Raw genomic sequence first — 57,671 nt, forward strand, 5'->3', positions numbered from 1 at the left:
GGCGCCGGCTTCACAAGGAAGCTGGCTCATCAGTTCGGCGTGTTCCGCCGTGCTGGTAGGGGCGCATTATAGGGAGCCGCGCCGCGATGACAAGGGCTTTTTGCAAAAATGCGTTCGTTTGCTGAAAAAGCAGGCTGAACCCCCTGAAACCAAGATATAAGCCTCTATTTACGCCGATTTTTTGCTCAATTCTTCGCTGTGAGCCTGAATATAGTTGACCCAGCTGGTTGCCCGCTGTTGCCAGTTACCCTGCTGTTGCAGTTCAAGGGCCAGTTTCAGCGCCTGGGTATATTGCTCCTTATTAAGGTATGCCTGCACCAGCAACGCCTTTGCTCTATTACCCTGTTCGCCCTTCACTGACTTGATGGCAGCCAGCTGGGTCATAGCGGCTTCCGTCTTGCCTTGTTGAAGCAGCAGTTCAGCTGCACGCATGGCCGCTTTGGGCTGAGCATGCTGTTTGGCGAGCAACTGCCAGCTATCAACCGCTTTTGGCCATTCACGAGCGCCCTCCCACAACTGGGCCAGCAACTGCCGGTTTTCGGCACTTTGCTTCATCTGTCCCTTGGACATGGCCGCTTCCAGCAGACGAGCACCACGATAAGGTAGCCCCTGCCAGGCATAAAGGCGGATCAACTGATTGCGGGCGGCGGCATCGTCCATCAATTTTCTATCGATGGCTGTCTGCAACAGAGCCAGCGCTTGATCACCACGCTTGGCAGAGAGGTTGAGCGAAACCGCCTGTTGCCACCATTTGCTCTCTTTCGGCTCGTGGCGGATCAGCTCGGCGGCCTGATCGGCTGCCACCCCGTAGCGCTGCAAGGCGGTGAGGGCGGAGAGGCGAATGATGGCAGCCTGCTTTTGCCAGCTCTTCTTGAGCAATTGTTCGCTCTGGCTGGCGGCCTCGGCATACTGTTTGTTGTGGTAATAGAGACCGGCTAACCGCAGGCGCAAGCCATCGTCGGGTTTGATCGCCAGTGCCGCCTTGTAGCTTGCGATGGCGCCAGACCAGTTGGATTGCTGGGCCTGGATATCGCCACGCAGGCGCAGCAGCTGGAGTTGTTGTTGCTCGGGCCACTCTTTATAGGTGAGCGCCTGCTCCACATAGCGGCTTGCCTGGGCGGTTTGCTGCAAATTGGCGGCCAGCGAAGCCTGCAACTGGGCCAGCCAGGCGCGCTCGGCATCGGTGTTTGGCTTGAGTACAGACGCCTTGCTCTGAGCCTGTTGCCACTGGCCGGACTGATAGAGCTTCATCACGGGTTCAAGCTGGCGGGAGAAGTGAGGGCTGACCTCCATGGCCAGACAGGCTTGGCTGACCAAGGCCAGCAGACAGATCCAGATCCGCAACATAGTTATGACTCCAGTTTGAATTTGAGCGTGATGACTTGCACCAGCTTGTCGGCAGCACCCGGTCTTGGTTGATAGCGCCACTTGTTGATCGCCTGAATGGCCGCCCGCTCGAACTGACGCTTGGGCTTGGCCTCGATCACTTCCACATCCTGTACTCGCCCTTCAGCATCGACGCTGAAGCGCAGGGTCACGGCGCCTTCGATCCCCGCCTGCTGGGCGCGATAGGGGTAAACAGGTTCGATCCGTTGCAGCGGCATCAACATATCGCCGGCGCCGACACCGGCGCCTTGCTGCTGACCATGAAAGTTACCGCTCAGTACAGGAGCCGTGCTGGTCGCCACACCGGGGGCATAGACCTGCACAGCGCTGAGGCTGGAGACCAGATCCAGGCTAGGTTGCACCGAAGGCAGCGGCGCTGCAGCCGGCAACGGCATGGGAGTCGACGCCAGTGCAGCGGGAGGTTCCGGCAGGGGTTCCGGCTCTTGCGGCACCGGGCGCTCACGCACCTGCACCTCTGCCACTTCATTCTGCATGTTGATGACGATGGATTTTTGCTCACTCGCCACCTTCTCCCCCTTGGGAGGCTCAACCAGAGTAGCCATGAACAGCAGGATCCCCAGACTGAGGGCAATTCCCAGTCCCAGACTCATCAACTTGTATTTCATTTCGGTGCCACCGCCACGGCAATATTGGCTATGCCCGCCGCCTTGGCCTCATCCATCACCCGCACTACCTTGCCGTGCGGTACTCGCTCGTCGGCCTGGATCACCAGGCTGGCATCGGGCTGTTCCGCCAACAGGCGGGCAATACTGGCCTGTACCCGCTCCACGTCTATCTGCTTGCGGTCGAGGAAGATCTGACCCTGGGCACCTATCGCCAGCATGATGCTGGAGGATTTCTGCGCCTTGGCCTGACTGGCCTGGGGTCTGTGCACCTCGAGCCCGGCTTCACGCACGAAGGAGGTGGTGACAATAAAGAAGATCAGCATGATGAACACGATATCCAGCATGGGAGTCATGTCGATCTGCACTTCGTCACGCTGACGTTTGGATTGCCGTCTCATTGCATTACCTTCTCTTCTCGCAGGCCGTCCCGGGTCTTGGCCAGCGTACGCTTGGCCTGGCTCTCGAGTCGGCTGAGTAACAAGACGCCGGAGAGGGCCACCACCATGCCTGCCATGGTGGGGATGGTGGCGCGAGAAATACCGCCCGCCATGCTCTCCGGGTTAAAGCGGTTGGCCGCGGCCAACGCATCGAATACGCCTATCATGCCGGTCACTGTACCGAGCAGGCCCAACATGGGGCAGAGCACCACCAGGGTGCGGATGAAGATCAGATGACGGTTGAGCTCAAGCTCGGCCTGAGCCAGCCAGCGACCACGAATGGCCCTGGCATGCCAGCTGTGGCGCTCACTGCGCGCCTGCCAGCGGCCAAGCAGCTGTTGCTGCAAGGGGCCAAAGCCCAGATTGAGGTAGAGCAGCCGCTCGATCATCAGAATCCACATCAGCACCAGCAGGGCCAGAATGACCCAGAGCACGGGGCCGCCACGCCCCATGAAGCTCTGCAACTGTTGCCAGATGTCGAGCATCATGCTGCCCGCTCCATCCCGTTGTTATTGCTCTCGGCGCGCTCGGCCAGGATGCCGGCGACTTGCTGCTCCAGCACATTGGAAAGCTCGGTGAAGCGGGACTGCAGCAGGCTGTGAGCCAGGATAAGTGGAATGGCAGCCACCAGACCCTGAACCGTGGTGATCAGCGCCATTGAGATGCCGCCCGCCATGATCTTGGGATCGCCGGTACCAAACTGGGTGATGGCCTGGAAGGTGCCGATCATGCCGGTCACAGTACCGAGCAGACCCAGCATGGGGGCAATGGCCGCGATCACCTTGACCATGCCGATGCCGCGCTCCATGCGGGGCGTCTCCTGCAGGATGGCCTCATCCAGCCTCAGCTCGAGGGTTTCCATGCTCAGCTCGGGATGCTGCTCCGCGACCGTCAGCACCCGACCAAGGGCATTGTCGGCGTGATACTCGCCGCTCTTGAGCTGGCGACGCACCAGAGTCAGCTCGCGGGAGAGGCTCCACAACCGCACTGCGGCGATCCCCAGACCGATGGCGGCCAGCAGCACTATGATGGCGCCCACCTGCCCACCCTGTTGAACTTGCTGCCAGAAAGTAGGCGCCTGTGCCAGCATCTCCAGCAGGGTACCGTGGGAAGGATCCAGCGGCAGAGTTTCTCCCTCCTGACCCTGATAGGCCGCAACCTCGGAGAGCACGCCACCTGGCAGACCCAGCACAGGGCTCAACCCCTCGGCAGTGGGCTGGAGGAAACCGTCACTACCAAACAGGGCAAAGCTGCCGACCCGGGTCAGCGGCTGCTCGCTGGCAGCGCCCTGGGCATCGAGCACCTTGCCGTCGAACTGGGCAATCCGGCCAGATTCGCGGATCTCTTGCAGCAGAGTCGCAGGCAACAGGGCGAGGGCGGCGCGATCCGGTACCTGCTTCTCCTGCGCCATGGCTTTCAACGGGGCAAGGCGATCGGGATATTGACCCTCGACCGCAGATTCGGCCAGCAGCTTGACCGCATCGCTGGCGCCCTGACGGGTCACGGCAAAAATGTCATTCATGTCGCCGGAGGCTTGCTCCCACTGGCCGTTGAGCTCGACCAGCTGCTTTTCATTGCTGGCGAACTGGCTGGCCAGCTCCTTGCTCAGACGCTGCGCCTCGGCCAGTTTGGCGCGGGCACTGTTGAGCTCTTTGGAGACGGTCGCCAGATCCTGCTGGGCCTGCTGTTCGCGAGCCTGTTCCTGCTGCTGCCAGGCCTCATCGGCGACGGCCACATTGGCACCCAGAGAGAGGGCGATAACGAGGGGGAACCATTTCATGACTGAGCCTCCTGGCTACGGCTGACCGACAGGGGCACATGGAGCAATTGCGGGACTTTCTTGTCGGTGGCCATCTCCAGTGCATCGGCGATGGGGGAGAGCCACTGACTGTCGAGGGCTTGCCACTGCTTTGCTTCCGTAGACCAACGCCATGCCTGACTGCGATCGGCTGTCATGGCCAGCAGGGAGACACGGCCCAGCACCAGCACGTCGACCCGGCGCTGCGCACCATCCAGCGCCAGCTCGGCGGAATAACTGTCCATCCGGCTGCCGTATTTGGCTTCGATCTGATAGGCCTGCAGCAGCTGACGGAATTTCTCCGCTTCGCTCACATCGGCTCTGGCCAGCGTCGCTTTCAGCTGTTCAACCCGTGCCAGGCGATCTTCTTTGCGCAGCGGCAGATCATCTTGCACCAGCTGTTCCAGATCGGCTTGCATCTGCAGCATCAGCGGGATCAGGCCCTGCCGGGTCTCTTGCACCGCCTCCAGCTGCTGGCTCAACTTGCCCAGCTCATTCTGCTGATCGGCCACCAAAGACTGCATGTAGCGGTTGTAGGCTTCCAGATCACGCAGTTGCAGCTGTGCATTTTGCAGCTCCAGTCTGGCGGCAACGGCCGCATCGGCGGCTTTTTCCACACGCTGCTGGGAGACTTTCCCGGCGGCGATGCTGTTCTTCAGTGCCGGTGCGACCAGATCATCGGCGCTGGCAGCGAAGTGGACTGACAATGGCAACAAGGCCAAACCCCAAAACTTGTTCATGATATAAATCTTAACAATGATAACTATTCTCATTGTCTCAAAGAGTGGGGTCAGTGGCAATCAGATGATTTTCTTGGCCTTCGGTGGAAAAAACAGGATAATTTTTAAGCAAGCACGGGAGTCACTGGCGTTGGTAGTCACAACACCAAATCAATAAATAAAAAATATCTTTTCGATCAATGTGATAGGGATCGAAAAAGGAGATGTACATGTTTAACGATGCGATCTGGGAACACATCGATCGATTCACCAAGGCCAAGAAGACCAGCGAGATCCAGCAGCAACTGGAGCGCTTCAGTCATCAAATGGGCTTTGATTACTTCCGTCTGCTGATTATTTTCCCCATCAGCATGCAGAAATCCCATGTGGCACTGTTCAACAACTGCCCCACCAGCTGGTTCGAAGCCTACAGCGAACGGCACTACCTGACCCAGGATCCAGTGGTGTTCCTGGGCCTGAAGCAGACCCAGCCCATCTTTTGGAACAAGCTCGACTGCGACTCACCCTGGCTACCCAGCGCCAGCCGGGAAGTCATGAATCTGGCCGCCGATTTCGGAGTGAGAAATGGCGTATCCTTCCCGCTACATACGCCGCAGGGGGAACACGGCATCCTCTCTTTCATCAGCAAGGAAAAATCCAATTCCGATCTGATGTTTGAAAACGTTCCCTTGCTGTCGTTCTGCGCCAGCTACATCTTCAATTCGGCGTTGCAGCTGATAAAGAGCAGACCGGATTTGATGAAGCACCTGACCGAGCTGTCGGATCGGGAGAAGGAGTGCCTGTTCTGGGCCAGTGAGGGCAAGACCTCCTGGGAGATCGCCACCATACTCGGCATCAGCGAACGCACAGTCAACTTCCACCTCAACCAGGTCACCAACAAGACCGACTCGAAGAACCGCAACCAGGCGATCGCCAAGAGCATCTCCAGCGGCATCATAGTGCCTTCGCTGGACGACGTGACCATCACCAACCTGCGGCTGTCATAGCGGCCACTCCGCCAGATAACCAAACAAAAAGAGCCGCAATGCGGCTCTTTTTTCATTTCAGACAACGGCTTATTCCACGGTCACGGATTTCGCCAGGTTGCGCGGCTGATCCACGTCCGTGCCCTTGATGAGGGCAACATGGTAGGAGAGCAGCTGCAACGGCACAGTGTAAACGATGGGGGCAATCATCTCTTCCACATGGTTCAGGCTCATCACCCGCATGGTGGCATCGCTCTTGAAGCCGGCGTTCGCATCGGCGAACACGTAGAGAATACCGCCACGAGCACGCACCTCTTCCACGTTGGACTTGAGCTTCTCCAGCAGATCGTTGTTCGGCGCCACCACTATGATGGGCATCTCGGCATCGATCAGCGCCAGCGGGCCGTGCTTCAGTTCACCGGCGGCATAGGCTTCGGCATGGATGTAGGAGATCTCTTTAAGCTTGAGCGCCCCCTCCATGGCGATGGGGTACTGACTGCCACGGCCGAGGAACAGGCTGTGGTGCTTGTCGGCGAACTCTTCGGCCAGCGCTTCTATGTCCTTGGCCAGCGCCAGGCTCTCCTTGATGCGCAGTGGCAGTGCTTGCAGCGCCTTGACCAGCTCGGCCTCGGCTTCGGCACTCAAGTTGCCACGGCAGTGACCAACGGAAGCCACCAGCATCAGCAGACCGGCCAACTGGGTGGTGAATGCCTTGGTGGAAGCCACGCCGATTTCGGCACCGGCACGGGTCATGAAGGCCAGATCCGATTCACGCACCAGAGAGGAACCCGGCACGTTGCAGATGGCCAGCGAGCTCATGTAGCCAGACTGCTTGGCCAGTCGCAGGGCGGCCAGGGTATCGGCGGTCTCGCCACTCTGGGACAGGGTCACCAGCAGGCTGTTGGGACGCACCACGGATTTGCGATAGCGGAACTCGGAGGCAATCTCCACGTCGCAGGAGACACCGGCTATCTCTTCGAACCAGTAGCGAGCGACCATGCCCGAGTTGTAGGAAGTGCCGCAGGCGACAATCTGGACGTGCTCGACCTTGTCAAAAATGGCGCGGGCGCCGTTGCCGAACGACTCGACCACAACGTGATCCGAACCCAGACGGCCTTCCAGGGTATTGGTAATCGCTTTGGGCTGCTCGTAGATCTCTTTGAGCATGTAGTGACGGTATTCGCCCTTGTCACCGGCATCGTGAGAAAGTTCGGACTCCAGCTCCTCACGCACCACGGCATCACCGTGAGTATCAAAGATATGCACGTCGCGACGGGTCACCTCGGCCACATCGCCCTCTTCCAGGAAGATGAAGCGACGGGTCACCGGCAGCAATGCCATCTGGTCGGAGGCGATGAAGTTCTCGCCTATGCCACGGCCAATCACCAGCGGGGAGCCGGAGCGAGCCACGACCACACGGCTGTCATCACGGCTGTCCATCACCACAGTGCCATAAGCACCGCGCAGCTGTTTCACCGCAATCTGCATGGCGGCCAGCAGGCTGTCGGCAGATTTCAGTTCGTGGTGCACCAGATGAGCGATCACTTCGGTGTCGGTGTCTGAGCTGAACACATAACCCAGCCCCTGCAGCTCGGCACGCAGCTCTTCGTGGTTCTCTATGATGCCGTTGTGCACAACAACGATATGCTCGGAGACGTGAGGGTGTGCATTGCGCTCGGACGGCTCGCCATGGGTAGCCCAACGGGTGTGGGCGATACCGGTTCCACCATGGACGGACTGCTCCTCCAGCGCCTTGGCCAGCTCGGCCACCTTGCCCAGACGGCGAACCCGCTGCAGCGGCTGGTTGGCGCTGAACACGGCCACACCGGCCGAGTCGTAGCCGCGATATTCCAGACGGCGCAGGCCTTCTACCAGGATTTCAGCCACATCACGTTGGGCGACGGCCCCGACGATGCCACACATACACTTCTCCTCAAGACGTAATAAACGGAAATTGATTTGGATGGTTCAGATAAAAATGTCAGCCAGTCCTGTCAGCCAGCAACCGGGGCGCAGATCAGCGTGATCCCCCTGGCTTGAATTTGTTCTCTGGCCGAGGTGGCCAGCCCTTCATCGGTCACCAGGGTATGGATGCTCGACCAGGGCAGCTCCAGATTGGGGATCTTGCGGCCAATCTTCTCCGACTCGACCATGACGATGACCTCCCGCGATACCTCGGCCATCACCCGGGACAGGCCCACCAGCTCGTTGAAGGTGGTGGTGCCCCGCTCCGGATCTATGCCATCGGCACCGATGAACAGCTGGTCAAAGTCATAGGAGCGCAGCACCTGCTCCGCCACCTGACCCTGAAAGGATTCAGAGTGGGGATCCCAGGTACCGCCGGTCATCAGCAGAGTAGGTTCGTTCTCCAGCTCGCGCAGGGCACCGGCCACATTGAGGGAGTTGGTCATGACGATGAGGCCGCGCTTGTTGCCCAGCATGGGGATCATGGCGCTGGTGGTGCTGCCGCTGTCGATGATGACGCGATTGTGATCGCGGATCCGTTCGGCGGCGGCACGGGCAATGGATAGCTTTCGTTTCGAAACTTGCTCCGGATTGCTGTCCACCACCATCTCGCTCGGCAGAGGCACGGCACCACCATAACGACGCAACAGCAGGCCACCGGTTTCCAGCACAGCGAGATCTTTTCGGATGGTCACTTCCGAGGTGGAGAAGTGCTTGGCAAGGGTATCGACACTCACTTCACCCTGCTCCTGCACCAGATTCACTATGGTGTGACGGCGCTGCTGAGTATTACGTTTGGTCATCATTAAGTTTCGATTCGAAAGAATGACGAAATGTTAGCGCCTTTTTCGGAAAAGTAAAACAGCAAATAGGATCCGATTTGGTTCGATGCCAGAATGGGGCAGCTGATTTGCGACGAGGACGCCATGCAAAAAAAAGTTATCTGGCTGGTGGAAGATGAGGCCAGCATCGCCGACACCCTGATCTATGCGCTGCAAACCGATGGTTTCGAGGTGGAGTGGTTTCCCCTTGGCCAGCCACTGTTGACGCGACTGGAACAGACGCGACCCGACTTTCTGATCCTGGATGTGGGGCTGCCGGACATCAGCGGCTTCGAGTTGTGCAAGCAGGTACGGGTCCGCTGCGACACCCCCCTGATGTTTCTCACCGCCCGCAGCGAGGAGATAGACAGGCTGATAGGGCTGGAAATTGGCGCCGACGATTATGTGGCCAAGCCGTTCTCGCCACGGGAGGTGTGTGCCCGGGTACGAGTGATACTGCGCCGCAGCCAGCCGGCAGCCACCCAACCGAGCCAATTGCTGGCACTGGATGAGGAGCGGGCCCGCATCAGCTTTCACGGCCAGCCGCTGGCCCTCACCCGTTACGAGTACCTGCTGCTCAAGACGCTGATGCAGGCACCTGGACGGGTCTACTCTCGTCAGCAGTTGATGGATCTGGTGTGGAGCGGGGCAGAAGAGAGCCTGGATCGCACCGTCGACACTCACATCAAGACCATTCGCGCCAAGCTGCGGGAACGTGACGCTGACGCCAACCTGATCCTGACCCATCGCGGGCTGGGCTATAGCCTGGAACTGGCATGAGGATCGGCCTGCAGCAAGCATATGGTCTGGCGCCCGGATACAAACGGATAGAACTGGTATGAGAATAGGACTGCAACTGCTGTGCGGACTGGTGCTGATCTTCGCGCTGGCGGCCTGGTTTGTGCTGGAGATCTTCGTCGAGGAGATAAAACCCGGGGTGCGCAGCGCCACTGAAGATACCCTGGTCGACATGGCCCAGATGCTGGCACCGCTGGCACTGGACGATCTGCAGGAAGGGAAAATGGCCGATGGCAGGCTGGCCAGCGCCTTCGCCCGTCTCAACCAGAGCCCCATCAATGCCCTGATCGACGGGCACCTCAAGCAACAGGCTGAATATCGCATCTATGTGACCGACGCTAAAGGCAAGGTGGTCTATGACTCGGACGGGGTGGATCTGGGCAAGGACTATTCGCGCTGGAACGACGTCTACCGTACCCTGCGCGGCCAGTACGGGGCTCGCAGTACCCGCAGCGATCCGGATGATCCCGCCAGCTCCGTCATGCACGTGGCCGCGCCGCTGCGTGAAGGGGGGAACATACTGGGCTCCCTCACGGTCGCCAAACCCAACCGCACTCTGATGCCAATGATAGAGCGCAGCGAACACCAGCTATTGCAGGCGGCAGCCATGCTGTTGCTCATCTCGCTGCTGATCGGTGCCCTGCTGGCATGGTGGCTCAACCGCGCCATCGGCAAGCTGGTGCACTACGCCGATGCGGTCAGTCACAACCAGCCAGCCACTCTGCCGGGACTCCACAGCCCGGAGCTGGAGCGACTCGGTCGCTCCCTCGAAACCATGCGCCGTCAGCTCGATGGGAAGGCCTATATCGAATCCTATGTACACAGCCTGACCCACGAGCTGAAGAGCCCGCTGGCCGCCATTCGCGGGGCTGGAGAGCTGCTGGCCGAAGCGCCCCCCCCCGAGGTAGCCCGACGTTTCATCGGCAACATCAATCTGGAAACAGCCCGCATGCAGCAGTTGATAGAACGCATGCTGCAACTGGCCAAGCTGGAATCGGGGCAGGGGCTGGATCGCCAGGCAACCGAACCCGCCAGACTGGGCAAGCGGGTGCTTGATGCCCGCCAGATCATAGCCCAGCGTCGTCAGGTAACCCTGGTGGCCGAACTGGCCGACGCCTCAAAGCAGAAGTGGGATCCCCTGCTGGTAGAGCAGGCCCTCGGCAACCTGCTGGACAACGCCCTCGACTTCTCCCCTGCCGGCAGCACGGTCAGATTGACCGGCGAGATGCATGCAGACGGCTATCGCTTTCAGGTACGGGATCAGGGCCCCGGCATTCCGGACTATGCCCTGCCACGCATCTTCGAGCGTTTCTACTCCCTGCCCAGACCCGACAAGGGCAAGAGCAGCGGTCTGGGGCTCAGCTTTGCCACAGAAGTGGCACGCCAGCATGGCGGTCGGCTGCACCTCTGCAACCAGCCAGAAGGTGGCGTGCTGGCCGAACTCTGGCTGCCAGCCGGCTGACACTTCACATTGGACACATAAAGTGGCGCTATGCTGCCGCCTCCCGGCCCTTTGTCCCATTCTCCAAGGAGACCCCATGTCCCGGATCCTGTTACCCGGCCTGCTCGCAGCAGGCCTGATATTCTCACTGCCAGCCAGCGCGGCCTCCGGCTGCATGCTGTTTGCCGATGGCACAGGCAAGCCCATCAGCAGCCAGGGGGATTGCTCCAGCCAGTTGCCACCCGCCTCCACCTTCAAGATACCACTGGCGCTGATGGGCTATGACAGCGGCTTCCTGGTGGATGAAAATCTGCCCGCTCTGCCATTCAAACCCGGCGACGATGACTGGTTGCCCGCCTGGCGCGAGACCACTACCCCGAGCCGCTGGCTCACCTACTCTGTGGTCTGGTACTCCCAGCGTCTCACGGAGTGGCTGGGGATGGAGCGCTTCCAGCAGTATGTCGACCGCTTCGACTACGGCAACCGTGATCTTGCGGGCAATCCCGGCAAGCACGATGGTCTGACCCAGGCCTGGCTCAGTTCGAGCCTCGCCATCAGCCCTCAGGAACAGGCCCGCTTCCTCGGCAAGATGGTGAGCGGCAAGCTGCCGGTCTCCTCACATACACTGCAGCACACGGCCAATATCCTGCGCCAGCCCGACATCGATGGCTGGCAGATCCACGGCAAGACCGGCATGGGCTACCCCAAGCTGCTGGATGGCACCCTCAATCGGGATCAGCAGATCGGCTGGTTTGTCGGCTGGGCCAGCAAACCGGGCAAGCAGCTCATCTTTGTCCACACTGTCGTGCAAAAGCCCGGCAAGCAATTCGCCTCGCTCAAGGCGAAGGAAGAGGTGTTTGCCGCCCTGCCTGACCAGCTGAAGAAGCTGTGATCCCAGAACCGGCGCAAGGCGCCGGTTTTTTTATCACCCTTCACTCCCGCTTCACACGGCCCCATATCCTCTTCACCCAAGCCCGGCACACTTGTTCCCGTCAACAAGGAGACGTGTCATGGTCAAACAGATATTCACCCACAAGATCTTTCTGCTGCTGTTGCTCAGCCTGCTGCTGATGGTGCCGGTGCAATCCATCATGGAGCTGAACCGGGAGCGTCAGGCCTATCGCAGTCAGGCCATCCACAGCATCATGGCCAGCAGCAGCGGACCGCAGCGGCTGCTCGGGCCGGTCGTGGTGCAGCCTTACACCCGCACCGTCATCATGGAGCAGGATGGCAAGCGCTTCGAACGCAAGCTGCAGCTCTACCGCTACCTGCTGCCGGAACAGCTGGATGTGCGGGCCAGCATGGAAGTAACCCCCCGCAAGCTCGGCATCTATCAGGCCCAGGTCTACCAGACCCGGATCTCCCTCTCCGGGCATCTGCCAACCCGGCTGGAAGGCAAGACGCTGGTATCCGGTGATCCCGATCTGAGCGTCGATGGCGCCGATCCGGCATTGGTGGCGGGCAAACCCTATCTGAGCCTGGTGCTGTCCGATGCCCGCGGTATCAACAGCGTCCCCGAACTGCAATTGGGGGAAGCGCGCATTCCGTTTGCCCCTGGTGCCCGGCTGGGTGACGGTCTGGCCGGTATCCATGCCCCCCTCGATACCTTGCCGGACGACAATGGCGTCTTCCATATCGAACTGAATCTGCAGGGCATGAACACCCTCGAAGTAGTGCCGCTCGGTCAGGACAGCAAGCTTCACCTCAGTAGCAACTGGCCTCACCCCAACTTCATCGGCGACTTTCTCCCCGGCAACCGGACCTTGGATCAGCAAGGCTTCGAGGCCAGCTGGCAGACCAGCTGGTTTGCCACCGACATGGAGACCCGCTTCAATCGCATGATGAAGAGAGTCAGCGGCGATCTGCCCGCCTTCAGCGTCAGCCTGGTGCAGACGGTGGATCACTATCAGCTGAACGAGCGGGCGGCCAAGTATGCACTGCTGTTTATCGGCCTAACCTTCATCAGCTTCTTCATGTTCGAACTGCTCAAAGGGTTGCGGGTACACCCGATCCAGTACGCTCTGGTGGGAATGGGGCTGGCGATCTTCTATCTGGTGCTGCTGGCACTGACCGAGCACCTGGGCTTTGGCTGGGCGTATCTCATCGCCAGTCTCGCCAGCGTGCTGCTCAACGGTTTTTACCTTAGCCATGTGCTGGGCGGGCCTAAACAGGGGCTCGGCTTCGCGGCCTTGCTGGGGCTGGTTTACGCCATACTGTTCGGCCTGTTGCAGGCAGAAGAGATAGCCCTGCTGCTCGGCGCCCTGCTGCTGTTCGCCATACTGGCGCTGGTCATGATGCTGACCCGCAAGCTGGATTGGTATCGCGTGATGGGCAACAACTCACCAACCCGCGAACCATAAGGGATCTGTCAGAAACAAAACCGGCGCCATCAGGCGCCGGTTGCATTTTAGTGATCGGGTATCACTTCTTCTTGACCGGACGGGCCCAATTCTTGATGTGGCGCTGGGGCACACGGGTGATGACCAGCTCGTTCTCGGCCACATCCTTGGTGATGGTTGAACCGGCCCCCAGGGTAGCGCCCTTGCCGATGCGCACCGGCGCTACCAGCTGGGTATCGGAGCCAACAAACACATCGTCCTCTATGATGGTCTGGAACTTGTTCACACCGTCGTAGTTGCAGGTGATGGTGCCGGCACCGATGTTCACCTTGGCACCCACCTCGGCATCCCCCAGATAAGTGAGGTGACCACACTTGGAACCGACCCCGAGACGGGATTTCTTCATCTCGACGAAGTTGCCGACGTGGGCATCCTGCTCCAGCACGGCGCCAGGACGCAGACGGGCAAACGGGCCAACGGAACACAGATCCGCCACCTGAGCCCCTTCGATGATGGAGTAAGGTTTCACCTCGGTATGATCGCCGATGACGCAATCCTTCAGCACGCTGCCGGCCCCGATGCGCACCTGGTTGCCGAGCGTCACCTTGCCTTCGATGATGACGTTCACATCGATCACCACCTCTTCGCCGATCTCCAGCGTTCCACGCAGATCGAAACGAGCGGGGTCGAGCAGGGTCGCACCGGCGATCATCAGCTTCTCGGCCTGCATCTTCTGGTAGCTTCGCTCGAGCGCCGCCAGCTGAACCCGGTTGTTGGCGCCTTCCACTTCCATGGCGCTGTCAGGATGGACGGCGGCGATGGGGCAACCATCGGCATGGGCCATGGCGATCACGTCGGTCAGGTAGAGTTCGCCCTGGGCATTGTTGTTGTCCAGGCGCGACAACCAGCCACGCAAGTCGGCGCCGTTGGCCACCAGTACACCCGTATTCACTTCACGGATGGTCAGCTGCTCGGCATTGGCATCCTTCTGCTCGACGATACCGACCACCTGGCCGTTTTCCCGCACGATACGGCCGTAGCCGGTGGGGTTGTCCAGTACCACTGTCAGCAGCGCCATGCCCTTGTCGGCCTTGGCGGCCAGCAGCCGTTGCAGTGTCTCTGGCTGGATCAGCGGAGTATCGCCGTAGAGCACCAGCACGTCATCTTCATCTTTCCAGAACGGGATCGCCTGGGCGACGGCATGGCCGGTACCCAGTTGCTGCGCCTGCAGCACCCAGTTCAAGTCGGGCGCCAGGATCCGCTCCTTCAACAGCTCGGCACCGTGGCCATACACCAGGTGCAACTGCTCGGCACCGACCTGGCGGGCGGTGTCGATCACATGGGAAACCATGGGTTTATTGGCTACCGGATGCAGCACTTTGGGCAGGACAGAGCGCATGCGAGTACCTTTACCCGCAGCCAGGATCACGACGTTGAGGGACATAATTCGACCTTTGAAACATGAAAAAATACTCGGCGGAGTCTATCCAACGAGCAAAAAAAAAGCGACCAGAAGGTCGCTTTTTACATCACCGCAATTAACGGTAATTCTTTTTGACGATATCGATAACCCGCAGTTGGGCCATCGCCTTGGCCAGCTCGGTGGCGGCCTGGGCGTAGTCGATATCACCATGGGAGCTGTGGATCCGCGCTTCGGCCGCACGTTTGGCTTCCAGGGCTTTCGCCTCATCCAAATCCTTGGCACGAATCGCAGTGTCCGCCAGTACGGTCACAGATTCGGGTTGTACTTCCAGCATACCGCCGGAGATGTACAGCACCTCTTCCGCTCCATTCTGCTTCACCAGACGGACCAGGCCCGGCTTGATGGCAGTCAACAACGGAGCATGACCGTGACGGAGACCCAGCTCACCCTCGAGGCCTGATACCTGAGCAGATTGCACGCGACCGGAAAACAGTTTCCCTTCGGCGCTCACCACATCCAGGTGAAAGGAGATCATCTCAGCCATGGGCCCTCCTATCGAGGCTTACAGTTTCTTGGATTTCTCGACGACTTCGTCGATGCTGCCAACCATGTAAAACGCCTGCTCAGGCAGATCGTCATACTCGCCTTTCAGGATGCCCTGGAAACCACGGATGGTCTCTTTCAGCGGCACGTATTTGCCCGGAGAACCGGTAAACACTTCTGCCACGAAGAACGGCTGGGACAAGAAACGCTCTATCTTACGGGCACGGGCTACGGTCAGTTTGTCTTCTTCTGACAGTTCATCCATACCCAGGATGGCGATGATGTCCTTCAGCTCTTTGTAACGCTGCAGCACTGTCTGAACGCCACGAGCAGTCTCGTAGTGCTCTTTGCCAACTACCAGCGGATCCAGCTGACGGGAGGTGGAGTCCAACGGGTCAACGGCCGGGTAGATACCCAGTGCCGCGATCTGACGGGACAGAACGACAGTGGCGTCCAGGTGGGCGAAGGTGGTCGCCGGAGACGGGTCGGTCAAGTCATCCGCAGGCACGTAAACGGCCTGGACTGACGTGATGGAACCGGTCCGGGTGGAGGTGATGCGCTCTTGCAGAACACCCATCTCCTCGGCCAAGGTCGGCTGGTAACCTACTGCAGACGGCATACGGCCCAGCAGTGCGGATACCTCGGTGCCCGCGAGCGTGTAACGGTAGATGTTGTCCACGAAGAACAGCACGTCACGACCTTCGTCACGGAACTTCTCGGCCATGGTCAGGCCGGTCAGCGCTACGCGCAGACGGTTTCCGGGTGGCTCGTTCATCTGACCGTAAACCAGAGATACTTTGTCCAGTACGTTGGACTCCATCATCTCGTGGTAGAAGTCGTTACCCTCACGGGTACGCTCACCCACACCGGCGAACACGGAATAACCGCTGTGTTCGATGGCGATGTTACGGATCAGCTCCATCATGTTGACGGTTTTGCCTACACCGGCACCACCGAACAGACCGACTTTACCACCCTTGGCGAACGGACATACCAGGTCGATAACCTTGATGCCGGTCTCCAGCAGGTCGTTGCTGTTGGACTGATCTTCGTAGCTGGGGGCCGCGCGGTGGATGGACCAACGCTCTTCCTCACCGATCGGACCTTTTTCGTCGATCGGCTCACCCAGTACGTTCATGATCCGACCCAGAGTCGATACACCGACCGGCACCTGGATGGATTTACCGCTATTCATTACTTCCAACCCACGACGCAGACCGTCGGAGGAGCCCATGGTGATGCAACGAACGACGCCGCCACCGATCTGTTGCTGAACTTCCAGCACCAGACCCTGACCTTGACCTTCGCTGACGACCTTGACTGCGTCGTACACCTGGGGCACGGCATCCTGCGGGAACTCGATGTCCACCACAGCGCCGATGATTTGGACGATGAAACCGTTACTCATGTCAAATCCTCTAAACCTTTGATAACCCTTGCCTTACACCGCAGCAGCACCGGATACGATCTCTGTCAGTTCCTGGGTAATACTGGCCTGACGGGCCTTGTTGTACACCAGTTGCAGGTCGTTAATCAGGTTGCCGGCGTTGTCAGTCGCGGCTTGCATGGCAACCATTCGGGCTGCCTGTTCACTTGCCAAGTTTTCTACCACCCCCTGGTATACCTGGGATTCGACATAGCGAATCAGCAGGGTGTCCAGCAGTTGCTTGGGATCCGGCTCATAGATGTAATCCCAGTGGTGTTTCTTGGCGAGCTTGCTGTCTTCAGTTACGGGCAAAGGCAGCAGTTGATCGACCCGTGGTTGCTGCACCATGGTGTTCACGAACTTGTTGTACACCAGATACAGCCTGTCAATCTCACCGTTGTCGTAAGCCTTCAGCATGACCTTGACTGAACCAATCAGGTCATTGACGCTCGGGTTGTCACCCAGTCCTGCGACATGAGCTTGCACCTTGGCGCCGTGCCGTTCAAAGAAGCTGGAGGCCTTGTTGCCGATCAGAGCCAAGTCAACCTTGGCACCTTTCGCGCTCCATTGCTTCATATCATTGAGGGCAGCCTTGAACAGGTTGATGTTCAAACCGCCACACAGGCCACGGTCGGTGGAGACGACTATGTAACCCACTCGCTTGACCTCACGTTCCATGAGGTAGGGGTGCTTGTATTCCAAGTTCCCCTGGGCGATATGGCCGATCACCTTGCGCATGGTTTCAGCGTACGGACGGCTGGCAGACATGCGTTCCTGCGCACGGCGCATTTTGCTTGCTGCCACCATTTCCATAGCGCCGGTGATCTTCTGAGTGTTTTTCACACTCCCGATCTTGTTACGTATCTCTTTTGCGCCGGCCATCTCTTACTCTCCATCAGGTGGCAGCTCGCGCTGCCACACACGCTTACCAGGTCTGGGTTGCCTTGAAGTCATCCAGCAACGCAGTCAGCTTGCCAACGATCGCGTCGTTGTAATCTGCTTTGGCATTGATTTCAGCCATCAGCTCAGCATGCTGGGTATTGGCGTAAGAGAGCAGAGCGGCTTCGAAGTCGACAATCTTGTTCAGTTCGACATCGGAGAGATAGCCTTTCTCGGCGGCGAACAGCACCAGCGACTGCTGGGCCACGCTCATCGGAGAGTATTGCTTCTGCTTCATCAGCTCGGTCACTTTCACACCGTGATCCAGCTGCTTGCGAGTTGCCTCGTCCAGATCAGAAGAGAACTGGGCGAATGCCGCCAGCTCGCGATACTGGGCCAGTGCGGTACGGATACCACCGGACAGCTTCTTGACGATCTTGGTCTGAGCAGCACCGCCCACACGGGATACGGAGATACCCGGGTCAACCGCCGGACGAATACCGGAGTTGAACAGCTGTGAAGTCAGGAAGATCTGACCATCGGTGATGGAAATCACGTTGGTCGGTACGAATGCAGACACGTCACCGGCCTGGGTTTCGATGATCGGCAGCGCGGTCAGAGAACCGGTCTGGCCTTTCACGGCACCATTGGTGAACTTCTCTACGTACTCGGCGTTGACGCGAGCAGCACGCTCCAGCAGACGGGAGTGCAGATAGAAAACGTCACCCGGGTAGGCTTCACGTCCTGGCGGACGGCGCAGCAGCAGGGAGATCTGGCGATAAGCTACGGCCTGCTTGGACAGGTCATCATAGATGATCAGCGCGTCTTCACCGCGGTCACGGAAGTACTCACCCATGGAGCAACCGGCATACGGAGCCAGGTATTGCAGGGCGGCAGCTTCGGACGCAGAGGCAACCACCACTATGGTGTTGGCCAGGGCGCCGTGCTCTTCCAGCTTGCGTACCACGTTGGCGATGGTGGAGGCCTTCTGGCCAATCGCAACGTAGACACACTTAATACCGGAGTCTTTCTGGTTGATGATGGTATCGATCGCGATGGCGGTCTTGCCCACCTGACGGTCACCGATGATCAGCTCACGCTGGCCACGACCGATAGGGATCATGGCATCGATGGCTTTCAGACCGGTCTGAACCGGCTGGTCAACGGACTTGCGCTCGATAACGCCCGGGGCGATCACTTCGATCGGCGAGAAGCCGTCGTTTTCGACCGGACCTTTACCGTCGATCGGCTGACCCAGGGTGTTCAGCACCCGGCCCAACAGACCACGACCTACCGGCACTTCCAGAATACGGCCAGTGCCTTTTACTTTCATTCCTTCTGACAGACCGTCATAGGAACCCATGATCACAGCACCAACGGAGTCACGCTCCAGGTTCAATGCCAGAGCGAAGCGGTTGCCCGGCAGCTCGATCATCTCACCTTGCATGGCATCGGCCAGGCCGTGAATACGAATGATACCGTCGCTCACAGAGACGATGGTACCTTCATTACGCGCTTCACTTTTGACATCAAACTGCGCGATGCGCTGCTTGATAAGCTCGGCGATTTCAGTGGAATTCAGTTGCATGCTCTAATACCCCAATCAAGATTGCAGCGCGTCGGCCATGCGATCCAGCTTACCGCGGACAGAGCCGTCGATAACCAGATCACCGGCCTTGATGAGCACCCCGGCCATCAAGGACGCATCCATGCTGCAATTCAGCTTCACTTTGCGCGCGAGACGTTTTTCCAGAGAAGCCTGAATATTGGCTTTCTGCTGGTCGGTCAGTTCGATCGCCGAAATCACGTCAGCCTGAACTTCTTTATCCAGTTCAGCCTTGAACGCGACAAATTCAGCAAGGACCGCCGGCAGCACACCCAAGCGACCATTCTCAGCCATTACCCGGATCAGGTTCTGGCCATGCTCGTCGAGTTGCTCACCGCAGACGCCCACAAACAGGTTTGCGAGCTCTTCGGCAGCCACAGAGCCGTGTACCAGGCTGTGAATGGTCTCGTTCTCCGCTACTTGTGCAGCGAAGCCGAGCATTCCCAGCCACTGGTCAACCGCCTTGTGCTCAACGGCAAACTCGAAAGCAGCCTTGGCGTAGGGGCGAGCGATTGTAGTCAGTTCAGACATAGCCCCGTTCCCGTTACAGTTCTGCTACCAGTTTGTCGACGATGTCGCTGTTGGCAGCCTGGTCGATGTGGCGCGCCAGGATCTTCTCTGCGCCCGCAATGGCAAGAGCAGCAACCTGCTTGCGCAGTTCTTCTTTGGCGCGATGACGTTCAGCGTCGATCTCGGCACGGCCCTGAGCCAGGATTTTTTCCCGCTCAGTGTGTGCTCCAACAGCCGCCTCATCAATGATCTGGGCTTTACGTTTGTTAGCCTGTTCAATGATTTGTGCGGCCTGGAGCTTGGCTTCTTTCAGCTGATCGGTGGCGTTGGCCTTGGCCAAATCCAGATCTTTCTTGGCGCGTTCTGCGGAAGAGAGACCATCAGCGATAGCTTTCTGACGAGCCTCGATGGCTGCCATCAGGGGCGGCCATACAAACTTCATGCAGCACCAGACAAAAATGATGAAAGCAAGTGTCTGACCGAGGAGGGTGGCATTGATACTCACAACCAAGACCTCTCTATATGAAATTTAAAAAGAAAGTGATAACAACAGCATCACTTATCAGGCTGCAACCCCGAAAATCAGGTACAGAGCCATACCGACCACGATCATCGGGATTGCGTCGACCAGACCCATTACGATGAAGAAGTTGGTACGCAGGATAGGCATCAGGTCAGGCTGACGAGCAGCACCTTCCAGGAACTTGCCACCCAGCAGAGAGATACCGATAGCGGCACCGACAGCGGCCATACCCAGCATGATTGCAGCGGCGAAGTAAATCATTTCCATCTTTATATTCTCCAAACAGAGCTAGTAAACGTAACAGGATTAATGGTCTTCACTGGCCATCGACAAATAGACAATGGTCAACACCATAAAGATAAAGGCTTGCAGAGTAATTACCAGAATGTGGAACAGCGCCCAAGGCACGCTAAGCAGCCATTGGGACCACCACGGTAGCAGACCGGCGATCAGGATAAATACCAGTTCACCGGCATACATGTTACCGAACAGACGCAGACCCAGAGAGATGGGTTTGGACAGCAGGGTAACCAACTCCAACGCGAGGTTAACAGGGATCAATGCCCAGTGATTGAAAGGGTTGAGGGTCAACTCTTTCACAAAGCCCGAGACACCTTTCATCTTGATACTGTAAATGATGATTAAGGCGAAGACTCCCAGAGCCATGGACATGGTGATGTTAACATCGGCGGAAGGAACTACTCGCAAGTAGGGGATGCCCAGCACTTGTGCCGTGTAGGGCAGGTAGTCAACCGGGATGAGGTCCATCAGGTTCATCAGGAAAACCCAGATGAACACGGTCAGCGCCAGCGGAGCGATCAGCTTGCTCTTACCGTGGAAGATACCCTTGACGGTGTCATCCACAAACTCGACAACCATTTCTACAAAACACTGAAGCTTGCCCGGAACACCGCTGGTCGCAGTCGCGGCCACCTTGCGGAATATCCAGATAAACAGAGCGCCGAGGATAACGGAAAATATCATGGAGTCGATATTTACCGTCCAGAACCCCGAACCCACTTGCAGATGGTGCAGGTGGTGGGAGATGTATCCCTGAGTAGTCAGGGCTTCTCCGGTTGCAGCCATGAGTTTTCCTAGTAGCGGTTATTGAGAACGATCGTGATGACCCATTGGAAAAACAGGGAGAGCGCATAAGTGACATAAAGGGGGAGATGTTCCACCTCGACGTACAGGAGCACTGTCACGAAGAGTGCGACAGTACTTACCAGCTTGATCCCTGCTCCAACACAAAAATCCCACAACACCCAGCCCGCACTCCCGGGGCCAAGCTTCCGGCTCAACGTAAACAGACTGAACAGGAGTTGTGGAATCAGATATACGCCTCCCCCATAGAGGGACGCGTATCCGGCCGGAATACCTCTTAGATGAGCCCAAGCGGCACTCACAGCCAGGATCAGGGTAAGTTGGCAAGCAAGTATAGCCAAGGCCAGTGTCAAACCTTTCCAGGCTAATTTCTGCTCCACCAAATGCCCCCTGAACATTACAGAACTGTAAAAATCGACATGTTGGCACGCACGAATTTACAGCCCCAAAAGCCGGTCAAATTATACCCTTGAAGGCGGTGATTGCAATATGACAAAAACCCTTAATTTTTGCGGCTTTCCGCACAGAATTAAGGTTATGTTCATATCAAAAGGAATGGATGTTTTATTACTACAAAAAGCGTAAAAATCACGATTCCGACAGGCCAAAATAGCCCAAAATACGGTCCAAGTCGGTTAAATCCCCGTAACTTATTACTAACTTTCCGCTATCTTGCTTGCCAACCTGTAACTGAACCTGGTTGCCAATTTTTTCCGACAGCTGGCGCTCGAGATAACCAAACTGTGGATCGCGCACGGGTTCAACCTTGGCTTTTGCCGGTTCCAGCGCTTTTTGCACCAGTTTCTCGGTATCTCGCACTGTCAGTCCCTTCTGCGCGACCAGCTTGGCCAGTTCGGACTGGGCCTGACCACTCAAGGCCAGCAGGGCACGAGCGTGGCCCATGTCGAGATCGCCGTGCTCGACGAAACGCTTCACGTCATCGTTGAGCTGGTTGAGGCGCAACAGGTTGGTGACAGTGGTGCGGGACTTGCCCACCGCCTCGGCCACCTGCTGGTGGGTCAGTTCGAACTCGGTCAGCAGCCGCTGCAGGGCAACCGCCTCCTCGATGGCATTGAGATCTTCGCGCTGGATGTTCTCGATCAGGGCGATGGCGACGGCGGCCTCGTCAGGCACATCCTTGACGATGCAGGGCACAACGTCGAGGCGGGCCAGTTGGGAGGCTCGCCAGCGCCGCTCACCGGCGATGATTTCGAAGGATTGCTCGCCGAGGGGGCGTACCACGATCGGCTGGATCACGCCCTGAGCGCGAATGGAATTGGCCAGATCTTCCAGTGCATCCTGCGACATATCCTTGCGCGGCTGGTACTTGCCGGACTGCAGCCACTCCACCGGCAGCCTGCGCAGCTCACCCTGATTGGTGGGGGCCATGGCCTCTTCGGTACGCTGGTCGCTCATCACCTGTTTCTGGCGCGCGGCCGTGCTGGTGCTGAGCAGGGCGTCCAGCCCCTTGCCCAGCCCACGTTTTTTCGGCGTCATATGCTCTCTCGGTCTGCGATGGTCACCGGACGTTCCTGCTCCTGGCGGCGCAGCATTTCGCCCGCCAGTGCCAGATAGGCCTTGGCGCCCACCGATGATTTGTCATAGTGCATGGCCGGGGCTCCGAAACTCGGGGCCTCCGCCAGTCTTACGTTGCGGGGGATGATGGTGCGATAGACCTTGTCCCCGAAATGCTGTTTCAGCTGATCGGACACATCATTGGCCAGCCGGTTGCGGTGATCGAACATGGTGCGCAGCACCCCTTCGATCTTCAGCTCCGGATTGACCACGGCTGCCAGCTTGCTGATGGTGTCCACCAGAGCGGTGAGCCCTTCCAGTGCATAGTACTCGCACTGCATGGGCACCAGCACGGAATCGGCGGCGGCCATGGCGTTCACGGTCAGCATGTTGAGAGAAGGCGGGCAGTCGATGAAGATGTAGTCGTATTTGTCCCGTACCGAGGCAATGGCGTTGCGCAGTCGGATCTCGCGGGCGAAGAATTCCATCAGACGGATTTCGGCCGCGGTCACGTCGGCATTGGCGGCGATCAGGTGATAGCCCCCCGAGGTTTCGGGGATGATCACTTCGGCGATGGGGGCATCTTCGATCAGCAGCTCGTAGGCGGTGCGCTCGACTTCGTATTTGTCGACGCCGCTGCCCATGGTGGCATTGCCCTGGGGATCCAGATCGATCACCAGCACCTTGCGCCGGGTAGCGGCCAGGGAGGCGGCCAGATTCACACAGGTGGTGGTTTTACCCACTCCACCCTTCTGGTTGGCTATGGCGATGACTTTTCCCACACTATCCCCTAAATGAAACTGCGACCCTATTCGGGCTGGATATGTTTGAATTCCAGCAGATGACGTTCGCCTTCCAATTCCGGTACCCGCAATTCATGACAGGCTACCAGACGGATATTGGCAGGCAACTGGGCCAGCTCCTGCTCGGGATATTGCCCCTTGAGCGCCAGGAAGCTGCCCTGTTCGGACGGCAGATGGTGACACCAGCTCAGCATGTCCTCCAGCGAGGCAAAGGCCCGACTGAGCACACAATCAAACCCCACGTCAGGCTGATACTCTTCCACCCGGGATTTGACTGGCGTCACATTGGTCAGGCCCAGCTCCTGGATCACCTGGCGGATAAAGTTGATCCGCTTGCCCAGACTGTCGAGCAGCACGAACTGCTTGTCAGGATTGATGATGGCCAGTGGCAAGCCAGGCAGCCCAGGACCTGTCCCCACATCGATGAAGCGCTCACCGTGCAGGTGAGGGCTCACCACTAGGCTGTCGAGGATATGCTTGACCAGCATGGCGTCGGGATCACGCACCGAGGTGAGATTGTAAGCCTTGTTCCACTTGTGCAGCAACTCGACAAGCTGAACCAACTGGGTCTTTTGGGTGTCGGTGATAACAATACCGGCCTGCATGAGCAGGCCGTTCAATCTTTGCAGCATGGAGATCCTCAGGCGGTTTTACGCAGCAGGCCGTGTTTTTTCAGGTGAACCAGCAGGATGGAGATGGCCGCCGGTGTGATACCGGAGATGCGGGAGGCCTGACCAATGGTCTCGGGCTTGGCATCGTTGAGCTTGGCGATCACCTCGTTGGAGAGACCGTTGACGTCGCGGTAGTTCATGTCCAGCGGCAAGAGCGTGTTCTCGTTGCGCAACTGCTTCTCTACCTCGTCGTACTGACGCTCGATATAACCGGCGTACTTGATCTGGATCTCCACCTGATCGGCGGCGGCGTGATCGTTCAGCGCCGGACCAACCCCTTCGATGGCCATCAGCGCATCGTAGGTCACTTCGGGGCGACGCAGCAGCTCTTCCAGGTTCTGCTCACGGGTCAGCGGCGTGTTGACCAGGGCGTTGACCGCTTCCAGTGACGGATGTTGCGGGTGGATCCAGGTCGAACGCATGCGCTGACGCTCCAGCTCCACCTGTTCCATCTTGATATTGAACTTGCCCCAGCGCTCGTCATCCACCAGACCCAGCTCGCGGCCAATGGCGGTCAGGCGCAGGTCGGCGTTGTCTTCCCGCAGCAGCAGGCGATATTCGGCGCGGCTGGTGAACATGCGGTAAGGCTCGCGGGTCCCCAGAGTGGAGAGATCGTCCATCATCACGCCCATGTAGGCCTGATCCCGGCGGGGATGCCAGGGATCCTTGCCCTGGGCACGCAAACCGGCATTCAAACCGGCCATCAGGCCCTGGGCAGCGGCTTCTTCGTAGCCAGTGGTGCCGTTGATCTGGCCGGCGAAGAACAGGTTGCCGATGCACTTGCTCTCCATGTTGGCCTTGAGATCCCGGGGATCGAAGAAGTCATATTCGATGGCATAGCCGGGGCGTGTGATGTGGGCATTTTCGAAACCACGAATGGAACGCACTATCTGCACCTGCACATCGAATGGCAGGCTGGTGGAGATCCCGTTCGGATAGAGTTCGTGGGTGGTCAGGCCTTCCGGCTCGACAAAAATCTGGTGGGCCGTCTTGTCCGCGAAGCGAGTGATCTTGTCCTCGATCGACGGGCAGTAACGGGGGCCAATTCCTTCGATCACCCCGGCGTACATGGGGCTGCGATCCAGGTTGTTGCGGATCACATCGTGGGTGCGCTCGTTGGTATGGGTGACGTAGCAGGGCACCTGGCGTGGGTGCTGGCTGGCATCGCCGATAAACGAGAAGACAGGGCGCGGATCATCGCCGTACTGCGCCTGCATCACGGAGAGATCGACGCTGCGGGCGTCGATCCGTGGCGGCGTCCCGGTTTTGAGACGATCGATGCGCAGCGGCATCTCGCGCAGCCGCTGAGCCAGGGCGATCGAGGGAGGATCCCCGGCGCGGCCGCCCTTGTAGTTTTCCATCCCGATGTGGATCAAGCCGTTCAGGAAGGTCCCGACCGTCAGCACGACTGTCTTGCCACTGATGCGGATCCCGCTCTGGGTGACGACACCGGCAACACGATCCCCGTCCATGATCAGATCATCACAGGCCTGCTGGAAGATCTTCAGGTTGGGATAGTTCTCCAGCATCTGGCGAACAACGGCTTTGTAGAGCAGTCGATCCGCCTGAGCACGGGTGGCTCGTACCGCTGGCCCCTTGGAGGAGTTGAGGGTACGGAACTGGATCCCGGCAAGATCTGTGGCTCGCGCCATGATCCCACCGAGGGCGTCAACTTCCTTGACCAGGTGTCCCTTGCCGATCCCGCCGATCGCCGGATTACAGGACATGTGTCCCAGCGTATCGATGTTGTGGGTCAGTAACAGGGTATTCAGGCCCATACGGGCTGCCGCTGTTGCTGCTTCGGTTCCTGCATGACCGCCACCAACGACGATCACATCAAATTGTTCATGGTATTGCATTGGGGATCACCTTGATCTGCACGTCTGAAGATCGTTGATTGCCTGGGCTGAGGGGCTGAACATTCTATCTGTTTCGCGCCCTGAGGGGAACGTCTACTTAACGTTCAGAATGAAGGGAGGATCTACTTAATAGATCTTAAGGATCTTTAGATCGATCTTTTATTGGATCTTTTATTAGGATCCGCCTTTTCTGTTGATAAGCACTTTTTGATCATAAAGATCATCGTGTTAAAGACGATCCTAGCTTGTGGAAAAGCTTGGATCCTGGGGCCGTGAACCAGGGTATAACCAGTGCTTTTATACACAGGCGGCTAGCGGGTTGGATCTCATACATGGATAACTATAGGTTTTGCAGAGGTTTACACTGTAGTTATGCACATTACCCCTGGGCATTGTGGGTAACCGTGTAGAACAAGTCGTCAGGATCAATCTGTTAATAACTTGGTGGATAGCGATCTGGGGATAAACGGGGAGATCAAGGCTTTTTTACCGGATCTCCCCCTCCTGATCAGGCGATCATCTGCATCCAGCCCTGGATCCAGGCCTCAGCGGCATCTTCAGGGATCTCGTGTTGGGTCACATCTATGTCGAGACGATCCCCGATCCGGCTGGCGCCACATTCGCTCAGCAGCAGATCCAGCGTCTTGCCGCCCTGGCAGAAGGTGTCATAGCTGCTGTCGCCGAGGGCGATCACGCCATATTTCAAGGCATTAAGATCCGGATGCTGCTCGGCAAGATCCTTGGCGAAGGGTTGCAGATTGTCGGGCACATCACCGGCACCGTGGGTGGAGGTGACCACCAGCAGTATGGCGTCCGGCTCGGTCAGCACCTCGGCCAGGCTGGCTGGATTGTGGATCTCGGCCTGATGGCCCGCCAGTTCCAGCAGGTTGGCGACGTGGTCTGCGACATATTCGGCGGCGCCCAGCATGGAGCCGACGACGAGATTGAGTTTGGCCATGGAATGGATCCTGAGTTCAGACAAAGAAACGGAAAGCCGAATTCTACCGCCAAAGGGTGTGGATAAATATGGATAAAGCTTGGGGATAATGGATCCTCTTTTCTTTTCCTATATAAGGCAGGATCCCCCGTTTTTCGTCTGCCCCGGATCTTTTTCCCGGAAATGCCCCTGTCTGATCCCTCCTTTTTCTGCCCGACAGCTGCTGCTTTGATACGTCAGGTAACAATGCAGATGCAAATGATTAGCAATTATTGAATCGATTCGATCATGGCTCCTGTAGTAGCATTGCGCTGCTTTATTCGCCTGAGGAACCGGGCAGACCAGCTTGATCGGTCACCAATAATAAGAAACCAGAAACAACTCATTGATATTTGAGACACTTATATGATTGCGCAAAAAAACACCCTGACCGCAGCGATACGAAAGAGAGGGGCACAGCAACTGCTGCCGCTCTCCTGCCTGCTGGCAAGCCTGCCAGTACTGGCCGAACAACCGAAAGAGTTGCCAAAAGCCAGCGAAACCATGGTGGTGACAGGTACCGCCATGAAGGTGGAAGTGCCGATGGCCGAGACGCCAAGGGCCGTCTCAGTGGTCAATCGTGAGGAGCTGGATCAGCACGCCGTGCTGAAACTGGACGAAGCGCTGCGCTACCGCTCCGGTGTGCTCTCCCAATCCTATGGATCCGACAACGATGCCGACTGGTTCAAGGTGCGTGGCTTCGATGCCGCCTCCTATCTGGATGGCAATCGCCTGTTCAGCACCGGCTACTATGTGTGGACGCCAGAGCCGTTCGGTCTGGAAAGCGTGGAAGTGCTGAAAGGGCCCGCCTCGATCCTCTACGGCGAGGCGCCTCCCGGCGGCGTGATCAATGCCATCAGCAAGCGGCCGACCGCCACCCCGCAGGGGCAGCTGGATCTGCAGATGGGCAGCCGGGATCTTCGTCAGATTGGGGTGGATGTCTCGGATGCATTGACCGACAACAGTCGCTACCGTCTGGTCGCCCTCTACAGCGAGCGTGACGGCGTGCTGAACGATACCTATAACGATAGGGTTTATCTGGCGCCAAGCGTCACCCTGGATATCTCGGATCGTACCAGCCTGACCCTGCTGGCCAGTTTCAAGCATGACGAAGGTGTGCCGACCAACGGCTTCTTCCCTGTCTATGGCACTCTCAATACCAGCGGTGGCCAGATAGATCCCTCCACCAACCTGAGCCAGCCGGATTACGATCGCAACCGCAACACCCAGATCTCCGCCGGTTACGAGCTGGCCCACCAGCTCAACCAGACCTGGGAGTTCAAGCAGAACGTCCGCTTCAACTACAACGATCTGCTGCTGCGCCAGACCTATATTTTCCCGACCTATGAAGGTACGACCGCCTACCGTGGGCTTGTCTACCGGGATGGTGACACCAAGAGTGCCACCATGAATAACCAGATGGTGGGTTACTGGAACACGGACAGCACGGAGCAGACCTTGCTGCTGGGGCTGGATCTGCAGCGTCACGTCAACGAAGGTCAGGAAGCCGACAACTTCGGCATGGGTTCCATCAATACCATGAACCCGGATTACAGCGGCTTCCCCGGTTTTGACGAATCGACCACCACCCACCAGAAGAGCACCAAGGGCCAGAGCGGCCTCTATGCCCAGCACCAGATCCGCTGGGACGATCGCTGGTTGCTGACCGGTGGTGGCCGCTTCGACTATGTTGAAACCCACAACATCAGCGAAGCCAAGAACAAGGAGGAGAAGCAGTACGATCACGAGCTCTCCCTCTCCGGCAGCCTGATGTATCTGGCCGACAACGGTCTCTCTCCTTATATTGCCTACGCCGAGTCGTTCGAGGTGTTGCCCGGGATAGATCCCAATACCCAGAACTCCTACAAGCCGCTCAAGGGCACCCTGTATGAGACTGGCGTCAAGTACGCCCCCAGCTTCCTCGACGGCTACATCAATCTGGCCCTGTTCGATCTGGAGCAGACCAACTCGCTTGTCTCTACAGGATCCGGTCAGCAGACCCAGGCCGGCGAAGTGACCTCCCAGGGTGTCGAGCTGGAAGGCAGCGTGCAGGCCACAGAGGCGCTGCGTCTCACCGCTGCTTATACCTACACGGATGCCAAGACCAACGACACCGGCAAGGGTGATCGCCGTGCCAGCCTGATCCCGCGCCATATCGCCTCCTTCTGGGGCAACTACAAGGTGCAGCAGGGAATTGCTTCCGGTCTGGAACTGGGAACCGGCGTGCGTTATGTCGGCTCCAGTGTTGGCATAGGCGCCGTGGATGCCAGCTACAACCCCATCTATGGTTCGGCCCAGGTACCGGCCCATACCGTATGGGATGCGATGATCGGGTATGACTTTGCCAAGAACTGGCGAGCCCAGCTCAACGTCAACAACCTGCTGGGTGAAACCTACGTGGCCAGCTGTGACTACTACTGCTACTACGGCGAGCCGCGCAGCGTGGTGGGCAGCATCAACTACCGCTGGTAACAGAGGTCGGGCGGGAGTTGTGACTCCCGCCCTTTTTCCCCCGCATACAGGCCCGTCATGGAACTATTGTCTCTGGTTTACCGCCAATATCGTTGGCCCTTCATCGCCATTACTCTGCTCAGCCTGCTTAGCGCAGTGAGCGGGATCGGCGTCATTGCCTTTATCAATCAATCTCTTGTCGAATCCGTCGGCGATCCGCTGCCGGTACTTGGCCAACTGCTTGGCCTGATCCTGTTGCTGCTGGTGATCACACTCGGATCTCAATTGGCCCTGACCACACTCGGTCATCATTTCGTCTACCGGTTGCGGGGCCGTCTGCTCAAGCAACTGCTGGATACCGATGTCGCCCGCATTCGCCAGCTTGGCCAGGGGCCGCTCTTGGCATCCCTCTCCAGCGACATAGGCCAGATCACCATCGCCTTCGTGCGCCTGCCCGAGCTGGTGCAGGGGTTGGTGCTCACTGTTGGTTCGGCCCTCTATCTCGGCTGGCTGTCACCGGCCCTGCTCGGCGTCACAGCACTCTGGGTCACTGTGACCATGGTGGTGGGCTGGCTGCTGGTGAACCGTGTTTATCGCCATCTCTCCCACATGCGTCAGGCGGAGGATCGCCTTTATCAGAACTATCAGGCCATCATAGCGGGCAGCAAAGAGCTGGCGCTCAATCGCGAGCGGGCCCATTTCGTCTACCACCAGCTCTATGAGCAGAACGCCCGTGACTATCGCCAGCAGATCATCCGTGCCGACACCTATCACCTGAGCGCGGTGAACTGGTCGAATATCATGATGCTGGGAGCCATAGGCCTGGTCTTCTTCCTGGCCAATGGCCTCGGCTGGGCCAACACCAATGTGGCCGCCACCTTTGCCCTGACCCTGCTGTTCCTGCGCACTCCGCTGTTGCAGGGGATAGGCGCCTTGCCGACCCTGCTTTCCGCCCAGGTAGCGTTCGACAAGATAGCCGCACTGGCGCTGGCCGAGCCGGATCCCGACTTCCCGCTGCCACCGGCACCCCACACCTGGCAACGCATCCAGCTGGAGCAGGTGAGCTTTCACTATCAGGGGGAGGGTGGCTTCTCTGTGGGCCCCATCAATCTCACCATAGAGAAGGGGGAGCAGGTCTTCATCATAGGTGGCAACGGCTCCGGCAAATCGACCCTGGCCATGCTGCTGACCGGTCTCTATCAGCCTGTGTCGGGCCGGATCCTGCTGGATGGTGAACCCGTCACGGATCGCAACGCCTATCTGGCGCTCTTCTCCGCCATCTTCACCGACTATCACCTGTTTCAGCATCTGCTGGGGCCTGAGCCCAAGGCTGAGCTGATCGCCGAGTGGCTGGATCGGTTGCAGATGGGCAGCAAGCTCGCCATAGAGGACAACTTTATCGCCGATATCGATCTCTCCCAGGGGCAGCGCAAGCGGGTCGCCCTGCTGCTGGCACTGGCTGAGCAGCGCGAGGTGATGCTGTTTGATGAATGGGCCGCGGATCAGGATCCCCAGTTCCGCCGCATCTTCTATCAGCTGCTGCTGCCGCGCCTCAAGGCGATGGGCAAGACGGTGATCGCCATCAGCCACGACGATCACTACTTCCCGCTGGCCGACCGCTTGCTGGAGATGCGTCAGGGCCAGCTCACCGAACTGACTGGTGAACGGCGCGAGCAGGTTAGCCGGGATGCCGTCGCCCATCTGGATTGCGAGGTGCCGGCTTGATACCGGCGCCGATGAGACTGGCATCAGGCCAGCACAGGAACAGCTTATGTTTGAGATGAAAGCCGCCAGCTTCGCGGTAAACGACCGCAAGCTGCTGCACCCAACGGACCTGCGTTTCGAGCAGGGACAGGTCTATGGCCTCATAGGCCACAACGGCTCGGGCAAATCCACCCTGCTCAAGCTGCTGGCGCGCCAGCAGCCCCTGAGTGAGGGCGAGATCCTGTTCGATGGCAAACCGCTGACCGATTGGGGCAACCGGGAGTTCGCCCGTCAGGTGGCCTATCTGCCCCAGCATCTGCCGAGCGCCGAGAACCTGCTCGGCCGTGAGCTGGTGGAGATGGGGCGCTATCCCTGGCGCGGCCTGCTTGGCCGGATGGGAGCAGAGGATCAGCGTCAGGTCGACAGGGCCATTGCTCTCACCCATACCGAAGGTTTTGCCGATCGGCTGGTGGATACCCTTTCCGGTGGCGAGCGGGGCAGGGTCTGGCTGGCCATGCTGCTGGCCCAGGAGAGCCGCTTCATCCTGCTCGACGAGCCGCTGGCCGCGCTGGACGTGGCCCATCAGGTGGAGGTGCTGACTTTGGTCAGGCAGCTCAGCCGTCAGCTAAACCTCGGCGTCATCATAGTCATTCACGACATCAACATGGCCTCCCGCTTCTGCGATCGGCTGGTGGCGCTGCACTCGGGTCGTCTGCTTACCCATGGCGAGCCAGAGCGGATCATGACCAGCGAGACCCTGCACGCCATCTATGGCATCCCGATGGAGGTCATTCGTCACCCGGCCCATGCCCATGCCATCGCCATCGTTTAGATAAGGCTTGTTATCCTGATGAGTTTATTTGTACCCATATCACTGCAGACTGGCGAGACCCTGCACTCCATGTACCATGGCATTCCGATGGAGGTCATGCGCCACCCGGCCCATGCCCATGCCATCGCCATCATCTAGCCGGGACAGCTATCTTGATATCTTCATTGAAAAGGGCCGGCTGGCTGCTCTGCCTGCTGGCTCCATTGGGATTGCAGGCCAGTCCGGCGAGCCAGAGTGCCGCCACCGATACCGCTCGGCCGAGTGAGCGCACACAGGTACCACGGATTGCCACCGTCGACTGGACCATAGCCGAAACCCTGCTGGCGCTCGGGGTGACCCCGCTGGCGGTGGGGGATGTCAGCGCCTATCGAGCCTGGGTCGGCGAGCCTCTGCTGCCGGCCGATGTGGTGGATATAGGCCTGCGGGCTCAGCCCAATCGCGAGCTGCTGGTGGAGCTGAAACCCGATCGCATCCTTATATCTCCGCTGGCGGCGCCGCTGGCACCGACCCTGTCCCGCATCGCCCCCGTGCAGTCCATCGCCCTCTATGATCCACAAACCGATCTGTGGCAGCGGCTCCATGAGGCGACCCTGACCATAGCGGCGCTGGTAAACAAAACGGCCGAGGCGAACGTGCTGCTGACAGATTTGAATCGGGATCTCGAGCAGATGAAACAGACCCTGCCGGCGGAGCTGCCGCCCCTGCTGGTGGTGCAGTTTATCGATGAGCGCCATGTCCGGGTGTTCGGCCGCCACAGCCTGTTCGAGGCCGTGATGCAGCGACTCGGTCTGCGCAATGCCTGGCAGGGGGAGACCAATGCCTGGGGCTTCTCTGTGGCCAGTCTCGAGCAGTTTTTATCCATACCGGAGGCCAGGTTGGTGGTAGTAGATCCCATTCCGGTCGGGGTGAGCGAACGGCTGCAGGAGCCCGGTCTGTGGCAGCATTTGCCGCTGGTGCAACAGGCTCCGGTACTGCATCTGCCCGCAGTCTGGAGCTTCGGTGGCGTACTCGCCGCCCGTCGCTTCGCCACCTTGCTCAGCGAGGCATTGCAGAAGGATGCCAGGGGAGATCGCCAATGAAACATTTATTTCCATCCCCGTTGCAGCGACCGACCTTGATCCTGCTGGGGCTGACCCTTTCGCTCGCTTGCTGGGAGCTGGCCCGCCAGTTGCCGGGCGTGCTCTGGTGGCAGACCCTCTTTGCGCCCAATCTGGATGATGCCCGTCAAGCCGTGGTCCATTTCAGCTGGTTGCCCCGCTTGACGGTGACCCTGCTGGCCGGGGCCGCCCTTGGTCTGGCCGGTACCCTGATGCAGCAGGTGCTGCGCAACCCGCTTGCCTCACCGACCACACTGGGGGTGGCTTCCGGCGCCCAGCTGGCGTTGATGATGGTGACCCTGTTTGCTCCCTCCTGGTTGCTGCTGGGGCGGGAGTGGATCGCCATGGCCGGTGGCAGCCTCGCCATGGCGCTGGTGTTTGCCCTGGCCTGGCGCCGTCAGCTCAATCCCGTCGTCATCGTCTTCGCGGGGCTGGTGATCAACCTCTATCTGGCAGCCATCAGCATGGGGCTGCTGCTGTTTTTTCAGGAGGAGTTGAAAGGCTTGCTGGTGTGGGGCAGCGGTTCTCTGGCCCAGAACAGCTGGAACGGAGTGAGCTACCTACTGCCACGGCTGCTGGTGGCGGGGGGGCTGGCGGCTGCGCTGGTGCGCCCGCTGGCTGTGCTTGAACTGGATGATGCCAGCGCCCGCAGTCTGGGGGTCTCCCTCCAACACTTGCGACTGGCGGGGCTTGGCTTGGCGGTATTTGTCACCGCCTGCGTGGTGAGCGTGGTGGGGCTGATCGGTTTCATCGGGTTGGCCGCACCTGCCATGGTGCGCTTGCTGGGGATCCGTCAGCTCGGTCAGCGGCTGCTGTGGGCGCCTGTTCTTGGGGCTCTGCTGTTGGCGGCCACCGATCTGTTGCTGCAATCCGTCAGTCGATTCTGGCCCATGCTGATCCCGACCGGTGCCATGACGGCTCTGTTGGGGGCGCCGCTCTTGCTCTGGCTTATCCCGCGACTTTCCTTGAAGTCGGGCACACCCAAAGCGAGTACCGGTTTGCTGGTAGCACGACATCCGGTCCCGACTCGCCTGATCACCTTGCTGCTGCTCGGCTTGGGGCTCGCCATCATAGGCTCTCTGCTGTTCGGTCAGGGAATGCACGGCTGGAGCTGGCCGAGCTGGCTCAGGTGGCAGGCCCAGCTGGAGTGGCGGCTGCCGCGCACTCTGGCGGCGGGGGCTGCCGGGATCTTGCTGGCGCTGGCGGGCACCCTGCTGCAGCGGGTCAGCAACAATCCCATGGCGAGTCCGGAACTGCTGGGGGTGAGTGGCGGCACCTTCATGGGAGTGATAGCGACGGCACTGCTGTTGCCTGCCTTGCCATTGCCCATGATGCTGCTTGGGGGCTTGATCGGGGCCTTCGGTTGCCTCTTGCTGCTGGTGCTGGTCAACCGCAAGCATGGCTTCCAGCCGGAGCGGATCCTGCTGTCCGGCATCGCCATCACGGCGCTGTTCGAGCCGCTGCAGGCCATAGCGCTGGCCAACGGCGATATGCGGGTGCAGCAACTGCTCTCCTGGATGTCCGGCTCCACCTATTACGTCACCCTGCCGGTGGCTTATGGACTGGTGGCACTGGCGGTATTGATGCTGGCAGCCTGCCTGCTCATCAGCCGCTGGCTCGATCTGTTGCCCATGGGACCGGCACTGGCGACCGCATTGGGTATTCGCCTCAACCGTGCCCAGCTCGCCATACTGCTGCTGGTGGCCGTGCTCACCGCCAGCGCCACCCTGGTGGTGGGGCCGCTCTCCTTCGTCGGTCTGCTGGCCCCGCACATGGCCAAGCTGATGGGGCTGGTACGGGCGCGCTGGCATCTGCTCGGTGCCGCCGCTTCCGGCGCCCTGCTGATGGTGTCGGCGGACTGGATCGGCCAGCAGATCCTCTTCCCGCAGGACGTGCCGGTCGGGCTGGTCTCCACCCTGTTAGGGGGCGCTTACTTCATGTGGTGCCTGCGCCGCCTCTAGGTGTGTGGATTACACATGCACAAACAAAGAGCCCGGGATAATCCCGGGCTCTTTGTTTCAAGGCTGGCGCCGACTCATGTGCCGAGGCAGACAACCAACTCAGAATGCCAGTGAGGTGGACAGAAGGAAGGTACGTGGAGAACCCAGTCCGCCGGACAGCCCGCTGCCGTCGCCACCGCTCCAGGAGCCGAGCCAGTAGGCATGATTGGTGAGGTTTTGCACCGAGGCTCGCACCGTCACCTCCTTGGTGGCAATCTTGGTGGTGTAGCGGGCCCCCAGGTCGAAGGTGGTGTAGGGGGAGAGCGACATGCGGTTGTCATCGGTGACATAGCGCTTGCCGACAAACTGGGTATTGCCGGTCAGCGTGAGCCCGGGCAGGGCGGAGAGGTCGTATTCCAGCCCCAGCTTGGCCATCACTTTGGGCACCCCGGTCGCCTGGTTGCCTTCATTGGCCTTGTTGAGGGCCTTGGTCAGTTCGGCCTGGGTATAGGAGGCTCCCCCCAGCAGGCGCAGTTCCGGAGTCAGCTCGCCAAACAGATCCCACTCAATCCCCCGGTTGCGCTGTTCACCGTATACCCCATAGACATTGCTGACAGGATCCGTGTAGGCGCTCGGTTTGGCTATCTGGAACAGGCTCAGTGTGTGGGCGAACTGACCCAGATCCAGCTTGGCGCCGACCTCATACTGCTTGGTCTGGTAGGGCTTCATGATTTCACCCGCATTGCTGGCCGTGGTGGGCGCCGTGCCCCCCTGGCCCAGTCCCTCTATGTAGTTGGTATAGAGGGAGAGGTCATCCCGTACCTTGACCAGGATGGCGGTGGCTGGCGAGAGCCGGCTCTCGTCATAGTGGGAGGTCTGCGCGCCGCTGGCACCATAGTTGGTGCTCTCCACCATCTGGTGTCTGGCGCCGACTGTCCACTGCAGGTCCCCGTCCAGGAAGGAGAGGGTGTCCACCAGGGCGACACTTTCCAGCTTGGCGTCGCTGCTGGACGTCACTGCGCCAAAACCGCTCTGATCGGGGGCCGAGCCAAAATCGAGGTGGTCATAGTTGGTGATTGTGTGGTTGGGATACATGCGATCCTTGAAGCTGAGCTCCGAGGTGTAGTGCGTGGCGGCCAGTGACCAGGCGTGATCGACAGGACCCGTGCCTAGGTTGCCGCGCAGACCGGCTTCGCCCGAGCGTTGGGTGCCGTCCCGTTCGGAGCGAATGGCCATGGCATTGATGTCCCCCGCATTGTTGAGCAGGGTATTGCGGGTGATCAGGGCTCTGTATCCCCCCTCTCGCTGGCCCCATGCAGCAAAGGCCGTCAGCGAATCGGTCAGGTCGAACTCCCCCCGCAATACGGCTGCCCTGGTGTCATTGATGGTGTAGGCCCAGGCCGGAGCCAGTGAATAGTCGCCCTTTTTGGCTGTGGGCAGCTGGGTGACTGTGCTGGCGATGGAGAAGATGCTGAAGTAGTTGACCCCATCCACCTCTTCATGTTGCCGATAGAGATCGAGGGAGGCGCGGGCCCGCTCGTTGCGCCAGTCGAGGCCAATGGAAGTCAGCTCCATCTTGTGCTGCTGGTCATTGACCGGGGTGTCACCATCGCGGTAGACGCCATTGAAGCGCACCCCCCACTGTTTTTCTTCACCAAAGCGGCGACCGAGATCCAGATGCACGCCGCCGAGCCCGTCTGATTCATAGGTGGCGGTCACCTTGGCCAGAGGATCCTTGCCGGCGCGTTTGGGCACTATGTTGATGCTGCCCCCCACGCTGCCGTCGGGCGGCATGCCGTTGAGCAGCACGGACGGCCCCTTTAGCACGTCGACCCGCTCTGCCATCTCGGTCGAACTGCGCATATTGGGCGCCATGCCGATCAAACCGTTGAAGGTCATGTCACTGGCCGTGGTGCTGAAGCCACGCATGTAGAAGGTCTCGAAGACGCTGCGTTTGCTCGGCACATAGATGGATGCATTGGTGGCACCGGCGAGGGAGCCGATATCCTGTGCCTGCTCGTTCTCTATGTACTCTTCTGTGTAGCTGACGGTGTTGAACGGGGTATCCATGAAGTGCTTGTTGCCAAGCAATCCGACCCGACTGTCAGAGGCCACCTGGCCACCGGCATAGGTCTGACGCCCTTGCACCACCATGACCTCATCGGCACTGACCCTGGCTTGCCGGCGAACCTTGTAGCGTCCCTCTCCCGCAGGCTCGGCCACCAGATCGTGACCACTCAACAAGAGGGCCAGACCCTGGGGGGGACTGTATTGGCCTGCCAGCCCGGGGCTGGTCATCCCTTGCAGGGTTTTATCATCGAGATCCAGGCTGATACCTGTCTCGGACGAGAAGGTCTTGAGCGCCTGGGCCAGAGAGCCAGCCGGGATACTGAGGTTTTTTGTGGCCGTGACCGACTGCTCCGGGGATTGTGCCTGCGCCGATGGGGCAAGGCCGAGCAGCAGTGTGCCACTGACACCGGCCAGAATGGCCAGACGTGCGGCCACGCCCAGCTGGTTCAAGGAAAAGCGGGAAACGGTTTGTGCCAGAGGGGGATGGGCGAGCGCCGCAGGATGCAACAGATGGGGCTTTAACATTCAGGATTCCTTTCTATTCGAGGAGGTGATTGATTGTCTCCTTCTGTTTTCCGAACGAGACTTCATAACCCTCAAATAAAAATGAATATCATTTGTATCTTTGTGGCCCGGCAGCATAACGGCCAGTGATTCAGCCGCGACAGCCGGGCAAACAACGTGATCCTGTCAGCTGCGGTAGCCCGTCATCACTTCATCGGCAATGCGGGTCAGACAGGTCACGCTGGCCGTGCAGAGATACCAGGTTTCCGGGTCGACAAAGATGACCTTGCCACTTTTCCACGCCTTGGTCTGGCGCAGCAGGGGGTTATCCAGGCTCTGGGCATTGAGTGCCGCCCGTCGCTCCATCACGGCCGTCCTGTCGATCACATAGAGGATGTCCGGATCCGCCTGCTGGATGAACTCGTTGGAGATGGGCTGCCCATGGGTGCCTGTTTCCCTGTCAGGACCCGCCGGCTGAACCCCAAGGGTATCGAAGATGAAGCCATACCGTGAGTGTGTGCCGAAGGAGGTAAAGGCGCCGTTATTGTGCAGCACTATCAAGGCCTTTTCCGGTCGGTTCCGGGTCACTTCACGCACCTGGGCTATCTTGTCGTCTATCTGCTGAACCTTTTCGCGCGCCAGCTCCTCTTTACCCAGTATCTTTCCGAGGGTGAGCAGGTGAGCCTTGGCGGTTTCCAGTACATGCCCCTGGTGATTGGTCATGTCGATGTCGTAGTGCAGGGTCGGCGCTATCCGGCTCAGCTCCTGATAACTCTGGGCTTGCAGGGGGGAGATCAGGATGAGATCCGGCTTGAGTTTGTGCAGTCGCTCCAGGTTGGGTTGTATGGTGGTGCCCACATCCATAACGTTGGGATCGTCTTTGTATTTGCTGAGGAAGTGAGCCACATAGTCTTTGGCGATGCCCGCCACGGGGGCGCCCAGCTGATCCAGGGTATCCAGTTCACTCATGTCGAAAGCCACCACCCGCTCCGGGCGGTGGGTTATCCGGGTCGTACCCAGCTGGTGTTCGACAGTGACAATGGGATCGTTTGCCGAGGGTGTCTGTGCCGCCGATCCTGATGCGGCGTCATCACACCCCATCAGGCCAGCGGCCGCCACCAGCAATATTCCGTGTACTGCATGTGCCTTGTTCATCCTCATAGCGATTCTCCTGACAGGGATGGGTTGAAGTAGTTGCAGACGAAGCCGTTTTGACTCGGCAGTATCTCGAAGTCCAGTTCATAGAGGTCTTGCAGACAGGCACGGGTGACCACCTGGCCGACCGGGCCGCTGTGGGCGATGGCGCCTGCTTTCATCGCGACTATGTGGTCGGAATAGTTGGCGGCAAAGTTGATGTCGTGTACCACCAGAATGACGGTGCGGCCCTGTTCATCACAGAGGCGCCGTATGGCCTGCATGATGTTGACCGCATGCTTCATGTCCAGATTGTTGAGGGGTTCATCCAGCAACAGGCAGTCTGTCTGCTGGGCAATGGTCATGGCCAGAAACGCCATCTGTCGCTGACCGCCACTGAGTTCATCCAGATAGGCCTTGCGCAGCGGCTCAAGGGCCAGAAAATCAATGGCGTCATCGATTGCCAGCCGGTCCTGGCGGGTGAGGGCTCCTTGGCTGTAGGGGAAGCGCCCGAAAGAGACCAGCTCCTCAACGGTCAGGCGCAGCCCGACGTCCGGTGACTGGCGCAGGGTCGCGACCCGTCTGGCATAGTCGCGGGTGGGGATCTGCTCGATATTGATACCGTCCATCAGAATTCTGCCCCGGCTGACGGTGAGCAGCCGGGCAATCGACATCAGCAGCGTGCTCTTGCCTGCGCCATTGGGCCCGATCAGCGAGGTGACCTGGCCGGCGGGAAAGGCCAGGGTGACATCGCGTAGCACAGGCTTGTCACCGTAAGTCTTGTGAACATGCTCCAGGGTGATCATGGGGTGCCTTTCGTTTTGACCATGAGGGCGAGAAAGTAGGTGCCGCACACCAGGTTGATGAGGATGCTGACCGTGGTGCGGTAGTTGAACAGCTGCTCCACCAGAAACTGGGCGACGATAAAAATGGCGATGGCAATGGCGCAGCCCAGCGGCAAGGTGACCCTGTGGCGGAAGGTGCGTGCCAGCGCATAGGTGATATTGGCCACGAATACCCCCATGAAGGCCGTTGGGCCCACCAGGCTGGTGGAGACGGCCACCAGCACGGCGATCAGGGCCAGTTGCAGCCGCACTGTGTGCCGGTAATCCACTCCCAGCGAGATTGCCTGGTCACGACCCAGGGAGAGCACATCCAGCACCGCCAGTCGTCGGCAGGTCATGATGCCGACCAGAGTGATCAAGGCGGCGCCGAACAGCAGTTGTCCGGGCTGTACCCGGTTGAAGGTGGCGTAGCTGAAGCCCTGCAGGATGGAGAACTCACCCGGGCTGGTCTTGAGCTGGATGAACTGGGTAAAGGTGCCGAGCACCATGGTCAGCACCAGGCCCGCCAGCAGCAGTTGATAGAGGTTGGTCTGCCCCTCCCTGAACAGCCAGCGATGGACTATCCAGGAGTAGCCCAGCATGAACAGCAGTGACAGCAGCACGTTTTCCTGCCGGTCCAGCAGGATCAGGCTCTGGCTGCCCAGCGTCAGTACCAGTACGGCTTGCAGCAGCAGATAGACAGCCTCGTAGCCCATGATGGCGGGAGTCAGGAGCCGGTTGCCCGCCAGTGTCTGAAACGTCACAGCCGATAGCGCGATACAGATGCCCGCCAGCCCGATGGCGGCAAGACGCATCAACCTTTGGGGGATCACATAGTCGAAGTCCAGATCCGACCCCACCAGCAGAAACAGCAAGGCCAGCACTATCACCAGCGCCCAGATGCCATAAGGGATCAACAGGTGCTTCATGCGCGTCTCCACAGGATCATCGACAGGAACAGCACGCCCCCCACGCTGCCGGCGGTCAAGCCTATCGGCACTTCGAAGGGGTAGATCAGCAGACGGCCGAGAATGTCGCACGCCAGCAGCAGCAGGGCGCCGCTCATGGCGACGATGGGCAGGGTTTTCTTCAGGTGCTCACCGTAATGCATGGCCACCAGGTTGGGAATGACCAGACCGACGAAGGGGATGGCCCCCACTGTGATGACGGTGGCGGCTACCGTGACCGCCACCAGCACCAATCCCAATGCCGCCGTTGCCGAATAGCGCAGTCCCAGGCTGGTGGCCGCCTCTTCCCCCATGCCCAGCACTGTGAAGCGATGGGCATAGAGATAAGTGAGCACTGTGATGGGCAGGATCAGGTAGATGATCTCGTAATTGCCCTCGACCACCTTGGAGAAATCCCCCAGCAGCCAGCCCTGTATGCTTTGCAGTATGTTGTGCCGATAGGCATAGAACTCGGCGATGGCGCTGAGCACGCTGCCATACATGAGGCCAATCACGGGGATCAGCACAGTATTCTTGAACTGAATGCGCCGTATGATGGCGATGAACAGCAGGCTGGACAGAAAGCAGAACACCAGCGCCACCAGCATCCGCCCCGTGGTGCCGGTTGAGGGGAGCTGGGTCAGTGCAATCAGGATGCCGAGTTTGGCGGCATCCAGCCCACCCGAGGTGGCCGGTTCCACAAACTTGTTTTGCACTATCTGCTGCAATATGACCCCGGACACCGACAAGCCGGCCCCGGTGAGCAGGAGTGCCGCCAGTCGGGGCAACCGGCTGGCGGTGAGAGTCAGCCAGCTGTCGCCCGAGAAGGACCAGAGCGCCGCCAGGGATATATGTTTGACCCCGACCAGCAGGGAGAGGCCACTGAGCAGGATCAAGAGGGTGGGCAGGACCGCTGGTCTCAAGAGATGGCCTCGTCACGGACGGCGCGGGTGATGCGCCATCCCTTGGCGGCTTGCCGTTGTGCCAGGAAATGGGCATAGGGACCGGACTGGCGGCTGAGTTCGGCATGGGTGCCCTGTTCGCGCACCTCGCCCTCTTCCAGTACCAGTATCTGGTCTGCCATCTCGACCGTCGACAGCTGGTGGGCGATGACAATCAGGGTTCGTTTCCCTCGCAGACGCGCCAGCGCCTCGGCGATGGCAGCCTGGTTCTCCGCATCCAGGGCTGCCGTGGCCTCGTCGACCAGCAGTATGGGGGCATCCTTGATCAGGGCCCGGGCGATGGAGATACGTTGCCGCTCACCGCCAGAGAGGCGGGCACCTCCTTCACCCACCTGAGTTGCCAGACCCTGGGGCAGGCGCTCCAGGATCTCGCTCACCCCGGCTTGCCTTGCCGCGATCAACACCTCTTCATCGCTGGCGTTCGGTTTGCCGATGCGGATGTTGTCGGCAATCGAGCCCTGGAACAGGTAGGCATCCTGGAAAATCTGGCTGATCTGGTTGGCCAGTACGTCGCCGGTTATCTCCCTGACATCCACGCCACCCACCTTGACTTCTCCCTGGCTGACATCGAAAAAGCGTGCAATCAGCCTCAGCAAGGTGGTTTTCCCCGAGCCGGATGCCCCGACCAGCGCCGTCATGCTGCCCGGTTCGACTCTCAGGCTGACGTCACTGAGCACGGAGGGTTGATTTGCGGCATACCGGAAGCTGACGTTGCACAGCTCGACCGAGGCATCGGTCGGGATGCGTGGTGAGTGCGGGGCCGACTGGGGAGCTTGCGCAAAGATGTCTCGCAAGGCATCCAGTTGTCCACGGACGCTGCGCAGGATATCGCTGTAACTGGCCACATCGAGCAAGGGATCGATGAAACGGTTTATCAGCACCAGAGCCACCAGGGCGGCAATCAGACCCTCTTTGTCCACGCCAGCGCCTGCATTTCCCTGCAACCACAGGGTCGCGGCGATCAGCAGGGCGGCAAAGCCGGCTTGCACCGCCCAGAGATTGAGTCCGGATGAGAGTGCGGTGAGCTGGATAAGCTTTTTGGCGGATTGCTGTTGCTGCGAGATGGCCTGCTCGAGGAAGCGGGTACCGCCGCGCTCGCCATTGAAGGCTCGCAGCACGGATTGTGCCTGCGCGAATTCGACCATGCGCTGGCTGGTGGAGGCGGCATTGCGGTGGAACTTCAGGTCAGCCGCTTGATTGAGGCGGCCAGTGAACCAGAACACCCCCACCATGAGCGGCAGGGCGACCAGCGCCACCAGCCCCAGGGTCAGGTTGATGGCAAACAGAGCCGCCAGCACTACCAGGGGTATGAGGGAGCCGGTCAGCAGCGGGGTAAACACATGGGCCGGGAGCTGGGCGATTTCCATCATCCCCTGTGATGCCGCGTGATTGAGCCGGGCTGTGTTGGCAGGGGTAAACCAGCCGATGGGCAGGCTGCCGACATGCTCGCCCAGCTGATGGCGACCCGTCTGGAGGACGGCAATGCCGACCGCTATCCCCGCCTTTTCCACCTTGCGCCTGAGGTACCAGCAGAGCACCACCCCCAGCAGCTGGACGAACAGCCAGCTGGCTGCGCTGTTCACCTCTCCCAGCAACAAGTGCCTGAGCACAGGGATCAGGGTGACTATGGTGAGGCCGCAGCAGAGGCTGTAGATCACTGCCAGCCAGCCATAGCGACGCAATATTGCAGTGTCATCGTCCAGCAGACGAACAAAGGTCTTCAGCATTGGGGGACCGCCTCTTCATGCTCAGGGGATTGTCTTTTCTCTACGGGAATGGCCTTGTCATAGCGGCCCTGGGCCCACAAGCGGGCATAACGGCCATTGAGTGCCAGCAGTTCGTCGTGCCTGCCCTGTTCGCAGAGGGTACCGTTGTCGATCACCAGGATTTGATCGGCGTTCATGACGGTGTCGAGTCTGTGTGCGATGACGACCAGGGTACGACCATGGGCAAAGGCCGAAAGTGCCTGTTGCAGCTTTACCTCGTTGTCGGCATCGGCCGCCGCCGTGGCTTCGTCAAGCACCAGCACCGGCGGGTCGAGCAGCAGGGCACGGGCTATGCTCACCCGTTGCAGTTCCCCACCGGAGAGCTGCGCATCCTCTCCGACCACTGAGTCGTATCCATGCGGCAGCGCCAGAATACGATCGTGGATATTGGCGAGCCGTGCGACGGCTTCAACCTCTGCCCGGGTGGCGTTCGGACGACCCAGCGCTATGTTGTCGTGCAGACTGGCGTGAATGAGGCGTACATCCTGCAAGACAAAGCCGATGTGTCGATAGAGCCGGGCGCTGTCCATTTGTCTGAGATCGACCCCGCCAAGGGTGATCCTCCCAGCATCCGGATCGAAGAAGCGAAGCAGCAGGCGTGCCAGTGTGGATTTCCCCGAACCGGATGCACCGACAATGGCAGTGACGGTGCCAGGCTGCAGAGTGAAGTTGATGTCGGTCAGCACCTGTACCTGATCGTCATAGCCGTAGCTCAGTTGCTCGACCCGGATCTCCCCGTTTGCAGGCTGCTGGGAGTCGGTTGCAGCAGTGGTGTCCAGCACGGGAGTCTGCAGCAAGGCATGCACCCGCTGGGCAGCGCCGGTCGCATTGTTCAGGTCATGGGTGAGGTAGCTCAATAGCAGCAGGGGGGCGCAAAGCCCTGGGGCCACCAGCACGAATGGCAGCACATCGGCTGGCGCTATCCAGCCGGCACTGACCAGCACGACGCCCCCGGCCAGCACGACACCGAGCACGGAGGCTGGCGCCATGATGGCGTTGGCATTGGCCATGGCGCTGACCAGGGGGCGGGTAAACGCCTTGAAGGCATCGGCAAAGGCATCGATGGCTTCGCGGTAGCTGCTGTGGAGCTTGCCCTGAACACCGAATGCCTTCACTACCGGAATGCCGCTGACAAACTCGACCACGGCGTTGTTGATCCGCGCCATGCCGGCACCGAACTGCTGCATGTTGGCGGCGCTGGCGCTGTGCGCTCTGGCGGAGAACAGGAAGAAGAGGGGAAAGGGCAGCAGCGAGATGATGGCCATGCGCCAGTCCATGAAGAACAGGTAGGCAATCGAGATGGCAACGGCACCGGCGCTGCGTCCCATGGTCGTGAAGAAATGGGCCGTCAGGCTGTGCAGTGTGCCTATGTCATCTTGCATCGCCTGTTTCACTTCACCCGATGCCCGGGCCGTGAACCAGCCCAGCGGCACTCTGGCCAGGCGGCGGGTCAGCGCCTGACGCAGATAGCCTGTGATGCGGTTGTCGGCGAGGTGAGCGACCAGATCGCCCGCGGAAATGAGCGTCATGCCCAGAAACAGACTCGCCAGGCTGACACCGACAATCAGCCAGAGTTCTTCAAGTTCCCACCCAGCACCCTCCTGGCCGAGTACCAGCTGTGCAATCCGGGTGATACCCGCCAGGGGAACCAGTGTCAGCATGGAACCAACGGCGGCGAGCAGGGCGGCAGCCAGCAGCCGGCCACGAATGGGTGAAAGGACTCGGGCAATCGGACCCGCGGCTTTGGAATCAAGGATGAACTCGTCGTCTACCTTCATGAATACTTCTCCACTGTGGGGTGATGGCGGCCATGTCCCACCGTCTCGTTTGCATTGGGCTGACACGTCTCTTGTGGTTTTCCGAACGGGCGGATAAAAACCTCAAATGAATCTTTTTACGACCAAAGAAAGTTCAGCGTCCCGCATCTGATTCACACTGGTGACAGGTCTGCAGGCCAAGGGCTATGTACTTCTCAACGGAAGAGACCGAGACCTGCAGTTCGGTTGCTATGTCCTGGTAGCCCATACCATTGAGCCTCGACAGCAGCAGTGCCTGGCGGATCTTGGGTGGCTTGCGCTGCAACGCCATATCGACAGCCCCCAGAGCTTCGCGCATCAGTGCGCGGGTCTCTTCAGATGGCTCCTTGAGTGCTGGTTGCTGGGTTTGGCGTTCGAGATAGCGGGCTTCCAGACTGCGCCGGCGATAGAGATCAATCAGTTTGCCTTTGGCTATTTGCATCAAATAACGGCGCGATTCGCTGGCCGCGGGAATATGGCCCTTATTGATGAGGTGGAGGTAAATATCGTGAGCCAAATCCGCTGCATCGTACGAATTTCCCAGCTTGCGGCGGAGCAGGCGACAGAGCCATCCATGATTGTCCCGATATAACGTCTGCCACTGTTCCTGCAAGGAGCAAGCATCCCTCTCCACGGCTCTTTTCTCCCGAATACAGTGTTTTTCTTTTTGATAATGAAAATCTATATGATAATCATTTACAAGATATCCTGTTCGTAGATATCAAGCAATGCTCTTCACTGACTCTGACAGCAGGGGAGCTATCTCAGTGGTTTTTGACAGAAAAACCGGCATAACCCAATGGTCATTATTCACAATTCAGCAAGGAGGCCACTCTTGCCACTATGTTACTCCGAGGTATTGCCAGAAATACCTGTGAGCACTCATGAAGAAAATATCTGGTTGTTGCAACAACAGCATCCGGAGCAAGTCATCAAGCACCTGGAAGTCTGGCGGCTGGATGACAATGTCGATATTTCATTGCTCACTCTGACAATTCAGTCATTAATAACGGCCTTGCCGGATTTGAATTCCCGCTATCTCTTCAGTGATGAAGGAGACCTTTATAAATACAGGGTTGATGGCTGGTATCCCTGTCTGGAATTTATCCGGTTGTCTTCGGGGGACCTCGATGCCACCCTTGGCGCCCTTCATACGTCGCCCTGGGATTCTGCCAGCCAGCCGCCGTTCAAGGCATTCATTATCCATGTAGAACAGGGTGTTATGTTCACATTGATGTCTCATCCCATACTGGGGGAGGTGTGTTGTCTGGGCGAGCTGGTGGCCAGATTGCGTGATGAGTACGGCGCCCTTGCTCCGCATCTGCCTTCTCTGGAAATGACAAAGCTATCGATAAACTCAGGCGTGTTAGCACCTGAAATTACCAATAACCAGACGGAACACACGGAAAGGGACAAGCTGGCGCTTATTTTACTTGATGAGTTTCGTATTGCTTTATCCAGCCCTGACATGACGCTTAATGATGACTTCTTTGATTTTGGCAGCCACTCATTGCTGGCTACGCGCATTATTGGCAAGTTGCAGAATCGTCATGGTATTGAGTGCCGTTTCAATGATTTTTTTGAGTCGCCTTCTGCGGCTGCCCTCGCTAAAAAAGCAATATTGAATAGCCCGCCTCAGCAAATACCTTCACTTGTTGTTGAAAATACCAGCCAGCAGGCACCACTCGCGCTGGCACAAGCGTCATTGTGGCGAGCCTATGCTGCCCATGATTTTGGCACCATCTTCAATCTGCCCTTTGCGCTGGATTTTATTGATGAAGTTGATGAAACGGTTTTTTTGCAGGCATTTACAGACCTGATAAAACGCCACCCCAGTTTGCGAACGACTTTCCATGCGCAAGACGGTCAGGTATTCCAGCGTATTATTCCTGTTGAACATCTGGGCCAATATAGGTGGTTCTGGCACAGCGCTGAAAGCGGAGGTGTCTCCCTGGCCAATGAGGCGACCTATCAATTCGATCTCTCCCATGAGCTGCCGATCCGTATCCGTTTCATTCGGGATGTGGCGACTGGCCGCCAGCACCTCTCATTTCTGGTTCATCACATGGTGGTGGATGAGTGGTCCATCAACCTCATGATGGAGGATCTCGCCAGCGCTTATCTTGCCCGTGCGGCAGATCAGGCGCCGGTATGGGCCACGCCAGCGCTCGATTTTCACGGATTTGCACGGCAGCAGGCAGAGCAGGGCATCAATCCCCGGCACCTGGCGTACTGGACCCGGATGTTGCAAGGTGCTGCCGACGAGCGGCGAAAGCAGCGGCTATGTGCTCCGTCCGAGGGCCAGGGTTCTATCGCGGCGCAGTGGCTGGAGCTCAAGCTCGAGCAGGGGAGTCTCGACAGTTTGTATGCCTTCGCCAGAGGCCATGACTCTTCGCTCTTCAATCTGGTGTACACGGCGATTGCAGTATCCCTGCACAAGCTGGATGGCCTGAACGAGATCGTCATAGGGACCTCGGCATCCGGACGTACCGATCCTGCATTCTTTGATACGGTGGGTTACTTCACCACCATGGTGGCGCACAGAGTCGAGTTCGATGAGCAGGAGTCTCTCGGCAGTCTGTTGAGGACGGTTACGCATACCATCAATGACTCCATGTCCTATGCAGACATCCCGCTGGAGCAGATCCAGCAAGGACTTGGCATGACGGCGGCAGAGGGTCTCCTGTTTGATGTCTATGTCCAGATTCACGCCAATAATGCTTTGAACGGGCGCTTGCCTACCCCTGCCGGTGAGGGGATCCGCTACCGACAGATTGATCCTGACAAAACGGAGTCCATGTTCGGGTTGCAGTTCGAGATCATGGAGGATGTGCTGGAAGGGGAGCGCAGATTGCGGCTGGTGATCACCTATAGCGCCGAACGCTACAGCAGGGATTGGGTCGAGGCTCTTTGCATTGTGCTGAACCGGCTGTTCGGACTGATGACAAGTACCGGTACGAGTGAATGTCGACTGGCTGATCTGGCACTGCAAAAGGAGGCATAAACAGTGTTCTGCCCCCTGTCAGCCGACAGGGGGCAGAACCCAGGGCTAGGAGGTTGGCAGCCCGTAGTGCTGGAAGGTGGAGGTTCGGGGCAGGCGATACTGCTCCCGACCAAGCAACTGATTGAGGATATGTGCATTGCGGTTGGGGCCTATGCCCAGATCCGGTGAGCCCACCCCATGCTGAAATATTTCGGCATTCTGAACAAAGATCCGCCCCTGTCCTCTGTCGCAACGACGGGCCGTGAAATCTGGCTGGACTATGCAATCCCCCTGCTCATCAACGGCCAGGACTGTGCCTTTGAGCCGTTCAAACCACGCTGGCCACGCATGGGCATAACCGGTTGCGGCGACGATGGCGTCGGTCTCCAGTGTGCAGTGCTGATCCAGCTGGGTGTGATGGCAGCTCATGCGCAGGGCACCCTGGCCATCCAGTTCTTCCACTCCTTCGATGGTGCAATGTGAGTAGAGCACCAGACCTGGCGTCTCTCCGCCGATGGATCTCTCATAGAGCAGATCAAAAATCTCGCCAATGGTCGAGAAGCTGATGCTCGAGAAGCTGATGCCTTTGTAGAGCAACCCTTGCTCCGCCACTATTTCCCGGCGCCGCTCTCTGGGCAGAGTGTGGAAGTAGTGCATGTAGGCGGGGGTGAAGCACTCCTGTCCCAGCTTCGAATATTCCATGGGGTGAAAACCGGCCGCCCGGGTGATCCACTGAATGGAGGCACCGGCCCGGACCTGTTCCGGGGTCAAGGCGCTAAAGAGCGCCAATACGCATTCGGCGGCACTCTGTCCCGATCCAATGACGGTCACCCGCTTGCATTGCGAGAGATCCTCCCTGGCATGCATGAACCGGGCTGAATGCATGACGAGAGGATGTTGGCATTCCCGAGCCCAGTCGGGCAACCAGGGGGTGGTGCCTATGCCGATAACCAGATCGCGGCTGCTGTAGCGCTGTACGGCTCCGGTTGCGGATGTGCTGTCGATGAGAAACCTCTCCCTGGTGTCGTCATAGTGGACATCGATGACCTCTTCGCCAAAGTGACAGCTCGTTAGCTGCTGCGCGGCCCAGCGGCAGTAGTGGTCATATTCCCGTCTCGGGATCAGGAAGTGATCGTAGTAATAGAAAGGGTAAAGCCGATCCTGCTGGTGCAGGTAGTTGAGATAACTCAGGGGGTGGGTCGGGTCGGCCAGTGTCACCAGATCGGCCAGGAAGGGCACTTGCAGTGTGGTGCCCGGCAGCAGCAATCCCTCATGCCAGCGAAACGCGGATTTGCGCTCGAGAAATACCCCCGTCACCTCACTGTGACGGGAGAGCAGGGCTGCCAGCCCAAGATTGAAGGGCCCGATGCCAATACCGGTCAGGTCAACGCTTGTGATATCCATAAAAAACTCCGAGGGAATGACAATGAACCCCGGGGAGTGCGCTCTCCCCGAGGCTTGATAGGTCAGGAACCGGGGGACCTGAGCAGGACTTCCACATCCGCTGCATTGCGGCAGCGCAGCAGTTGTCCCGGTGACAGGGCTCTGGAGAAGTGCTCACCCAGACGTGCCGAGATGACCTTGAGGTGTTGGGGACGCAGCCCGAGGCTGGTGAAGTCGAGCTGACTGCTCATCCCTTCATGCCGGACCTGTCCCAGCACCTCCAGATAGATATCGAGCACGGCGCCGCCATCCGTCGCACCAACATCCGCTGTGGCTTGTAGTTCCGATCCCCCCTTGTCTGATGAGGTCAACCTGCTGCGTGCTGCGCGCCGATCCGGCTTGCCATTTTGTGTCAGCGGCAGGCTGTCGACCTGGATAAAGCGCGTCGGCACATGGGAGGCTGGCAGGTGTTGCTTGGCATGCTCGCGTAACGAGGTGATGGAGACTGCTTCCCCATGCTTGCCCACATACAGGGCCCCGATACAGAGTTCCCCCTGCTGCTCGGCGCCGTAGTCCACCACCAGTACATGGGCAATGGCCGGGTGCTTGATGAGCTCGATTTCGATATCAGGCAATGAGACGCGCACGCCACGCACCTTGATGTAGCCGTTCACGCGGCTGTCGAACATCAGGGTGCCGTCAGCCCGATAACGGCCCCGATCGCCGGTACGAAACGCCCTTGTCTCCTCACCGGAGCCTGACGCAAGGGTGACAAAGTCCTGCTGTGTCAGCTCGCCATCTTCCAGGTAGCCGAGCGCCAGGTTCACCCCTGTGGTATGGATGCGACCGGCAACCCCGGTCGGGCAGTGTTCCCCTCTTTCATTGAGCAACCAGTAGCCGTTGCCCGGCAAGGGCGTACCGTACGGTATCTTGTCCTGATCCCTGACGCCGATCTGGTGCCAGATACTCCAGATGGTGGTTTCGGTCGGCCCGCCCAGTGACGCCAGGCGGGCCGACGGCAGCCGCTTGCGAAGTTCGGCTATGATGCCGGGTTTGATGTAATCCCCCCCTTGCGCGATCAGCCGCAGGCTCGTCAGCCCCGTTGCCTGACTGCAGGAGAGCAGCATCTCGAGCATGGCCGGCACAGAGCACCAGAGGGTGACGCCATGCTGCTCCACCAGCTGATTCCAGCGCACCGCATCTTTTTCCGCCCCCGTTTCCGGCTGTACCAGAGTGGCGCCAGCGCTCAGGCAACCGAACACGTCGAAGACCGACATGTCGTGGTGCAGCGGTGTGACCGAGATGAATACATCGTCAGGGGTGACCTGCCATGCCTTGAGCGTGCTGCCGATGACATTGGCCGTGGCCCTGTTGTTGAGCACCACACATTTGGGCTTGCCGGTCGTCCCCGAGGTGTAGAGGTAGTAGGCCGGCGCCGGGTGCTGGGAGCGCCCGACCCAGGGGGTGCCGCTGACATTGTCGTGGGGAGACGCCAGCAGCGCCGCTGGTGTGACAGTGGGGTAGTCAGACTCGAGCCCGCCTGCACAGATGATCAGGTCAGGTCGACAGTTCTCCAACAAATAGTGCAGCCTCTCGGTGGGGGAGCAGCTGTCTATCGGTACCCAGACCACGCCGCTCAAGGCGCAGGCCAGGGTAGCCATGGTGTGCTCCGGGCTGCGGGGCAGACAGATGGCGACGACCTTGCCTGCCGTGATCCTCCCTCTTTCGAACGCCCCCATGATCCGCAAGACGCTGTCGCCGAGAGTGTGATAGCTGATGCGGCGATCCCCCTGTATCAGGGCAATCTTGTCATTGCCGGCATCGAAAAGATGCGCCGCGATGCGCTCGAGGAAGGGGTCCGTGTCTGCCCCTGTCTCGTCACTGTTATGGCGATAGTGGCCCGTATCAATGATGGCGCTGGCATCAATATCAAACAGGCCAGAGGTGACCATATGGCGGCTTGCCTTGTCCAGTGCCGTGAGGATATCGCACACCAGGTCGCTCTCTATTGCCTCCCGGGCATAGTCGATATCCAGTACCAGGGCGCCATCCGCGCGGCTCGAAAAGCGAATGTCCATCGCCACCTGCGGCGTCTGGGTCAGTCCGGCGCACAGGGTCATGGTGCTGCTGCCGGTGGCTGTTGGCCAGGAGAGTCCATTGGTGATGACAATGGGCAGCACCGGGCCTGTACCCCGGGTTTCAAACAGCTGACGGGCAATATCCACCCCGGAGAAGGCCAGATGCTGCAACCCTTCCATCACGTCGTTTTGCAGCTGGTTTGCCCTGTCGATCAGCGTGTCCCTGGCCCCACACCACTCGACGGCGATGAAGCTGGATCGGTTGGCAAGCGGGCCTGAGGGCAAGGGGGCGACCGGAATGGCGACACACAGATCTCCCTCGTCGAGCCAGCGGGACAGCACATCCAGGATCAGGGCCATGATGGTGGTGTTTTTGAAAAAGTGCTGTCGGGAGCCCAGTTTGCAAAGCTGGATGAAGAGGTCAGGGGGAATGATCAGGCTCTGTCGCTCGTAACGGGCGGTAGGGATCTGATCCAGTGGCTGCTTCCATGGCAGCCGGGGGGCCCCGTCCAACCCGACGAGTTTATGCGTCCAATACTGGGCATCAGCCTTGCGCAGCTCAGGGCTCACGGGGGCGTCCTGAGCCGCCGTGATGGAGGGCATATCGGGCTGATGACCCTCGAACAACTCCAGCATCAGTGCCGCGATCGAGCGCCCGTCGAGGATGAGCGCATCGAAGCGAGCGAAAACAACATGCTGGTCATCCGGCAAATGGAACAGGGTCAAGTTCCAGGGGGCATGCTCGAGACTGAAGAGTGCGTGGGTATAGTGGTTGCGATGCAGCTCGAGCCGTTCTTGCACCGTGCTGGCAGAGAGGTGGCGCAGGTCGATCTCCTCAAGGTTGACCCTCTCCTCGTCACTGACGTACTGGATTACTCTCTCGGGATCGACAAGGGTGCGCAAACTCTCGTGGCGTTTGACCATGGCGTGCAGTCGCTGTCGCAGCGTGGACGGCTCCAGTCGCCCGTGGTATTCGCGAAACTCCTGCATGGCGACTCCCCCGAGTGGGAACTGGGTGGTGCGACCCAGCAGATAGGCTTGCTGCAATGGTGTCAGAGGTGTTTCCATCAGAGGCTTTTGTGGTGTCAGCGCTTGGTCAAGGGTGGCTGGATTGGTGGCTACTGTGCGAACCTGAGTGACGAAATCGTTGAACAACCGGGTGATCCAGGCTTGCGGCAGTGCATCCAGGCGAATGTCCCAGTTGATCAATATGCCGCCATCAATACGGACAACTTGTGCATCCAGCGCGACCTGAGGTCCCTGGGAGATGACCCAGTTCATGGAGCCAAACACGCGGTGAACCCGTTCGGAAAACAGCTCGCCGCCATCCAGATCCAGCGCTGCCGTGAACACCACTGGGGCTAGCTGGGCTGCACCATGGTGGCGGGAGAGATCGCGCATCAGGCTGACACCTGAGTAGCTGCCGTGACTGAGTCGTTCGGCCATCTGGCTTGCCAGTTGATGGCAGAGCCCTGCGAGGGTATTGGCAGAGGTCATGTCGACATCGAGGATGGTCAGATTGGCGAACTCCCCGACGATTTTTTCTGTCCCCTCAATCACGGGCTGGCGCCAGAAGAAGGGCAGATTGAGACGAAATCTCTTGTCGCCCGTGGCCATGCCGAGCTGATGGGCAAACAGCCCCAACATCAGGCTGGAAAGCGTCATTCGTCTGTGTCGGGCCAACTGGATCAGGGTTTGACGCTCTTCGGGGGAGAGCCATGCACTGAGGCGGTGGCTATCGGGGGATGAAGCAGCATGTGCTGGCGCTGGCAGCGAGGGGGCCGGCGCTATCTGTGACAGCCTGCTGCGCCACCAGGCTCTGTCTGCCATTCTGGCTGCTTGCTGCACGGGATCCTGATTGATTGCATCGCACCAGTCGAAGAAGGCTGGAGGGGTTTGCCGTGGCGAGTCCGGGCATTCATAGAATAGCGCCAGGTCTTCCATCAGCACGCGGAAGCTGGAGGGATCGACCGCTATCATGTCGGTATCGATATGCAGCCTGCATGCATCCTCCCCCAGAAGTGATACCGAGAAACGTGCAGCTTGCCCCCGGGCCAGGTCAAGGCGTTGATGTGTCCACTCCTGGCGCTTGCGCCTCAGTGCATCCGCCCGTTCTGCATCACCCAGCGTCTTGAAGTCATCAACCTCAAGGCGTTGTGATGGTGCCATTTCAGCCACTGTCTGCATGCCGTCAGGGGTTATCTGAAGTCGCAGCATGGGGTGTGCTCGATACACATGTTCAAGGGCGCGGCTCAAGCGTTGCAGGTCGAGGGCATGGCAATCGAACTCGGCGTAAAGATGTGCAGAAACCTCACCCAGTGCTGAGTGATTGCCTCGGCCAATCCAGCAAGCCGCCTGCATGGAAGTCAGTTCTCTCATATCTCGCTCATAATGTTGACAAGGCCATTCATTTGGTTCTTTATATATTTACCAATGAGAATGGTTTTCATTTCAAGTTTATTTTATTGAGTCAACCTGTATGGGGGGGAAGCAAGATAGTCTGCAACGGATCTACTGCGGAATGGTTTAAGGTGTGCGCTGAAATGCGGGACAAGTATTTTCCAACTCCATTATCCTGGGCGAAAAATTGTCATGACAAATGGCAGGCTTATATCCCTGCTCAATGTGTGGAGGCGTTAGGCCCATAGTTATGATGTGGGTATTTGTGTCTACTTTTATTTACAATGACATCAACAATATGAGGCTGGTATCACATGACCAATCCAGAAATTATTAGCCATCAATGGCTACAAGAGCGCGTACAGCAACTTATTGAAGACAATGACACAGAGCTGGATCAGGAAGAGAGCCTTATTTTATATGGGCTAGATTCTTTGCGAGTGATGCGATTTGCTGCTGAACTTAAAGAACGCAACATCCATGTCAGTTTTGAAGATCTGATAAAATCACCAACATTGGCTAGCTGGCGGGAGTTGATTGCCAATCGACAAGCCATTGCAAGATAACCGTAAATTATAGTTTTGACAGCAAGAGTCCGCGTGATGGCTTTTTACTTTTATTAATGGTTGTTTCACCGCCATCCCTTACGATTAATCATCGGCAACTTGATAAATCAAGGTGCGGATTGCCAAACTACACCACCAAATGTGCAGGCATGCCTGCATAGCGCTAGCCATGGGTATGATAATGGGTTTGTCATCAGAAGATGCCGGGAAAATAGAGTCGTTTTGGCGGTATTGTGTGCAGCATCAATATTTCAATATCGGTTATCCAGAGGCGGCTGACTTTGACTACTCCGCTTTGAACCGTTTTCTAAACTTCTCTATCAATAACTGTGGTGATTGGAGCCAGCAGAGCAACTACCTTCTCAACTCCTTTGATTTTGAAAGAGAGGTGATGCAATTCTTTGCAACCCTATTCTGCATTCCTTTTGAGCAAAGTTGGGGTTATGTGACCAACGGTGGTACTGAGGGGAATATGTTCGGATGCTATCTGGCCCGCGAGTTATTTCCTGAGGCAACATTATATTACTCAAAAGATACACATTATTCGGTTGCAAAGATCATCCGACTATTGAGAGTAAAGTCATGTATGGTCGATTCACTGCCTAATGGCGAGATGGATTATGATGACCTGATCAATCGAATTCGACTGGATGGAGAGCGTCACCCTATTATATTTGCCAACATAGGGACGACGATGACAGGGGCGACAGATAATATTGCCACCATTCAAAGACGCTTGAAAAAAATAGGAATTACCAAGGGGGACTATTACCTGCATGCCGATGCTGCATTGAGTGGCATGATCTTGCCCTTCATCGACAACCCTCAACCTTTCTCTTTCGCCGATGGCGTCGACTCGATAAGTGTATCGGGTCATAAAATGATCGGTTCTCCCATTCCCTGTGGGATTGTCCTGGCCAGACGCAAGCATGTCGAGCATGTCTCGGTTGAAATAGATTATATCTCGGCATGTGACCAGACAATCAGTGGCTCGCGCAATGGCTACACCCCGTTACTGTTATGGATGGCAATAAAAAGCCGATCGTTTTCAGACTGGCGTCAGCGAACGCAGCACTGTCTTGATATGGCCCAATATGTCATCGAGCGTTTTCACGCCAAAGGTATTCATGCCTGGCGCAATCCAAATTCGATCACTGTGGTTTTCCCAAAGCCTGCTGACCATATATGGAAAAAGCACTGTCTGGCCACATCAGGAAAAATATCACATATCATCACCATGCCTCATCACACCGGCAAGGAAACCCTGGACAGGGTGATCAATGACATTGCTCTGGATAGAGAACCTGGCCGCGGTTTGGCGCATGCGTTGACTGTCTGATAGCACCAGAGTCGACGGCCTTGCCATGATGGACACGGTTGCAGGGCGAGAGCCAGCTCTCGCCCTGTTTGCTTGCATTACTCTGGCTGCTTCTTGCTAGATTATTTGCCGATGCAGAAGCTGGAGAAGATGCGACCGAGCAGATCGTCGGAGCTGAACTCGCCGGTGATCTCGGACAGAGACTCCTGCGCCAGACGCAGCTCTTCGGCCACCAGTTCACCGGCGACATAGATTTCCAGCTGATCTTTGGCCACCAGCAACCGCTCGGCGGCGCGCTCCAGCGCATCCAGGTGGCGGCGGCGAGCCATGAAGCCTCCCTCAGTGTTGCCCTGGAAGCCCATGCAGGCTTTCAGGTGCTCGCGCAGGGCGGGCAGCCCCAGCTCTGTCTTGGCGGAGATGCGGTAGACGGCGTGGCCCAGTTCCTGGCTTGGAGCCAGATCCTCCCCGGTCAGATCTGCCTTGTTGCGCACTACCGTGAGGCCGATGTTTTTTGGCAACCGATCAACAAATTCCGGCCAGATTTCCCGCGGGTCGATCGCATCGGTCGTTGTGCCATCCACCATAAACAGCACACGGTCGGCTTGCTCTATCTCGGCCCAGGCACGCTCGATGCCGATCTGCTCTACCTTGTCCAGGGTATCGCGCAGGCCGGCGGTATCTATGATGTGCAGCGGCATGCCATCCAGGTGGATGTGCTCGCGCAGCACGTCGCGGGTGGTGCCGGCAATCTCGGTGACGATGGCTGACTCGCGTCCGGCCAGGGCGTTGAGCAGGCTCGATTTGCCTGCGTTGGGACGACCGGCGATCACCACCTTCATCCCTTCCCGCAGCAGGGCCCCCTGTTTGGCTTCACTGCGCACGCCGTCCAGCTCAGCCATGATGGCGTAGAGATCGCCTGCCACCTTGCCGTCGGAGAGAAAGTCGATCTCCTCGTCCGGGAAGTCGATGGCGGCTTCCACATAGATGCGCAGCCGGATCAGGCTCTCCACCAGTTGCTGGATTTTGCTGGAGAACTGCCCCTGCAGGGAGTGCATGGCGCTGCGGGCGGCCTGCTCGCTGGACGCTTCAATCAGATCGGCGATGGCTTCGGCCTGGGCCAGATCCAGTTTGTCGTTCATGAAGGCGCGTTCGCTGAACTCGCCGGGACGGGCAGGGCGCAGCCCCTTTATCTGCAGGATACGGCGCACCAGCATGTCCATGATGACGGGGCCACCGTGACCTTGCAGCTCCAGCACATCTTCGCCGGTGAAGCTGTTGGGGGCCTTGAACAGCAAGGCTATGCCCTGATCCAGCGGTTGGCCTTGCTCATCCTTGAACGGCAGATATTCGGCATAACGGACCCGGGGAAGCTTGCCGAGCACTATCTCGGCGACCTGTTCGGCGGCGGGGCCTGAGACCCGGACTATACCAACGCCGCCACGGCCGGGCGCGGTGGCCTGGGCCACGATCGTATCTGTTGTCATCTTGCTTGGCTCGTATGTTCGGTAATTGGGGACATTGTAATAAAAAAGGCGGCCCGAAGGCCGCCTCTTTTGTCATCAGGGGGAAGATCAGGTGCGGGTATGCAGCCCTTTCTTCTCCAGCTGACGATAGATGATGGTCTGCTGGGTAATGGAGATGACGTTGCTCACCAACCAGTACAGGGTCAGGCCAGCCGGGAACCAGAGGAACATGAAAGTGAAGATGATCGGCATGAACTGCATCACTTTCTGCTGCATCGGGTCGGTAATGGTGGTCGGAC

Annotated in this window: 48 protein-coding genes and 1 pseudogene (1 of these 49 running past the window's edge); 14 read left to right on the forward strand and 35 right to left on the reverse strand. The window is 58.7% G+C overall.

Translation table 11 applies throughout. The annotated features are described in order from the left end of the window. Window positions 1–168 precede the first annotated feature (168 nt). The 6 genes from OKC28_RS07550 to OKC28_RS07575 are packed head-to-tail and all read right to left on the reverse strand — an operon-like array spanning window position 169 to window position 4,987. Window positions 169–1,347, reverse strand: a complete 1,179-nt coding sequence (locus tag OKC28_RS07550) for a hypothetical protein (RefSeq protein ID WP_125609294.1) — start codon at window positions 1,345–1,347, stop codon at window positions 169–171. A 2-nt stretch (window positions 1,348–1,349) separates the two neighbouring features. After that, window positions 1,350–2,012, reverse strand: coding sequence for an energy transducer TonB (locus OKC28_RS07555; protein WP_256686349.1), 663 nt, complete (start codon window positions 2,010–2,012; stop codon window positions 1,350–1,352). Next, window positions 2,009–2,410, reverse strand: coding sequence for an ExbD/TolR family protein (locus tag OKC28_RS07560; RefSeq protein WP_005321875.1), 402 nt, complete (start codon window positions 2,408–2,410; stop codon window positions 2,009–2,011). Before OKC28_RS07560 ends, OKC28_RS07555 begins: the two co-directional genes overlap by 4 nt. Further along, window positions 2,407–2,937, reverse strand: coding sequence for a MotA/TolQ/ExbB proton channel family protein (locus OKC28_RS07565; protein WP_256686350.1), 531 nt, complete (start codon window positions 2,935–2,937; stop codon window positions 2,407–2,409). Before OKC28_RS07565 ends, OKC28_RS07560 begins: the two co-directional genes overlap by 4 nt. Further along, entirely contained in the window at window positions 2,934–4,229 is a 1,296-nt protein-coding gene (locus tag OKC28_RS07570) for a MotA/TolQ/ExbB proton channel family protein (RefSeq protein ID WP_059112313.1), read from the reverse strand. Before OKC28_RS07570 ends, OKC28_RS07565 begins: the two co-directional genes overlap by 4 nt. Beyond that, window positions 4,226–4,987 carry a DUF3450 domain-containing protein gene (locus OKC28_RS07575; protein WP_270688525.1) on the reverse strand — a complete coding sequence of 254 codons (762 nt, stop codon included), beginning with the start codon at window positions 4,985–4,987 and terminating at the stop codon, window positions 4,226–4,228. The genes OKC28_RS07570 and OKC28_RS07575 overlap by 4 nt, the downstream gene beginning before the upstream one ends. A gap of 209 nt (window positions 4,988–5,196) precedes the next feature. On the opposite strand from OKC28_RS07575, the gene OKC28_RS07580 reads away from it, so the two are divergent. Next, a complete protein-coding gene (locus OKC28_RS07580) occupies window positions 5,197–5,973 on the forward strand; it encodes a helix-turn-helix transcriptional regulator (RefSeq protein ID WP_005321862.1) in 777 nt (258 codons plus the stop codon). Between the two features lie 69 nt (window positions 5,974–6,042). Here the strand turns inward: OKC28_RS07580 and glmS are convergent, their stop codons facing one another. Together glmS and OKC28_RS07590 are read right to left on the reverse strand one after the other, a co-directional pair. Then, complete coding sequence (gene glmS, locus OKC28_RS07585; protein ID WP_011899256.1) at window positions 6,043–7,875, reverse strand: glutamine--fructose-6-phosphate transaminase (isomerizing); 1,833 nt, start codon at window positions 7,873–7,875, stop codon at window positions 6,043–6,045. A gap of 71 nt (window positions 7,876–7,946) precedes the next feature. Further along, window positions 7,947–8,720, reverse strand: a complete 774-nt coding sequence (locus tag OKC28_RS07590) for a DeoR/GlpR family DNA-binding transcription regulator (protein WP_021139933.1) — start codon at window positions 8,718–8,720, stop codon at window positions 7,947–7,949. 123 nt (window positions 8,721–8,843) lie between these two features. On the opposite strand from OKC28_RS07590, the gene blrA reads away from it, so the two are divergent. The 4 genes from blrA to creD all read left to right on the forward strand — a co-directional run bounded on the left by blrA (window position 8,844) and on the right by creD (window position 13,337). Further along, window positions 8,844–9,518, forward strand: a complete 675-nt coding sequence (gene blrA / locus OKC28_RS07595) for a beta-lactam response regulator transcription factor BlrA (protein WP_256686352.1) — start codon at window positions 8,844–8,846, stop codon at window positions 9,516–9,518. A gap of 58 nt (window positions 9,519–9,576) precedes the next feature. Then, on the forward strand, window positions 9,577–10,998 hold the full coding sequence (blrB, locus tag OKC28_RS07600) for a beta-lactam sensor histidine kinase BlrB (RefSeq protein ID WP_125600353.1): 1,422 nt from the start codon (window positions 9,577–9,579) through the stop codon (window positions 10,996–10,998). Between the two features lie 76 nt (window positions 10,999–11,074). Beyond that, entirely contained in the window at window positions 11,075–11,869 is a 795-nt protein-coding gene (gene blaOXA, locus OKC28_RS07605; protein ID WP_256686355.1) for a class D beta-lactamase, read from the forward strand. 118 nt (window positions 11,870–11,987) lie between these two features. Beyond that, window positions 11,988–13,337 carry a cell envelope integrity protein CreD gene (creD, locus tag OKC28_RS07610; protein ID WP_256686357.1) on the forward strand — a complete coding sequence of 450 codons (1,350 nt, stop codon included), beginning with the start codon at window positions 11,988–11,990 and terminating at the stop codon, window positions 13,335–13,337. 61 nt (window positions 13,338–13,398) lie between these two features. Here creD and glmU read toward each other — a convergent pair whose 3' ends face one another. The 15 genes from glmU to mioC all read right to left on the reverse strand — a co-directional run bounded on the left by glmU (window position 13,399) and on the right by mioC (window position 27,136). After that, window positions 13,399–14,760 (reverse strand): bifunctional UDP-N-acetylglucosamine diphosphorylase/glucosamine-1-phosphate N-acetyltransferase GlmU, encoded by a 1,362-nt coding sequence (gene glmU, locus OKC28_RS07615; RefSeq protein ID WP_059169522.1) that lies wholly within the window; start codon window positions 14,758–14,760, stop codon window positions 13,399–13,401. A 94-nt stretch (window positions 14,761–14,854) separates the two neighbouring features. Continuing rightward, window positions 14,855–15,283: a F0F1 ATP synthase subunit epsilon gene (locus OKC28_RS07620; protein WP_005319630.1), complete on the reverse strand. Its 429-nt coding sequence runs from the start codon at window positions 15,281–15,283 to the stop codon at window positions 14,855–14,857. Window positions 15,284–15,301: 18 nt separating this feature from the next. Further along, a complete protein-coding gene (gene atpD, locus OKC28_RS07625; protein ID WP_005319628.1) occupies window positions 15,302–16,690 on the reverse strand; it encodes a F0F1 ATP synthase subunit beta in 1,389 nt (462 codons plus the stop codon). Window positions 16,691–16,723: 33 nt separating this feature from the next. Next, window positions 16,724–17,590: a F0F1 ATP synthase subunit gamma gene (gene atpG, locus OKC28_RS07630; RefSeq protein WP_005319626.1), complete on the reverse strand. Its 867-nt coding sequence runs from the start codon at window positions 17,588–17,590 to the stop codon at window positions 16,724–16,726. A gap of 43 nt (window positions 17,591–17,633) precedes the next feature. Further along, window positions 17,634–19,175: a F0F1 ATP synthase subunit alpha gene (gene atpA / locus OKC28_RS07635; protein WP_005319624.1), complete on the reverse strand. Its 1,542-nt coding sequence runs from the start codon at window positions 19,173–19,175 to the stop codon at window positions 17,634–17,636. A 15-nt stretch (window positions 19,176–19,190) separates the two neighbouring features. Next, the gene (gene atpH / locus OKC28_RS07640) at window positions 19,191–19,724 is read right to left on the reverse strand and encodes a F0F1 ATP synthase subunit delta (protein WP_256686362.1); all 534 of its coding nucleotides are present in this window, start codon (window positions 19,722–19,724) and stop codon (window positions 19,191–19,193) included. A 13-nt stretch (window positions 19,725–19,737) separates the two neighbouring features. After that, window positions 19,738–20,208 (reverse strand): F0F1 ATP synthase subunit B, encoded by a 471-nt coding sequence (gene atpF / locus OKC28_RS07645; RefSeq protein ID WP_005319619.1) that lies wholly within the window; start codon window positions 20,206–20,208, stop codon window positions 19,738–19,740. A 57-nt stretch (window positions 20,209–20,265) separates the two neighbouring features. Next, window positions 20,266–20,493 (reverse strand): F0F1 ATP synthase subunit C, encoded by a 228-nt coding sequence (gene atpE / locus OKC28_RS07650; protein WP_370881544.1) that lies wholly within the window; start codon window positions 20,491–20,493, stop codon window positions 20,266–20,268. 39 nt (window positions 20,494–20,532) lie between these two features. Beyond that, complete coding sequence (atpB, locus tag OKC28_RS07655) at window positions 20,533–21,312, reverse strand: F0F1 ATP synthase subunit A (protein WP_005319615.1); 780 nt, start codon at window positions 21,310–21,312, stop codon at window positions 20,533–20,535. Between the two features lie 8 nt (window positions 21,313–21,320). After that, window positions 21,321–21,728 carry an ATP synthase subunit I gene (locus OKC28_RS07660; RefSeq protein WP_059112320.1) on the reverse strand — a complete coding sequence of 136 codons (408 nt, stop codon included), beginning with the start codon at window positions 21,726–21,728 and terminating at the stop codon, window positions 21,321–21,323. Between the two features lie 190 nt (window positions 21,729–21,918). Next, a complete protein-coding gene (locus tag OKC28_RS07665; protein ID WP_021139940.1) occupies window positions 21,919–22,827 on the reverse strand; it encodes a ParB/RepB/Spo0J family partition protein in 909 nt (302 codons plus the stop codon). After that, the gene (locus OKC28_RS07670) at window positions 22,824–23,627 is read right to left on the reverse strand and encodes a ParA family protein (protein WP_005319608.1); all 804 of its coding nucleotides are present in this window, start codon (window positions 23,625–23,627) and stop codon (window positions 22,824–22,826) included. Before OKC28_RS07670 ends, OKC28_RS07665 begins: the two co-directional genes overlap by 4 nt. Before the next feature lie 26 nt (window positions 23,628–23,653). Further along, window positions 23,654–24,280 (reverse strand): 16S rRNA (guanine(527)-N(7))-methyltransferase RsmG, encoded by a 627-nt coding sequence (rsmG, locus tag OKC28_RS07675; protein ID WP_021139942.1) that lies wholly within the window; start codon window positions 24,278–24,280, stop codon window positions 23,654–23,656. Window positions 24,281–24,288: 8 nt separating this feature from the next. Next, window positions 24,289–26,178: a tRNA uridine-5-carboxymethylaminomethyl(34) synthesis enzyme MnmG gene (mnmG, locus tag OKC28_RS07680; RefSeq protein WP_219591530.1), complete on the reverse strand. Its 1,890-nt coding sequence runs from the start codon at window positions 26,176–26,178 to the stop codon at window positions 24,289–24,291. Between the two features lie 508 nt (window positions 26,179–26,686). After that, window positions 26,687–27,136, reverse strand: coding sequence for an FMN-binding protein MioC (mioC, locus tag OKC28_RS07685; RefSeq protein WP_270688543.1), 450 nt, complete (start codon window positions 27,134–27,136; stop codon window positions 26,687–26,689). 384 nt (window positions 27,137–27,520) lie between these two features. Between mioC and OKC28_RS07690 the strand changes: the two genes are divergently transcribed. The 6 genes and pseudogenes from OKC28_RS07690 (at window position 27,521) to fhuB (ending at window position 35,199) form a co-directional block, all read left to right on the forward strand. Further along, window positions 27,521–29,626 (forward strand): TonB-dependent siderophore receptor, encoded by a 2,106-nt coding sequence (locus OKC28_RS07690; RefSeq protein WP_270688545.1) that lies wholly within the window; start codon window positions 27,521–27,523, stop codon window positions 29,624–29,626. A gap of 57 nt (window positions 29,627–29,683) precedes the next feature. Beyond that, window positions 29,684–31,330, forward strand: a complete 1,647-nt coding sequence (locus tag OKC28_RS07695) for a multidrug ABC transporter permease/ATP-binding protein (protein ID WP_270688547.1) — start codon at window positions 29,684–29,686, stop codon at window positions 31,328–31,330. A gap of 46 nt (window positions 31,331–31,376) precedes the next feature. Beyond that, window positions 31,377–32,141 carry an ATP-binding cassette domain-containing protein gene (locus OKC28_RS07700; protein WP_270688549.1) on the forward strand — a complete coding sequence of 255 codons (765 nt, stop codon included), beginning with the start codon at window positions 31,377–31,379 and terminating at the stop codon, window positions 32,139–32,141. Window positions 32,142–32,174: 33 nt separating this feature from the next. Next, window positions 32,175–32,279, forward strand: a pseudogene (locus OKC28_RS07705) (Fe3+-hydroxamate ABC transporter ATP-binding protein FhuC); the annotation flags it as partial. 26 nt (window positions 32,280–32,305) lie between these two features. Next, on the forward strand, window positions 32,306–33,220 hold the full coding sequence (locus tag OKC28_RS07710; protein WP_442865746.1) for an ABC transporter substrate-binding protein: 915 nt from the start codon (window positions 32,306–32,308) through the stop codon (window positions 33,218–33,220). Then, complete coding sequence (fhuB, locus tag OKC28_RS07715) at window positions 33,217–35,199, forward strand: Fe(3+)-hydroxamate ABC transporter permease FhuB (protein WP_270688551.1); 1,983 nt, start codon at window positions 33,217–33,219, stop codon at window positions 35,197–35,199. Before OKC28_RS07710 ends, fhuB begins: the two co-directional genes overlap by 4 nt. Before the next feature lie 99 nt (window positions 35,200–35,298). Here the strand turns inward: fhuB and OKC28_RS07720 are convergent, their stop codons facing one another. The 8 genes from OKC28_RS07720 to OKC28_RS07755 form a co-directional block, all read right to left on the reverse strand. Next, a complete protein-coding gene (locus OKC28_RS07720; protein WP_270688553.1) occupies window positions 35,299–37,773 on the reverse strand; it encodes a TonB-dependent receptor in 2,475 nt (824 codons plus the stop codon). A 165-nt stretch (window positions 37,774–37,938) separates the two neighbouring features. Further along, on the reverse strand, window positions 37,939–38,907 hold the full coding sequence (locus tag OKC28_RS07725; RefSeq protein ID WP_265433943.1) for a siderophore ABC transporter substrate-binding protein: 969 nt from the start codon (window positions 38,905–38,907) through the stop codon (window positions 37,939–37,941). Window positions 38,908–38,909: 2 nt separating this feature from the next. Then, window positions 38,910–39,692, reverse strand: coding sequence for an iron ABC transporter ATP-binding protein (locus OKC28_RS07730; protein ID WP_265466554.1), 783 nt, complete (start codon window positions 39,690–39,692; stop codon window positions 38,910–38,912). Further along, the gene (locus OKC28_RS07735) at window positions 39,689–40,624 is read right to left on the reverse strand and encodes an iron chelate uptake ABC transporter family permease subunit (RefSeq protein WP_333562732.1); all 936 of its coding nucleotides are present in this window, start codon (window positions 40,622–40,624) and stop codon (window positions 39,689–39,691) included. Before OKC28_RS07735 ends, OKC28_RS07730 begins: the two co-directional genes overlap by 4 nt. An 11-nt stretch (window positions 40,625–40,635) precedes the next feature. Beyond that, window positions 40,636–41,580 (reverse strand): ABC transporter permease, encoded by a 945-nt coding sequence (locus OKC28_RS07740; RefSeq protein WP_219598104.1) that lies wholly within the window; start codon window positions 41,578–41,580, stop codon window positions 40,636–40,638. Next, window positions 41,577–43,346 (reverse strand): ABC transporter ATP-binding protein, encoded by a 1,770-nt coding sequence (locus tag OKC28_RS07745; protein WP_219598105.1) that lies wholly within the window; start codon window positions 43,344–43,346, stop codon window positions 41,577–41,579. Before OKC28_RS07745 ends, OKC28_RS07740 begins: the two co-directional genes overlap by 4 nt. Then, entirely contained in the window at window positions 43,340–45,163 is a 1,824-nt protein-coding gene (locus OKC28_RS07750) for an ABC transporter ATP-binding protein (RefSeq protein ID WP_270688561.1), read from the reverse strand. The genes OKC28_RS07745 and OKC28_RS07750 overlap by 7 nt, the downstream gene beginning before the upstream one ends. A 133-nt stretch (window positions 45,164–45,296) precedes the next feature. Beyond that, complete coding sequence (locus OKC28_RS07755) at window positions 45,297–45,815, reverse strand: sigma-70 family RNA polymerase sigma factor (protein WP_270688563.1); 519 nt, start codon at window positions 45,813–45,815, stop codon at window positions 45,297–45,299. A 240-nt stretch (window positions 45,816–46,055) separates the two neighbouring features. On the opposite strand from OKC28_RS07755, the gene OKC28_RS07760 reads away from it, so the two are divergent. Then, the gene (locus OKC28_RS07760) at window positions 46,056–48,185 is read left to right on the forward strand and encodes a condensation domain-containing protein (protein ID WP_270688565.1); all 2,130 of its coding nucleotides are present in this window, start codon (window positions 46,056–46,058) and stop codon (window positions 48,183–48,185) included. A gap of 45 nt (window positions 48,186–48,230) precedes the next feature. On the opposite strand, the gene basC is transcribed toward OKC28_RS07760, so the two are convergent. Both basC and OKC28_RS07770 read right to left on the reverse strand, forming a co-directional pair. Beyond that, on the reverse strand, window positions 48,231–49,568 hold the full coding sequence (gene basC, locus OKC28_RS07765) for a putative histamine N-monooxygenase (RefSeq protein WP_270688567.1): 1,338 nt from the start codon (window positions 49,566–49,568) through the stop codon (window positions 48,231–48,233). Window positions 49,569–49,630: 62 nt separating this feature from the next. After that, window positions 49,631–54,004: an amino acid adenylation domain-containing protein gene (locus tag OKC28_RS07770; RefSeq protein WP_270688569.1), complete on the reverse strand. Its 4,374-nt coding sequence runs from the start codon at window positions 54,002–54,004 to the stop codon at window positions 49,631–49,633. Window positions 54,005–54,339: 335 nt separating this feature from the next. Between OKC28_RS07770 and OKC28_RS07775 the strand changes: the two genes are divergently transcribed. Further along, window positions 54,340–54,591 carry a phosphopantetheine-binding protein gene (locus OKC28_RS07775; RefSeq protein WP_270688572.1) on the forward strand — a complete coding sequence of 84 codons (252 nt, stop codon included), beginning with the start codon at window positions 54,340–54,342 and terminating at the stop codon, window positions 54,589–54,591. Between the two features lie 169 nt (window positions 54,592–54,760). Then, a complete protein-coding gene (locus OKC28_RS07780) occupies window positions 54,761–55,930 on the forward strand; it encodes a histidine decarboxylase (RefSeq protein ID WP_270688574.1) in 1,170 nt (389 codons plus the stop codon). Between the two features lie 101 nt (window positions 55,931–56,031). Here the strand turns inward: OKC28_RS07780 and mnmE are convergent, their stop codons facing one another. Both mnmE and yidC read right to left on the reverse strand, forming a co-directional pair. Continuing rightward, a complete protein-coding gene (gene mnmE, locus OKC28_RS07785) occupies window positions 56,032–57,393 on the reverse strand; it encodes a tRNA uridine-5-carboxymethylaminomethyl(34) synthesis GTPase MnmE (protein ID WP_059112340.1) in 1,362 nt (453 codons plus the stop codon). 87 nt (window positions 57,394–57,480) lie between these two features. Beyond that, window positions 57,481–57,671 carry the end of a membrane protein insertase YidC gene (gene yidC / locus OKC28_RS07790; RefSeq protein ID WP_219614852.1) on the reverse strand. It continues 1,456 nt past the right edge of the window, so the window shows 191 of its 1,647 coding nt (coding positions 1,457–1,647); its start codon lies off the right edge, out of view; its stop codon occupies window positions 57,481–57,483.

This window comes from Aeromonas sp. D3 (assembly GCF_027705025.1).
Classification (GTDB): Bacteria; Pseudomonadota; Gammaproteobacteria; order Enterobacterales; family Aeromonadaceae; genus Aeromonas; species Aeromonas salmonicida.

Excerpts from the sequence above, each read along its gene's own strand:
- OKC28_RS07665 (WP_021139940.1), bottom strand. The coding sequence starts at position 22,827 with ATGACGCCGAAAAAACGTGGGCTGGGCAAGGGGCTGGACGCCCTGCTC.
- OKC28_RS07660 (WP_059112320.1), bottom strand. The coding sequence starts at position 21,728 with ATGTTCAGGGGGCATTTGGTGGAGCAGAAATTAGCCTGGAAAGGTTTG.
- OKC28_RS07570 (WP_059112313.1), bottom strand. The coding sequence starts at position 4,229 with ATGAAATGGTTCCCCCTCGTTATCGCCCTCTCTCTGGGTGCCAATGTG.
- atpH (WP_256686362.1), bottom strand. The coding sequence starts at position 19,724 with ATGTCTGAACTGACTACAATCGCTCGCCCCTACGCCAAGGCTGCTTTC.
- OKC28_RS07575 (WP_270688525.1), bottom strand. The coding sequence starts at position 4,987 with ATGAACAAGTTTTGGGGTTTGGCCTTGTTGCCATTGTCAGTCCACTTC.
- atpE (WP_370881544.1), bottom strand. The coding sequence starts at position 20,493 with ATGGAAATGATTTACTTCGCCGCTGCAATCATGCTGGGTATGGCCGCT.
- OKC28_RS07565 (WP_256686350.1), bottom strand. The coding sequence starts at position 2,937 with ATGATGCTCGACATCTGGCAACAGTTGCAGAGCTTCATGGGGCGTGGC.
- OKC28_RS07725 (WP_265433943.1), bottom strand. The coding sequence starts at position 38,907 with ATGAACAAGGCACATGCAGTACACGGAATATTGCTGGTGGCGGCCGCT.
- OKC28_RS07580 (WP_005321862.1), top strand. The coding sequence starts at position 5,197 with ATGTTTAACGATGCGATCTGGGAACACATCGATCGATTCACCAAGGCC.
- OKC28_RS07620 (WP_005319630.1), bottom strand. The coding sequence starts at position 15,283 with ATGGCTGAGATGATCTCCTTTCACCTGGATGTGGTGAGCGCCGAAGGG.
- atpG (WP_005319626.1), bottom strand. The coding sequence starts at position 17,590 with ATGGCCGGCGCAAAAGAGATACGTAACAAGATCGGGAGTGTGAAAAAC.
- atpA (WP_005319624.1), bottom strand. The coding sequence starts at position 19,175 with ATGCAACTGAATTCCACTGAAATCGCCGAGCTTATCAAGCAGCGCATC.
- mioC (WP_270688543.1), bottom strand. The coding sequence starts at position 27,136 with ATGGCCAAACTCAATCTCGTCGTCGGCTCCATGCTGGGCGCCGCCGAA.
- OKC28_RS07590 (WP_021139933.1), bottom strand. The coding sequence starts at position 8,720 with ATGACCAAACGTAATACTCAGCAGCGCCGTCACACCATAGTGAATCTG.
- mnmE (WP_059112340.1), bottom strand. The coding sequence starts at position 57,393 with ATGACAACAGATACGATCGTGGCCCAGGCCACCGCGCCCGGCCGTGGC.
- OKC28_RS07770 (WP_270688569.1), bottom strand. The coding sequence starts at position 54,004 with ATGAGAGAACTGACTTCCATGCAGGCGGCTTGCTGGATTGGCCGAGGC.
- mnmG (WP_219591530.1), bottom strand. The coding sequence starts at position 26,178 with ATGCAATACCATGAACAATTTGATGTGATCGTCGTTGGTGGCGGTCAT.
- OKC28_RS07700 (WP_270688549.1), top strand. The coding sequence starts at position 31,377 with ATGTTTGAGATGAAAGCCGCCAGCTTCGCGGTAAACGACCGCAAGCTG.
- glmU (WP_059169522.1), bottom strand. The coding sequence starts at position 14,760 with ATGTCCCTCAACGTCGTGATCCTGGCTGCGGGTAAAGGTACTCGCATG.
- OKC28_RS07745 (WP_219598105.1), bottom strand. The coding sequence starts at position 43,346 with ATGCTGAAGACCTTTGTTCGTCTGCTGGACGATGACACTGCAATATTG.
- blrA (WP_256686352.1), top strand. The coding sequence starts at position 8,844 with ATGCAAAAAAAAGTTATCTGGCTGGTGGAAGATGAGGCCAGCATCGCC.
- creD (WP_256686357.1), top strand. The coding sequence starts at position 11,988 with ATGGTCAAACAGATATTCACCCACAAGATCTTTCTGCTGCTGTTGCTC.
- OKC28_RS07730 (WP_265466554.1), bottom strand. The coding sequence starts at position 39,692 with ATGATCACCCTGGAGCATGTTCACAAGACTTACGGTGACAAGCCTGTG.
- blrB (WP_125600353.1), top strand. The coding sequence starts at position 9,577 with ATGAGAATAGGACTGCAACTGCTGTGCGGACTGGTGCTGATCTTCGCG.
- OKC28_RS07695 (WP_270688547.1), top strand. The coding sequence starts at position 29,684 with ATGGAACTATTGTCTCTGGTTTACCGCCAATATCGTTGGCCCTTCATC.
- OKC28_RS07550 (WP_125609294.1), bottom strand. The coding sequence starts at position 1,347 with ATGTTGCGGATCTGGATCTGTCTGCTGGCCTTGGTCAGCCAAGCCTGT.
- OKC28_RS07690 (WP_270688545.1), top strand. The coding sequence starts at position 27,521 with ATGATTGCGCAAAAAAACACCCTGACCGCAGCGATACGAAAGAGAGGG.
- atpB (WP_005319615.1), bottom strand. The coding sequence starts at position 21,312 with ATGGCTGCAACCGGAGAAGCCCTGACTACTCAGGGATACATCTCCCAC.
- OKC28_RS07720 (WP_270688553.1), bottom strand. The coding sequence starts at position 37,773 with ATGTTAAAGCCCCATCTGTTGCATCCTGCGGCGCTCGCCCATCCCCCT.
- fhuB (WP_270688551.1), top strand. The coding sequence starts at position 33,217 with ATGAAACATTTATTTCCATCCCCGTTGCAGCGACCGACCTTGATCCTG.
- OKC28_RS07775 (WP_270688572.1), top strand. The coding sequence starts at position 54,340 with ATGACCAATCCAGAAATTATTAGCCATCAATGGCTACAAGAGCGCGTA.
- OKC28_RS07780 (WP_270688574.1), top strand. The coding sequence starts at position 54,761 with ATGGGTATGATAATGGGTTTGTCATCAGAAGATGCCGGGAAAATAGAG.
- rsmG (WP_021139942.1), bottom strand. The coding sequence starts at position 24,280 with ATGCTGCAAAGATTGAACGGCCTGCTCATGCAGGCCGGTATTGTTATC.
- glmS (WP_011899256.1), bottom strand. The coding sequence starts at position 7,875 with ATGTGTGGCATCGTCGGGGCCGTCGCCCAACGTGATGTGGCTGAAATC.
- OKC28_RS07560 (WP_005321875.1), bottom strand. The coding sequence starts at position 2,410 with ATGAGACGGCAATCCAAACGTCAGCGTGACGAAGTGCAGATCGACATG.
- basC (WP_270688567.1), bottom strand. The coding sequence starts at position 49,568 with ATGGATATCACAAGCGTTGACCTGACCGGTATTGGCATCGGGCCCTTC.
- atpD (WP_005319628.1), bottom strand. The coding sequence starts at position 16,690 with ATGAGTAACGGTTTCATCGTCCAAATCATCGGCGCTGTGGTGGACATC.
- blaOXA (WP_256686355.1), top strand. The coding sequence starts at position 11,075 with ATGTCCCGGATCCTGTTACCCGGCCTGCTCGCAGCAGGCCTGATATTC.
- OKC28_RS07555 (WP_256686349.1), bottom strand. The coding sequence starts at position 2,012 with ATGAAATACAAGTTGATGAGTCTGGGACTGGGAATTGCCCTCAGTCTG.
- OKC28_RS07750 (WP_270688561.1), bottom strand. The coding sequence starts at position 45,163 with ATGAAGGTAGACGACGAGTTCATCCTTGATTCCAAAGCCGCGGGTCCG.